Source organism: Streptomyces sp. NPDC002588, from assembly GCF_040295925.1.
Lineage (GTDB): Bacteria > Actinomycetota > Actinomycetes > Streptomycetales > Streptomycetaceae > Streptomyces.
In genome coordinates this window covers 1-56,441 of the sequence record NZ_JBEOWF010000056.1, presented here as the reverse complement: position 1 = coordinate 56,441, position 56,441 = coordinate 1, and the positions used below count along the sequence as shown (strand labels likewise).

Sequence of the window (56,441 nt, the reverse complement as noted above, 5' to 3'; positions counted from 1 at the left end):
ACGAAGACCACCAAGGACCGCCCGTCCTACCGCTGCACGGAATGCGGCTGGCAGACGGCCAAGTGGCTCGGCCGCTGCCCCGAGTGCCAGGCCTGGGGGACGGTCGAGGAGTACGGCGCGCCCGCGGTCCGTACGACGTCACCGGGCCGCGTCACGACCTCCGCCGTGCCCATCGGCCAGGTCGACGGCCGGCAGGCCACGGCCCGCTCCACCGGCGTGCCCGAGCTGGACCGGGTGCTCGGTGGGGGTCTGGTGCCCGGCGCGGTGGTGCTGCTGGCGGGCGAGCCCGGTGTGGGCAAGTCGACCCTGCTGCTGGACGTCGCGGCCAAGTCGGCGAGTGACGAACACCGCACGCTGTATGTGACGGGCGAGGAGTCGGCGAGCCAGGTCAGGCTGCGGGCCGACCGGATCGGCGCCATCGAGGACCACCTCTATCTCGCGGCCGAGACCGATCTGGCCGCCGTCCTGGGCCACTTGGACGCGGTGAAGCCGTCGCTGCTGATCCTCGACTCGGTGCAGACGGTCGCCTCCCCGGAGATCGACGGCGCGCCGGGCGGCATGGCCCAGGTCCGCGAGGTCGCGGGCGCCCTGATCCGCGTCTCCAAGGAACGCGGCATGTCCACGCTGCTGGTGGGCCATGTCACCAAGGACGGCGCGATCGCCGGCCCCCGCCTCCTGGAGCACCTGGTGGACGTCGTCCTGAGCTTCGAGGGCGACCGGCACGCCCGCCTGCGGCTGGTGCGCGGCGTGAAGAACCGCTACGGCGCCACCGACGAGGTCGGCTGCTTCGAGCTGCACGACGAGGGCATCGTCGGCCTCGCCGATCCGAGCGGACTTTTCCTGACCAGACGTGACGAACCGGTCCCCGGGACCTGTCTGACGGTCACCCTGGAGGGGCGCCGCCCCCTCGTCGCCGAGGTGCAGGCCCTCACCGTCGACTCGCAGATCCCCTCACCCCGCCGCACCACCTCCGGCCTGGAGACCTCCCGCGTCTCGATGATGCTCGCGGTCCTGGAGCAGCGCGGCCGCATCAGCGCGCTCGGCAAGCGGGACATCTACTCGGCGACGGTCGGCGGTGTGAAGCTCTCGGAGCCCGCCGCGGACCTGGCGATCGCGCTCGCCCTCGCCTCCGCCGCGAGCGACACCCCCCTGCCGAAAAACCTGGTCGCGATCGGCGAGGTGGGCCTCGCGGGCGAGGTCAGACGGGTCACGGGCGTGCAGCGCAGGCTCGCCGAGGCCCACCGCCTGGGCTTCACGCACGCGCTCGTGCCGGGCGATCCCGGCAAGATCCCCACCGGGATGAAGGTGCTCGAAGTGGCGGACATGGGGGACGCCCTGCGGGTCCTGCCGCGGTCCCGTCGCCGAGAGGCCCCACGGGAGACGGAGGAGCGCCGGTAGACTTTGCCCTGGTCTCGCCCGTCCGTACGAACCGAGTGCGCGAAACGGGAGCGCCCAGACCTGCGACCGGAGGAGTGCAGTGGCAGCCAACGACCGGGCGGCAGCTCCCGGAAAGTCCGGTGGGAGTTCCCGTACCGAGCGCCTGATGCGCGCCGCGCTGAGCGCGGTGGCACCGGGCACGGCCCTGCGTGACGGCCTCGAGCGGGTCCTCCGCGGCAACACCGGCGGGCTCATCGTGCTCGGCTCCGACAAGACCGTCGAGACGATGTCCACGGGCGGGTTCGTCCTGGACGTGGAGTTCACCGCGACCCGCCTGCGCGAGCTGTGCAAGCTCGACGGCGGGATCGTGGTCTCGTCCGACCTGTCGAAGATCCTGCGGGCGGGCGTCCAGCTGGTCCCGGACCCCACGATCCCCACGGAGGAGACGGGCACCCGGCACCGCACGGCGGACCGGGTCTCCAAGCAGGTCGGCTTCCCGGTCGTGTCGGTCTCGCAGTCGATGCGGCTGATCGCCCTGTACGTCGACGGCCAGCGCCGCGTCCTGGAGGACTCCGCGGCGATCCTGTCCCGCGCGAACCAGGCCCTCGCCACTCTGGAGCGCTACAAGCTCCGTCTGGACGAGGTCGCGGGAACGTTGTCGGCGCTGGAGATCGAGGACCTGGTGACGGTCCGGGACGTCTCCGCGGTGGCTCAGCGCCTGGAGATGGTGCGCCGCATCGCCACCGAAATCGCCGAATATGTGGTCGAACTGGGCACGGACGGCCGTCTGCTGGCCCTCCAGCTCGACGAGTTGATCGCGGGCGTGGAGCCGGAGCGTGAGCTCGTGGTCCGGGACTACGTCCCCGAGCCGACCGCCAAGCGCTCCCGCACGGTCGACGAGGCGCTGTACGAGCTGGACGCCCTCACCCACGCCGAGCTGCTCGAACTGTCCACGGTGGCCCGCGCGCTGGGTTACACCGGCTCCCCCGAGGCGCTCGACTCCGCGGTCTCTCCGCGCGGTTTCCGCCTGCTGGCCAAGGTCCCGCGGCTGCCCGGCGCCATCATCGACCGCCTGGTGGAGCACTTCGGCGGCCTCCAGAAGCTCCTCGCGGCCAGCGTCGACGACCTCCAGACGGTGGACGGCGTCGGCGAGGCACGGGCCCGCAGCGTCCGCGAGGGCCTGTCGAGGCTGGCGGAGTCGTCGATCCTGGAGCGCTACGTCTAGGGCGTGTTTCGAAAGTCCCGGCCGGCCGTGACGCCTTTCCTCAGTCAGCCGCCAGTACGAACGACGTCTGTGCCTTCGCGAACCCCGGAGCCTTCGCTTCCACCAGATACGTGCCCGCACCGGCCGCCCCCGCCGGAGGCGTCGCACACTGCGGCGCACTCGGCTTGCGGTCCCACTTCACGGTGTACGTGAAGCTCTCCCCGCCAGGCACCCGGTACAGCAGGCTCCCGGACGCCTTGGGGCAGTCCGCCGACGACCAGTAGTCGTCGTCGCTGCCCGCCTGAGTTATCGTCAGCACCGCGTTCTTCGGGCCGAGGTCGACCTTGCAGTCGTTGGCGGAGGAGTTCTTCGCGGTCAGCCGGAAGGTGGGCGTCTCGTCCGGCGAGTAGGAGTTGCGGACGCTGCCGAGGCTCAACGTGACCACGCTGGCGGTGCAGTTGGGCAGGGTGGTGCCGGCCGGCAGGGTCGTGCTCGAGCCGCTGCCGTCCGCCCCGCCGACCGTGCCGCCGGTCCCGTCTTCGGAGCCGGAGCCCGACCCGGAACCCGACCCGTCGGAGTTCGAGCCCTCGTCGCCGCCCGTCCCGCTGCCCGAGCCGGCGGAACCCGAGCCGCTGGTGGCGCCCGCGCTCGACTCGTCGCGCCCGCCCGGAGCCTGGCTGATGGCGGGCCCGGACCCGGACGGCCCCGGAGTGATCGAGGACGCGGGATTCTTGCCGTCGGACCCCTTGGCTCCGTTGTCGCCGCCTCCCCCGCCCGAGGTGACGATCCACGTGATGAGCAGCGCCAACAGGGCGATCACGGACAGCAGTACAACCCTCCGGCGCCAGTAGATGGAGGAGGGAAGCGGCCCTATCGGATTGCGCAGAGATCCCACGGCGCAAACTGTACGAGAGATCGCCGCGTTCGCTGGCCCCACCCGCCGCCCGGAGTACAACTTTTCCGGATCATCATTCCGGACTCCGCGCCCCCGCGCCCGACTTCACTCCCACCCGCGTCCGCGACCGTTCACATGGGCGTGCCTTGCACCTCTGGCCATGGCTGGGGCACGCGTGCGTGGCGGCTCTTTGGGGAGGGCCCGGCGCGAGTGGCGGTACGCACGCGTGCGCCGTCGCGCATGGCAGGATCGGAAGTGCCATGACTGCGCCCACGAAGCCCCCGCACAGCAGCCCCGCCGACGCCGTCCCCGGCCCGCCCTCCGACGAGCGGCCGGCCCCGGGGAAGGCGCCCGGAGCGGACCTGCACGCCCCTGTCATCGACTGGTTCGAGGACCACGCCCGCGACCTGCCCTGGCGGCACCCCGAGGCCGGTGCGTGGGGCGTGATGGTCAGCGAGTTCATGCTCCAGCAGACCCCGGTCAGCCGCGTGCTGCCGGTCTACGAGCAGTGGCTCGCCCGCTGGCCGCGCCCCGCCGACCTGGCCGGGGAGGCCCCCGGTGAGGCCGTACGCGCATGGGGGCGGCTCGGCTACCCGCGGCGCGCCCTGCGGCTGCACGGCGCGGCGGTGGCCATAACGGAACGGCACGGCGGGGACGTACCGTCGGACCACGCGCAGTTGCTCGCGCTGCCCGGCATCGGGGAGTACACGGCGGCGGCCGTCGCCTCCTTCGCGTACGGCCAGCGTCACGCCGTGCTGGACACCAACGTCCGCCGGGTCTTCGCGCGTGCCGTGACGGGTGTGCAGTACCCGCCGAACGCGACCACGGCCGCCGAACGCAAGCTGGCGCGCGCCCTGCTGCCCGAGGACGAGGAGACGGCCGCCCGCTGGGCCGCCGCGTCCATGGAACTCGGCGCTCTCGTGTGCACGGCGAGGAACGAGACGTGCGTGCGCTGCCCGATCGCCGCGCGGTGCGCGTGGCGCCTCGCGGGCAAGCCGGAGCACGACGGCCCGCCGCGCCGCGGTCAGACGTACGCCGGTACCGACCGGCAGGTGCGAGGAAAACTGCTCGCCCTCCTACGGGACGCGCACGCGCCCGTGGCGCAGGCCGCCCTGGACCGGGTGTGGCACGAGCCGGTGCAGCGGGCGCGGGCGCTGGACGGTCTCGTGGCGGACGGACTGGTGGAGCCGCTGCCGGGCGGGCTGTACCGGCTGCCGCTGACCTGACGCACCGCCAGTTCACAGACGACGGGCCTTGTCACAGCCGACAGCAGGGTTCATCACGGCCGACAGCCGCTCTTCGTCACAGCCGTGGGCCGGATAAATACGCCCATAGACCACTGATTCACCCCGCGCCCTTACCCAGAACCTATTTCCGTTACACAACCGACGGACAGCCGAGCGCTAGCCGCAGGCTGCTTCGGACAGCCCCGTGACAACACCTCCGTAGCTTCGTTTGCGTGCCCACCGAGGGCGCGACAGCGACAGACCACAGGCGGAAAACCGGCGGACGACCGCGAGCCGGCACGGGGAAAACGGAGGGGTTGACCATGGCGCAGGGCGAGGTGCTCGAGTTCGAGGAGTACGTCCGCACCCGGCAGGACGCGCTGCTGCGCAGCGCCCGCCGGCTGGTCCCGGACCCGGTCGACGCGCAGGACCTGCTGCAGACGGCGCTGGCGCGGACCTACGGCCGCTGGGAGGGCATCGCGGACAAGCGGCTCGCGGACGCCTATCTGCGCCGGGTCATGATCAACACCCGGACCGAGTGGTGGCGGGCCCGCAAGCTGGAGGAAGTCCCCACCGAGCAGCTCCCGGACGCCTGTGTGGACGACTCCACCGAGCAGCACGCCGACCGCGCCCTGCTGATGGACGCCATGAAGGTGCTCGCTCCGAAGCAGCGCAGTGTCGTGGTGCTGCGACACTGGGAGCAGATGTCCACGGAGGAGACGGCCGCCGCCCTCGGCATGTCGACGGGTACGGTCAAGAGCACGCTGCACCGGGCGCTCGCCCGGCTCCGCGAGGAGCTGGAAACCCGCGATCTGGACGCACGCGCGCTGGAGCGTGAGGAGCGGGAGCGTTGCGCGGCGGCCTGACCGAGAGCGGCGGTACCCAACGCACTGGGCCCGGCCCGGCCCAGGCGGGGCCCGATCTGGTCCGGGGCACAATCCAGGCGGCGATCACGGCGGTGTCCGTGCTCGTCGCCCTCGGCCTTTTCGTCTCCGCGTGCGGCACCGGCGGCACCGGCGCCCGTGACGAGGGACCGGCGCACGAGGTGGCCGGCCGGCCGACGGCGTCGCCCTCGGCCATACCCACCACCGCCGGCCACTCGCGGATGGACGCGGTGCAGCTCGTCAAGGACGACCCCGAGGTCTCCCCGGAGGTCAAGCGCGAGCTGAAGCCCTGCGTCGGCGACGAGTACCCGATCGACGTCTCCTACGGCGACCTGACCGGCGGCCCCGTCACGGACATCGTGGTGAACGTGCTGACCTGCGGCGACGCGGTGGGCGTCGGGTCGTACGTGTACCGGGAGAAGGACGACCGGTACGAGAACGTGTTCAAGGCCGAGGAGCCGCCGGTCTACGCGGAGATAGACCGGGGCGACCTGGTGGTGACCAAGCAGGTGTACGCGAAGGGCGACCCCGTCTCGAACCCCTCCGGCGAGAACGTGATCACATACCGCTGGACCACGGCGGACCGTTTCGTCAAGGAGTTCAGCATCCACAACGAGTACAGCAACAGCGTGGACGAGGAGCCGACCCCGGTGCCGGAGAGCACCTGACCTGCGCGGAAGGGGACGTCGTGCGCGGGGGTCGGGCCCGGCCGGAAGAAAATCTCCCGGACCGTGAACCGAACGGGCCGCTCGCACCGATGAGTGAAGTGGATGCAGCGGAGGTGAACGCGGCGGGCACTTCGCACGTCCCCTCAAGAGGCACCCTGGCAGACGTTACGAGCGACACCCACCACGAGGACTGAGAGCACACCGGGATGGCAGACCAGACCCACGTCCTGTTCGTCGAGGACGACGACGTCATCCGCGAGGCCACCCAGCTCGCCCTTGAGCGGGACGGCTTCGTGGTCACCGCGATGCCCGACGGGCTGTCCGGCCTGGACGCGTTCCGGGCCGACCGCCCCGACATCGCGCTGCTGGACGTCATGGTGCCCGGCCTGGACGGCGTGAGTCTGTGCCGGCGCATCCGCGACGAGTCCACCGTGCCGGTGATCATGCTGTCGGCGCGCGCCGACTCCATAGACGTCGTCCTGGGCCTGGAGGCCGGCGCCGACGACTACGTGACCAAGCCGTTCGACGGCGCCGTCCTGGTCGCCCGGATCCGCGCCGTGCTGCGCCGCTTCGGGCACGCGGGCGGGGGCGACCGCACCGAGGAGGCCGCTCCCGTCGGCGGTGTGCTCGCCTTCGGCGACCTCGAGGTCGACACCGAGGGCATGGAGGTCCGCCGGGCCGGACAACCGGTGGCCCTCACGCCGACCGAGATGCGCCTGCTGCTGGAGTTCTCCTCCGCCCCGGGCACGGTGCTCTCCCGTGACAAGCTGCTGGAGCGTGTGTGGGACTACGGCTGGGGCGGAGACACCCGGGTCGTGGACGTCCATGTGCAGCGGCTGCGCACGAAGATCGGCCAGGACCGCATCGAGACGGTCCGCGGCTTCGGCTACAAGTTGAAGGCCTGAGCGGGGGAGGTATGCGGGGGATGGTCCGGCACCTGGTCGCCGCCCGCGCGGAGGGCGTGGGCATCCGTACGGGGCTGCGGTGGAAGCTGAGCGCGGCCATCGCGTTGGTCGGCGCGCTGGTGGCGATCGCGCTCAGCCTCGTCGTGCACAACGCCGCCCGGGTCTCGATGCTGGACAACGCGCGCGACCTGGCGGACGAGCGTGTCCAGATCGCCCAGCGCAACTACGAGCTGTCCGGGCGGCCCAACTTCCCCAACATCAAGATCGACGACCCCCGGCTGCCTTCGGCGCTGCGGGGGAAGGTCGCCGACGGGCGCCGGGTGACGTTCGTGGCGGACCGGCCGGGGGGCGTGCCGGACATCTGGGCGGCCGTACCGGTCAAGGACGGACATGTGCTGTCGCTGCACACCGGTTTCACGGACCGCAGCACGGACATCCTCAAGGACCTCGACCAGGCCCTGGTGATCGGCTCCATCGCGGTCGTCCTCGGCGGCAGCGCTCTCGGGGTGCTGATCGGCGGGCAGCTCTCGCGCCGGCTGCGCAAGGCGGCGGCCGCGGCGGGCGAGGTCGCCAAGGGCGAGTCGGACGTCCGGGTGCGGGACGCGATCGGCGGCGTCGTGCGGGACGAGACCGACGATCTGGCGAGCGCCGTGGACGCCATGGCGGACGCCCTGCGGCAGCGGCTGGAGGCCGAGCGGCGGGTCACCGCCGACATCGCGCACGAGCTGCGCACCCCGGTCACCGGACTGCTGACGGCCGCCGAGCTGCTGCCGCCCGGCCGGCCGACCGAGCTGGTCCTGGACCGGGCGAAGGCCATGCGCACCCTCGTCGAGGACGTGCTCGAGGTGGCCCGGCTCGACGGCGCCTCGGAGCGGGCCGAGCTGCAGGACATCCTGCTGGGTGAGTTCGTCTCCCGGCGGGTGGCGGCCAAGGACCCGGACGTCGAGGTGCGGGTGGTGCACGAGTCGATGGTCACCACCGACCCCCGGCGCCTGGAGCGGGTCCTGTTCAACCTTCTCGCCAACGCGGCCCGGCACGGCAAGCCGCCGATCCAGGTGACCGTGGAGGGCCGCGTCATCCGGGTCCGCGACCACGGCCCCGGTTTCCCCGAAAACCTGCTGGCAGAGGGCCCGAGCCGGTTCCGCACCGGCAGCGCCGACCGCGCCGGCCACGGGCACGGGCTGGGACTGACCATCGCGGCGGGCCAGGCCCGGGTCCTCGGCGCCCGGCTCACCTTCCGCAACGTACGGCCGGCGGGGGTGCCCGAGCACATACCCGCCGAGGGCGCGGTCGCCGTCCTGTGGCTGCCGGAGCACGCGCCGACGAACACGGGCAGCTACCCGATGATGCCGTAGCCCGGCCGCGCGGAGGCTGCGGTCAGCCGAAGTCCTTCGAGAAGTCCAGCTCCTCGCTGCGCTGGGTCAGCGAGTACCAGTTGCCGTTGTCGTCGCGGAAGATCGCCTCGATGCCGTAGGGCCGTTCCTTGGGCTCCTGGAGGAACTCCACGCCCCGCGCCCTGAAGGTCTCGTGGTCGGCCCGGCAGTCGTCCGTGCGGAACGCTCCCGCGCCCAGGGCTCCCTTGGCGACCAGCTTCTTCAGCGCCTCGGAGGACTCGGGGTCGAGGCCGGGGCCGTCGAGGCTCATGAGGGCCAGCTCCACGTCGGGCTGGTCCTTGGCGCCGACGGTGATCCAGGTCATGTCCCCCATCGAGATGTCGTGGCGCACCTCGAAGCCGAGCTTCTCGGTGAAGAAGGCCTTGGTGCGCTGCTGGTCGAAGGTCCACACGGTGGTGATGCCCAGGCCCTTGATCATGGCTCTGCTCTCCCGTCGTCCGAGGGGTCGGAGGTGTCCTGTGCGTCACCGTAGGCGGGGTCGGGGCCGGGGCGCTTCTTCGGAGTTGCGCTCCTGGGTGCGCGGGGGAAACCGCCGGTCCAGAGCATCGCGTAACAGCCCGGGATCAGCGACGCACCACGTCCGACGTGCTCGGCCCGGTACTCGCTGGGGCTGAGGCCGGTGCGGGCCTTGAAGCGGGTGGAGAAGGTGCCGAGGCTGCTGAACCCGACCAGGTGGCAGATCTCGGTCACGCTCAGGTCGGCGCTCCGGAGCATCTCCTCGGCGCGCTCGATCCGGCGATGGGTGAGGTACTGGCCGGGTGTCTCGCCGTACGCCTCCTTGAAGACGCGGACGAAGTGGTACCGCGAATACCCGGCGTGCGCGGCCACGGCGTCCAGATCGAGCCCGGGATCGGCCCAGTCACGGTCCATGGCGTCCTTGGCCAGCCGCAACTGCCGCAACTTGTCCATGGAGGGAGGGTGACACGGGGTGCTGACATCGGCTCGGGCCAGGGCGGCTCCGGCCCGTCCGGGCACGGCAGCCCTCAAGAGATGGCGCCGGGCACGCGGAAGGGGCCCCCGGCGTGACCGCCGGAGGCCCCTCGCTGTCGGATCAGACCTCGACCATCGGCGACGGCACCGCTGCCGCACCGTCGCCCGCGTCCTCGGCCTTCTGCGGCCCCGCGCCCTTCAGCGGGACCTCCTTGACGAACACGGCGGCCGCCAGCGCGGCCACCGCTACGACCGCGCCCAGCAGGAACGCCGAGTGGGTACCGGCCGACACCGCGTGCTGGTAGGCCTCACGGGCCGCCACCGGCAGCTTGGCCAGGCTGGCCGCGTCCAGCTGCGCGGACTGCTCGGTGACCTTCGAACCCAGCGCGCCGGCCCGCTCGGCCATGACGTCCTGGACCCGGTTGTTGAACAGCGCGCCCATGATCGCGACGCCGAAGGAGGAGCCGAGGGTGCGGAACAGGGTGGTGGAGGAGGAGGCGACGCCCATGTCCTTCATCTGCACGCTGTTCTGCGCGACCAGCATGGTGATCTGCATCAGGCAGCCCATGCCGAGACCGACGACGGCCATGAACACACCGGAGGTGAACCGCGAGGTACCGGTGTCCATCGTCGACAGCAGGTACAGCCCGATGACCATCAGGACGCTGCCGACCACGGGGAAGACCTTGTACTTGCCGGTGTTCGTGGTCACCCGGCCCGCGACCATCGAGGTCACCAGCATCGCGCCGAGCATCGGCAGGAGCAGCAGCCCGGAGTTGGTCGCGGAGGCACCCTGCACCGACTGCTGGTAGAGCGGCAGGAAGAGGGTCGCGCCGAACATCACGAAGCCGGTGATGAAGCCGATGAGGGACATCAGGGTGAAGTTGCGGCTACGGAAGATGTGCAGCGGCACGATCGGCTCGGCGGCCTTGGTCTGCCAGAAGACGAACCCGATGAGCGCGGCCACGCCGATCCCGATCAGCTCCATGATCCGCGCGGACGTCCAGGAGTACTCCGAGCCGCCCCAGGTCGTGACGAGGACGATGGAGGTGATGCCCACGGTGAGCAGCACGACGCCGAGGTAGTCGATGCCGGCCTTGGCGCGCTTCTTCGGCAGGTGCAGGACGACGCTGATCGCGGTCAGCGCGACCACGCCGAGCGGCAGGTTGATGTAGAAGGACCAGCGCCAGCCCCAGTTGTCGGTGATGGTGCCGCCGACGAGCGGGCCGCCGATCATCGCCAGCGCCATGACGCCGGCCATCATGCCCTGGTACTTGCCGCGCTCCCGCGGCGGGATCAGGTCGCCGATGATCGCCATGACGCCGACCATCAGACCGCCGGCGCCGAGGCCCTGCACGGCGCGGAAGCCGATCAGTTCGCCCATGTTCTGGGCCATGCCGCTGAGCGCGGACCCGATCAGGAAGATCACGATCGAGGTCATGAAGACGCTCTTGCGCCCGAACATGTCGCCGAGCTTGCCCCAGATCGGTGTGGCGGCGGCGGTCGCGAGGGTGTACGCGGTCACGACCCACGACAGGTGTTCCAGGCCCCCGAGCTCGCCGACGATCGTCGGCATCGCGGTGCCCACGATCATGTTGTCGAGCATCGCGAGCATCATCGTGATCATCAGGGCGAGCAGGACGACCCGCACACTCCTGGGCTGTTTCTCCGGTTCCGTCTCGACCGTCTGTGTGTCCGCCATCGTTTCCACTCCCCTGGGTACTGCTACGGGCCGCCCACTTACTTGCCGCCCGGCTAGTTCACTACACTGGGGAAAGTAGACCTGTCACTAGCCGGTCGTCAAGTAAGTTCCTGGCAAACCTGCCGGGCGGCAAGTAAGTTCCCCTGGGAGCGCTAGGAGTACGAGGATGGACGTCACCATGGACGGCACGAAACATCAGCGCCGCGGCAACACCCGCCAGCGCATCCAGGACGTGGCGCTCGAACTCTTCGCCGAGCAGGGCTACGAGAAGACCTCCCTCCGCGAGATCGCGGAGCGCCTGGAGGTCACCAAGGCGGCCCTGTACTACCACTTCAAGACGAAGGAAGAGATCATCGTCAGCATCTTCACGGATCTGACGAAGCCCATCGAGGAACTCATCGAGTGGGGCAGCGGCCAGCCGCACACCCTGGAGACGAAGCACGAGATGCTGCGGCGCTACAGCGAGGCCCTGGCCGGCGCGGCCCCGCTCTTCCGCTTCATGCAGGAGAACCAGGCGACGGTACGGGAGCTGCGGATCGGCGACTCGTTCAAGGACCGGATGACCGGTCTGCGCGACATCTTCATCGACCCTGACGCCCCCTTGATCGACCAGGTCCGCTGTGTGAGCGCCATGTTCACGCTGCACGCCGGCATGCATTTCCTGGGCGACGTCGACGGCGACCCCGAGGACAAGCGTGCAGCCGTCCTCGAGGTCGCCGTCGATCTGGTCACCCAGGCACACCAGGGCGCCTGAACGCCGGGGCGGGCCGCCGTCAGACGATCAGGCCCTTGCCGCGCAGGAACTTCACCGGGTCGATCGCCGAGCCGTAGTTGGCGGTCGTACGGATCTCGAAGTGCAGGTGGGGTCCGGTGGAGTTGCCGGTGTTGCCGGACAGGGCTATGCGCTGGCCGGTCTTGACGATCTGGCCGACCTTCACGTCGATGCGCGAGAGATGGGCGTACTGGGAGTACGTGTCGTTGCCGTGCTTGATGACGATGGCGTTGCCGTACGCGGGACCGTCGCCGGCGCCGTTGCCGCCGGCCTTGACGACCATGCCGCCGTGCGCGGCCATCACCTTGGTGCCGCTCGGTACGGCGAAGTCCTGACCGCTGTGGGTGGACTGCCACCTGGCGCCCGCCTGGTGGAAGGTCGCGGACTTCGTGTAGTGCGCGACCGGCTTGACCCAGGCCGTGGCGGAGACGGCCTTCTTGGCCGCGGCGACCGGCGCGGCCGCGGGTGCGGCGGCGGACGCCACTCCGGCCCCCAGCACGACCGAGGCGCCCAGAACGGCGGCCCCGACGGCCACGCGGGTGCGGAGCAGGGACGTACGGGAGGAACGGAACGTGACGCGCGGGAACATCGAAGACCTCATGGGGACGGGAACAGGGAAACCACCCGGCGCATGAACACCCGCCGGATGGCCATCCCTTGGTAACCCGCGGGTCGCCGAACGCCCAAACGTGTGATGTACGACAGAAGCTAGTACCTCACCCCAAAAGTCCTCACTTCTTGACACAAGGCCTTTTCGCCGCCAATCGGACAAGGCCCGCGCCAGAGGCCCCTATCGACTTCGGCCGCCCAGCAGGTTCATACCTTTTGTGACGCTTTCTCCGTTACTATCCGCCCTAGTACGGCGCAAATGACCTGTGCGGCTTGTCACCGGCCGCCCGCTCCAAGGGACTTCGGAATGTGACGGGGACTACTCCCCTGTCTCGCGAGCCACTTGTGACCCCGGTCACGAACGCGTGCACAGGTCTGTGAGCAGGCTCTCATCGGCCACTACCGTCCAGTAACCCGCTGGTTCCCCTCAGGCCATCCCCACCGATCAGCATGCCCACGACACCGGCAGCGCAAGGACGCGAGAGGACCCCACACATGACCAGAGGCACCTGGAAGCGCCGCATAGCCATGACGGCCGCGGCCACGGCCGCCGTCACGGCGATGGCCGTCCCGGCCGGCGCCCAGGCCGCTACGGCCACCAGCACCTCCACCGTCTCCACCGCCGCCGCGGAGGACGTCGACTACGCCACCTGGCAGACGGACTGCCAGACCGTGATGAACGACGCCCTGCCCTATCTGAAGCAGCGCATCGCCGCCGCCAGGACGGGCGAGAAGCAGGCGATCGTCTTCGACATCGACAACACCACCCTGGAGACCGACTTCGGCTTCAGCTACCCGCAGCCGGCCAACAAGCCGGTCCTCGAGGTCGCCAAGTACGCCCAGGAACACGGCGTCTCGCTGTTCTTCGTCACCGCCCGCCCGGGCATCATCTCCGGGGTGACCGACTACAACCTCAAGTACGTCGGCTACCAGGTCTCCGGCCTCTACGTGCGCGGCCTGCTCGACCTCTTCAAGGACGTCGCCGCCTACAAGACCGCCCAGCGCGTCGACATCGAGAACAAGGGCTACACGATCATCGCCAACATCGGCAACAGCGCCACCGACCTGTCGGGCGGCCACGCCGAGAAGACGTACAAGCTGCCGGACTACGACGGTCAGCTCTCGTAGGCGGTCGAGGCGGCCCTCAGGGCATGCGAGAGGGGCCGGTGCTGGGAAGCACCGGCCCCTCTTCCGACGACGTCGCCCTGAGGCCTACGCGTCCTTGCTCAGGTTCGGCCCGGCACCGCCGGCCGCCTGCTCGATCGGCGGGACGTCGGGCAGCGCCGACTTCTCCTCGCCACGGAAGGTGAAGGTCTTGGTCTCACCCTCGCCCTCGGTGTCCACGACCACGATGTGACCGGGGCGCAGCTCGCCGAAGAGGATCTTCTCCGAGAGCGTGTCCTCGATCTCGCGCTGGATCGTGCGACGCAGCGGACGCGCGCCCAGCACCGGGTCGTAGCCCTTCTTGGACAGCAGCTCCTTGGCGGACTGGGAGAGCTCGATGCCCATGTCCCGGTCCTTCAGGCGCTCGTCCACCTTGCCGATCATCAGGTCGACGATCCGCAGGATGTCCTCCTGCGTGAGCTGCGGGAAGACGACCACGTCGTCGACGCGGTTGAGGAACTCGGGGCGGAAGTGCTGCTTGAGCTCGTCCGACACCTTGTTCTTCATGCGCTCGTAGTTGGTCTTCGAGTCGCCCGACGCCGCGAAGCCCAGGTTGAAGCCCTTGGAGATGTCCCGGGTGCCGAGGTTGGTCGTCATGATGATGACCGTGTTCTTGAAGTCCACGACCCGGCCCTGGGAGTCGGTCAGACGACCGTCCTCCAGGATCTGCAGCAGCGAGTTGAAGATGTCCGGGTGGGCCTTCTCGACCTCGTCGAAGAGGACGACGGAGAACGGCTTGCGGCGGACCTTCTCGGTCAGCTGGCCGCCCTCTTCGTAACCCACGTATCCGGGCGGGGAACCGAAGAGACGCGACACCGTGTGCTTCTCGCTGAACTCCGACATGTCGAGGGAGATCAGCGCGTCCTCGTCGCCGAAGAGGAACTCGGCGAGCGCCTTGGACAGCTCGGTCTTACCGACACCGGACGGGCCGGCGAAGATGAACGAGCCACCCGGACGCTTCGGGTCCTTGAGGCCCGCACGCGTACGACGGATCGCCTTCGACAGCGCCTTGACGGCGTCGACCTGGCCGATGACCCGCTTGTGGAGCTCGTCCTCCATGCGCAGCAGACGGGAGGACTCCTCCTCGGTCAGCTTGAAGACCGGGATGCCGGTGGCCGTGGCGAGGACCTCGGCGATCAGCTCGCCGTCGACCTCGGCGACGACGTCCATGTCGCCGGCCTTCCATTCCTTCTCCCGCTTGGCCTTGGCGGCCAGGAGCTGCTTCTCCTTGTCGCGGAGGGAGGCGGCCTTCTCGAAGTCCTGCGAGTCGATCGCGGACTCCTTGTCGCGGCGGACGCCGGCGATCTTCTCGTCGAACTCGCGCAGGTCCGGCGGAGCGGTCATCCGGCGGATGCGCATCCGGGAGCCGGCCTCGTCGATCAGGTCGATCGCCTTGTCCGGCAGGAAGCGGTCCGAGATGTACCGGTCGGCCAGGGTGGCGGCCTGGACCAGCGCCTCGTCGGTGATGGAGACGCGGTGGTGGGCCTCGTACCGGTCACGGAGACCCTTGAGGATCTCGATCGTGTGCGGCAGGGACGGCTCGGCGACCTGGATGGGCTGGAAGCGGCGCTCGAGGGCGGCGTCCTTCTCCAGGTGCTTGCGGTACTCGTCCAGCGTGGTGGCGCCGATGGTCTGCAGCTCACCACGGGCCAGCATCGGCTTCAGGATGGAGGCCGCGTCGATGGCGCCCTCGGCGGCACCCGCTCCGACCAACGTGTGCAGCTCGTCGATGAACAGGATGATGTCGCCGCGGGTGCGGATCTCCTTGAGCACCTTCTTCAGGCGCTCCTCGAAGTCACCGCGGTAGCGGGAGCCGGCGACCAGCGCGCCGAGGTCGAGGGTGTAGAGGTGCTTGTCCTTGAGGGTCTCGGGCACCTCGCCCTTGACGATGGCCTGGGCGAGGCCCTCGACGACGGCGGTCTTGCCGACGCCGGGCTCACCGATCAGGACCGGGTTGTTCTTGGTACGGCGGGACAGCACCTGCATGACCCGCTCGATCTCCTTCTCGCGCCCGATGACCGGGTCGAGCTTGGACTCACGAGCGGCCTGGGTGAGGTTCCGGCCGAACTGGTCGAGGACCAGGGACGTCGAGGGGGTGCCCTCGGCAGGCCCGCCGGCGGTGGCGGTCTCCTTGCCCTGGTAACCGGAGAGCAGCTGGATGACCTGCTGCCGCACCCGGTTGAGATCTGCGCCCAGCTTGACCAGGACCTGGGCGGCGACGCCCTCGCCCTCACGGATCAGGCCGAGCAGGATGTGCTCCGTGCCGATGTAGTTGTGGCCCAGCTGAAGGGCCTCGCGGAGCGACAGCTCCAGGACCTTCTTGGCACGGGGGGTGAAGGGGATGTGCCCGGACGGGGCCTGCTGCCCCTGCCCGATGATCTCCTCCACCTGCTGGCGGACCGCCTCGAGCGAAATCCCGAGGCTCTCAAGGGCCTTGGCGGCGACACCCTCACCCTCGTGGATCAGGCCCAGGAGGATGTGCTCGGTGCCGATGTAGTTGTGGTTGAGCATCCGGGCTTCTTCCTGAGCCAGGACGACAACCCGCCGCGCGCGGTCGGTGAACCTCTCGAACATCGTTAATCGCTCCTCAGAGCGGTCAGGCAGTGGGGGGAACTTCCCCTCCCTGTCCTTCCGCAGCTTAGTCCCGCAAGCGGGGACCGCTCATTCCAACTGCCGACACCGTCGATGGCCTCCTGACCCCGAACGCCGACATCTGCTCCAACCCGATGGTGCGAGACGATGTTCCCGCAGGCCAGGCAGTTACCCACACCGCCACTACGCCGATGGCGAACGTGAGACGGCCTTTCCTGCGTGTCGCCCCCTCCCACTAGGCATGTCTTACCCGCTGGGACTGACACTCCATGCCCTGCGCACCGGTTCCCTCCGCTATGGGCGAACAACCTTGCGCCTCCCGAGACCCCCGCGCGCCCGGTTTTCAGGCACTCTGGGCATCCACAGGGACACCCAGCGTAACTCGCGGGACTTTCGGACGGTTGCGCTTGGCATGGTTGGCTCAGTCCCCCCGGTCACCGCTGTCCCCCTCCCCCGTCGGCCGCTGGACACGGCCCGCTCCGCCGGCCCCGCCGAGCCGGCCGACGCGGTCCGCGACTGGTACGAGAACGAACTGGGGTGGGCGACGGTGCCCGGGGCGCCGGTACGACTTTCGGTGGGCGAGCGCTTCGACGTCCTGGACGTCCCCGCCGAGGCGGGTCACGCGGCGCTCGGGCGCCTGGCACCGAAGTCCCCGGTGGCCGTGCGGGGCGCGCGCATGCGGCTGCTGGTGGCCGCGGGCAGCGCGGAGGAACTGCCGGGGATCCTTCAGTGGCTGGAGTGGGGCGCACTGCCACTCGATCTGCGGGCGATCGGCACGGGCGGGCTCATGGAGGCCCCCCTGCCTCCGGGCCCGCGCCGTGCCGGGCCGGTCCAGGGGGCCGCGGTCTGGTTGCGGCCCCCCGAGGCGGGGTGCGAGGCAGAGGCCTCGCTGCCGACGATGTCGGCGCTGGGGGGTGCGGGACGCGCCCCCGATCTGGTGCGGCTGGTGGACACCCTGGCGACGCAGGTCCACCGGCTCCGGCTGCGGCGCGGATGCGCTCAGCCGTTGGCCGCCTCGTAAGCCTCGCGAATGGCTGCGGGAACACGGCCGCGGTCATTGACCTCGTGGCCGTTCTCCTTGGCCCAGGCACGGATCAGCGCGGTGTCCTGGCTGCCGCCGGAAGCGGCGCGCGCCTTTCCACGTCCACCCGAAGCACGGCCTCCGGTACGGCGGCCACCCTTCAGATAGGGCTCGAGAAGACCACGCAGCTTGTCCGCATTGGCAGTCGTGAGATCGATCTCGTACGTCTTGCCGTCCAGCGCGAACGTCACGGTCTCGTCCGCCTCGCCGCCGTCGAGGTCGTCGACAAGAAGGACCTGAACCTTCTGTGCCACCGGATTTCCTTTCATCGATAACGTGAGGGACGGGGGTCCGCGGCGTCCGCCGTTTAGCCGCGTCCTGTTATATGCAGTACTGCAGTACGTCGGAAAGCAAACCGCTTTTGCTGGAAAAACACAAACCCCTGGGAGAGACCGACGGCCCGCCGCTCACCCGGAAACGTGCGCGTTTCGGACATAGGGCACCCGGGCAAGGCGGGTCGTGGTCAACTGTGGGCAACAGAGTGGGCAACGGACACGGAATGCCCACCGACGATCACAGATGCAGAAGCATCCGGCTGTTGCCCAAGGTGTTCGGTTTCACTCGTTCGAGTCCGAGGAACTCCGCTACGCCCTCGTCATAGGAACGCATCAGCTCCGCGTACACATCGGTGTCGACCGGCGTCTCACCGATCTCCACGAAGCCGTGCTTGGCGAAGAAGTCCACTTCGAAGGTCAGGCAGAAAACCCGGCGAACGCCGAGCCAGCGCGCGGTGTGCAGCAACTTCTCCAACAAGTGGTGACCCACGCCCGCGCCCTTCAGGCCGGGCTTCACCGCGAGAGTGCGCACTTCCGCCAGGTCTTCCCACATGACGTGGAGGGCACCGCACCCGACCACCTCGGCGTTGTCGTCGCGTTCGGCGACCCAGAACTCCTGGATGTCCTCGTAAAGCGTGACCGTGGCTTTGTCGAGCAGGATGCCGCCTCTGACGTAGGCGTCGAGGAGTCGGCGTACGGCGGGGACATCGCTGGTCCGGGCCCGCCGGACGGTGATGGCTTTAGCGGGGACTTCGGGGTTCTCGGCGGAGGAGCTCTCTGACATGAGCGGACGCTATCGCCCGCCGCCCTCCGTTGCCGAGCCGGGGTTCTCCCCGCCGGTGGCGGCAGTCGCGGGTTCGGAAGTTTCCGGACCCTGGACGATCCGTACCGCGTCACGCAGTGCCTGTCGTTGTTCGTCGCTCATCATCCCGAAGAAGGCGACGAGAGCGGCTGCCGGGTTGTCGCTCTGTGCCCAGGCGTCGTTCATGAGGGCGGCCGCGTAGGCGGCCCGGGTGGAGACCGCCTCATATCGATAGGCCCGCCCTTCGGCCTCGCGGCGCACCCAGCCCTTCTGATGGAGATTGTCCAAAACGGTCATCACCGTGGTGTAGGCGATGGACCGTTCCCGCTGAAGGTCTTCCAGGACTTCTCGAACGGTCACCGGGCGGTTCCACTTCCACACCCGCGTCATGACCGCGTCTTCGAGTTCTCCCAATGGGCGAGGCACAGCTCAGACAATAGTGGGAGATCCGGTCGATCGCGTGCCGGACGGTCATCTATGTCAACAGACACGAACAAAAGGGACGCACGACTCCGGTGGGAGCCGTGCGTCCGGGACGCGGGGTGCCGGAGGGTGCCGGGGTCAGGCGTCGGTGCCCCTGGAGGCCGGACGGGCGCCTTCTCCGCGCGCGAGGGCGGCGTCGACGGCCGCGTCCTCCTTGGCCTTGTTGGCGCCGCCCTGGGTCTTCACGATCACCCTGATCACACCGATGAAGAACACGGCCATGACGACGGGGGGCACGAGCGCGGAGACATAGTCCATGGATCCAGGGTAGCCACGGAGGAACCGGGCATCCGGGCGGGGTCGGCCCGGCGCGCGGGGGATGCGTCTCAGCCGGCCGCCAGCCGCTGGTCCGCGGGCGGCGGGGCGGGCTTGCGGCGCGGGAAGACCTCGCCCGGGGTGGGGATGGGGCGGCGGGCGGGCTCGGGCTCGGCGGGCTTGGCCGGGACGGGCCCCGGGGCCGGCGCGGCGGGCTTCTCGGCCGGCTTCGCGGGCGGTTCCTCCCGCCGGTCCGGGCGCGGATTCCCGGCCGGGTCCTCGCCGACGGCGGGAAGGTGGTCGTGGGCCTCGCCGCGACGCCCCCCGGGAAGGGCCAGGAGGCGCGTACGGGACGCCGGGACGACCGGGGTGACCGCAGTGGCCTGGCGGGGTGCACGGCGGGCCGGGCGGGCCCTTACCTCGCGTTCGGCGAGTGACCGGCAGCGGTCCAGGAGGGCGGCGGCCGCGGGGTTGCCGCACAGCGCCCTCAGGGCGGCGAGGTCGTCGGGGCCGGCGCGGTGGCCGGCGGCCAGGACCTCCTCCAGGAGCGCGAGGTAGCCGACGGCGGTGCCGGGGAGGGCGGCTCGGTAGCGGCCGAGGTCGGCCACCAGGAAGGCCCGCAGCCGGGCGGCCTCGCCCAGCGCCTCGTCGAGGGACTCGGCCAGCCGATGGCAGTCCTGGACGTCCTCGGGGCTGGCTTGGCCGGGGTGGAGGGCGAGGGCGAGGGCGCGGCGGAGCACGCGCAGCTCCTCCGCGCCGAACGCCAGGCCGCCGCGGGATCCGTATGGCGTGGGCATGTGCCGACGATACGCGCTAATCAGACAAATTCGACATAGGGGGCAGGTGTGGCGCGTCCGAATCCGCCTCGTCGGCCCCCTCCCAGGTCACATGCGCGACACGTTCCGCTCGTACACCAGCCGCAGTCCGATCAGGGTCAGCCAGGGCTCGTGCTCGTCGATCACCGAGGACTCGCCGAGGACCATGGGCGCCAGTCCGCCCGTCGCGATCACCGTGACGTCGTCGGGATCCTCCGCCAGTTCGCGCGCCATCCGGCCGACGACGCCGTCGACCTGGCCGGCGAAACCGTAGACGATGCCGGACTGCATCGCCTCCACCGTGTTCTTGCCGATCACGCTGCGGGGCCGGGCCACCTCGATCTTGCGGAGCTGGGCGGCCTTGACCCCGAGGGCCTCGACCGAGATCTCGATGCCGGGGGCGATGACCCCGCCGACGTACTCACCGCGCGCGCTGACCGCGTCGAACGTCGTCGCGGTGCCGAAGTCGACGACGATCGCCGGGCCGCCGTAGAGCTCGTTCGCGGCGACCGCGTTGATGATGCGGTCCGCGCCGACCTCCTTGGGGTTGTCGAAGAGGATCGGCACGCCGGTCTTGACGCCGGGTTCGACGAGGACGGCGGGCACGTCGCCGTAGTAGCGGCGGGTCACCTCGCGCAGTTCGTGCAGGACGGACGGGACCGTCGCGCAGATCGCGATGCCGTCGATGCCGTCGCCCAGTTCCACCCCGAGCAGCGGGTGCATGCCCATCAGGCCCTTGAGGAGGACCGCCAGTTCGTCGGCCGTGCGGCGGGCGTCCGTGGAGATCCGCCAGTGCTCGACGATGTCCTCACCGTCGAACAGGCCGAGCACGGTGTGCGTGTTCCCTACGTCGATCGTCAGCAGCATGGCCGGTACCCGCCCCTACTCCGCCGCTCGCAGATCCAGACCGATGTCCAGGATCGGCGAGGAGTGGGTGAGGGCCCCCACGGCCAGGAAGTCGACGCCGGTGTCGGCGTACACCTTGGCGTTGTCCAGCGTGAGCCGGCCCGAGGCCTCCAGCAGGGCGCGCCCGCCGACGATCGCGACGGCCTCCTCGCACTCCCCGGGCGTGAAGTTGTCCAGCAGGATCAGGTCGGCGCCCGCGTCCACGACCTCGCGCAGCTGGTGCAGGGTGTCGACCTCGACCTCGATCGGCACGTCGGGGAAGGCCTCGCGCACGGCCGTGAAGGCCTGGGCGACGCCGCCCGCCGCGACCACGTGGTTGTCCTTGACCAGGGCCGCGTCCGACAGGGACATACGGTGGTTGACGCCGCCGCCGCAGCGGACCGCGAACTTCTCCAGGGAGCGCAGACCCGGCGTCGTCTTGCGGGTGTCCCGCACGCGTGCCTTCGTGCCGTCCAGGATGTCCGCCCACGCGCGCGTGGCGGTCGCGATCCCGGACAGTCGGCACAGGAGGTTCAGGGCGCTGCGCTCCGCGGTCAGCAGGTCACGCGTGCGCGTGGTGACCGACAGCAGCTTCTGGCCGGCTTCCACGCGGTCGCCGTCCTCCACGTGCCGCTCGACCTCGAACTCGTCGGTGCAGACGACCGAGACGACCGCCTCGGCGACTCTGAGGCCCGCGACGACGCCCCCCTCACGCGCGGTGAAGTCGGCGGTCGCCACCGCCTCCTCGGGGATGGTCGCGACCGTCGTCACGTCCACGCCGTGGTCCAGGTCCTCCTGGATGGCCACGTTGGCGATGTCCTCGACCTCGACGGGGTCGAGCCCGGCGTCGGCCAGGAGCTGGGCGAGCGCGGGATCGAGCCCGCACTCCGCGTATTCGGCGTAGCCCTCGCCCTCGAGGCCGGCGTCGGCGCCACAGGCACAGCCATCGCCGCAGCCGCCGCTCGGGGCGAGGGGAAGGTCGGGGGTGCTCACGTCTGTCACTGCTCCTGCTGGTGCTGCCGGGTCGGGGGGAAGTCTGCGGTATCGGTGGTGTGTACGGCGAGTGTCCGGTCCGGATTCAGCCGTACGACGATGTGGCGGCGCCAGTCCGTGTCGTCGCGGTCGGCGTGGTCCTCGCGCCAGTGGCAGCCGCGGGTCTCCTCCCGCAGGCGGGCCGCGGCGACCAGGACGCGGGCCACGCACAGGAGGTTGGTGGCCTCCCAGGTGTCGACGCCGGGCTCGGCGGTCTTGCCGTTCTCGTCGAGCGCGTCGCGGGCCTCGGTGTGCAGCCGCTGCAGCTGGTCGGCGGCCTTGGCGAGGGACTGGTCGGAGCGCAGCACGCCCGCGCCCTCCGTCATGATCCGCTGGATGGCGAACCGGGCCTCGGGTGCGAGCAGCGGGTGCGCCGGCCTGGACGGCTGCTCGACGGGGGCGGGCATGCGCGCGGGGAGGCTGTCGTCCGCGTGGCTCGCGGCGATGTCGGCGGCGATCCGCTCGGCGTAGACCAGACCCTCCAGGAGGGAGTTGGACGCGAGCCGATTGGCGCCGTGCACACCGGTGCAGGCCGCCTCCCCGCACGCGTACAGGCCCGGGACGGTCGTACGGCCCCGGGAGTCGGTGCGGACGCCGCCGGAGGCGTAGTGGGCCGCCGGGGCTATCGGGATGGGCTCGTGGACGGGGTCGATGCCGTGGGCGCGGCAGGCGGCCAGGATCGTCGGGAAACGGTGCTCCCACATCTCGGCGCCGAAGTGCCGGGCGTCGAGGAACATGTGCTCGGCGTCCTGCTCCTGCATGCGGCGCATGATGCCCTTGGCGACGATGTCCCGGGGCGCCAGCTCGGCCAGTTCGTGCTGTCCGACCATGAAGCGCACGCCGTCCGCGTCGACCAGGTGGGCGCCCTCGCCGCGCACCGCCTCGGAGACCAGCGGCTGCTGGCCCTCCGCGTCGGCGCCGAGGAAGAGCACGGTCGGGTGGAACTGCACGAACTCGAGGTCGCTCACCTCCGCGCCCGCCCTGAGCGCGAGCGCCACGCCGTCGCCCGTCGACACGGACGGGTTGGTGGTAGCGGAGAACACCTGGCCCATGCCGCCGGTCGCGAGGACGACCGCGGGGGCGTGCACGGCGCCCACGCCGTCGTGCTGGCCTTCGCCCATGACGTGCAGGGTGACACCGGCGGTGCGGCCCTCGGCGTCCGTCAGCAGGTCCAGGACGAGCGCGTTCTCGATCGACCGCACCCCACGCGCGCGTACCGCCTCGACGAGCGCCCGGGAGATCTCCGCGCCGGTCGCGTCGCCGCCCGCGTGGGCGATGCGGCGCCGGTGGTGACCACCCTCGCGGGTGAGCTCCAGGCGGCCTTCGGAGGACTCGTCGAAGTGGGCGCCGGTCTCGATGAGGCGCCGTACGGCGCCAGGGCCCTCGGTGACCAGGAGCCGTACGGCGTCCTCGTCGCACAGACCGGCGCCCGCCACCAGGGTGTCGTCCAGGTGCTGTTCGGGGGTGTCACCGTCGCCGAGGGCCGCGGCGATGCCGCCCTGCGCCCAGCGGGTGGAGCCGTCGTCCAGGCGGGCCTTCGTGACGACGACGGTGTTCAGCCCCGCGGCCTCGCAGCGCAGGGCCGCGGTCAGACCGGCGACGCCGGAGCCGACGACCACCACGTCCGCTGAGATCGACCACCCGGGGGCGGGCGCGTGCAGTCGTATGCCTGTGCTGGTCACGAGGCGGCTCCGAAGGTGAGGGGGAGGTTGTCGATCAGCCGGGTCGTCCCGACCCGGGCGGCGACGGCGAGGACGGCCTCGCCGGTGTGGCCGTCCTCGATGTCGGTGATCTCCGTGAAGTCCGACGGGTCGACGAGCGCGAGGTAGTCCAGCTCCAGCGGCGGGTCGAGCCGGGCGGCCTCGTCGAGGACCAGGCGGGCGGCGGCGCGGATGGCGGCCGGGCTGCCCGGGGTGGCCTTGGCGACGGCGTGCGTGTCGGCTGCCGCGCGGGACTCGCCCAGCGCGCTGAGCGCCTCGGCACGGGCGTGGGTGGCGGGCACCTCACGCGCGCGTGCCCGCAGCGCCTCCTGGGCGGCGTGCCGGTCGCGGCCGGCGAACAGGGCCGCCGAGAGCGAGAGCGCGGTGCGGCGCTCCTGCGGGGAGAGGTAGCGGTTGCGGCTGGACAGGGCGAGGCCGTCGGCCTCACGGACGGTCGGGACGCCGACGATCTCGATGCCGAAGTTCAGGTCCCGGACCATGCGGCGGATCAGCGCGAGTTGCTGGGCGTCCTTCTGGCCGTAGAGGGCGACGTCGGGGCGGGTGAGGTGCAGCAGCTTGGCGACGACGGTGAGCACGCCGTCGAAGTGGCCGGGACGCGAGGCGCCCTCCAGGCGCGCCCCCATGGGGCCGGCGCTGACCCGGACCTGGGGTTCGCCGCCGGGGTAGACCTCGTCCACGGACGGCGCGAACACGACGTCCGCGCCCGCCTCCGCGGCGACCTTGAGGTCGGCGTCCAGGGTGCGCGGATAGCGGTCGAGGTCCTCGCCCTCGCCGAACTGCAGCGGGTTGACGAAGACCGTGACGACGACCTCGCCGTCCGGCCCGGCGATCTCCCGGGCGGTGCGGACGACGGTGGCGTGGCCCTCGTGCAGGGCGCCCATCGTCATCACGACGGCCCGGCGGCCGGCACGCGCGCGTGCGTGCAGTTGGGCGGCGGTGCGCAGCAGGGTGGTCATCCGGCATCTCCTTCGGTGCCGTGGGTGCCGGGGGTGCCTTCGGCTCGGCCCGCGAGCACTCCGAGGAGGTCCTCGGCGAGTTCCGGCTTGAGCAGTCCGTGGGCGAGCGCGCGGTCGGCGGTCGCCCGGGCCATCGCCAGGTACCCGGCGACGGTCTGCGGGGCGTGCCGGCGCAGCTCCGCGACGTGCGCGGCGACCGTACCGGCGTCCCCGCGCGCGACGGGGCCGGTGAGGGCTGCGTCCCCGGAGCGCAGGGCGTTGTCGAGGGCCGCGCCGAGCAGCGGGCCCAGCATCCGGTCGGGCGCCTCGACGCCCGCCGCGCGCAGCAGTTCCATGGACTGGGCGACCAGGGTGACCAGGTGGTTGGCGCCCAGCGCGAGGGCCGCGTGGTAGAGCGGGCGGCTGTCCTCGGCGACCCACTCCGGTTCGCCGCCCATCTCGATGACGAGGGCCTCCGCGGCCAGCCGCAGTTCGTCGGGCGCGGTGACGCCGAAGGAGCAGCCGGCGAGGCGCTGGACGTCCACGGGCGTGCCGGTGAACGTCATCGCCGGGTGCAGGGCCAGCGGCAGCGCGCCCGCGCGCGTGGCGGGGTCGAGGACCTTCGCGCCGTACCGCCCCGAGGTGTGCACGAGGAGCTGGCCGGGCCGGACCGCGCCGGTCTCGGCGAGGCCCTGCACCAGACCGGGCAGGGTGTCGTCGGGGACGGTCAGCAGCACCAGGTCGGCGCGCCCGAGGACCTCGGCGGGCGGCATCAGCGGCACGTCGGGCAGCATCAGCGCGGCGCGCCGCCGGGAGGCGTCGGAGACACCGGAGACTGCCACCGGACGGTGTCCGGCGAGCTGGAGGGACGCGGCCAGGGCGGGTCCCACGCGGCCGGCGCCGACGACGCCGACGGTGAGCCGCGCGGGGCGGTCCCTGGGGTCTGGTTGTTGAAATGCACTCACTCGAGGGCGGCCTTCCCGTTCCAGTCCGCGCGGGGTACCGGACGATTTCTCGTCATGTTAACGCGATTGGCCTTCGGAGCGGCCCGCGCGGGAGCTTCCTCGGCTACGTTGACGGGCGGCACGACGCCCGGACGTGCCGGGAGGCGGAACAGGAAACCCTTGAAATACCGCGTCATCGGCAGCGATTCGGCCACCCGTCGCGAGGTGAGTGTGCTGAGCCTCGGCTGCATGCTCTTCGGGACCGTGACCGACGAGGCGACCTCGTTCGCCGTTCTGGACCGTTTCGCCGAGGCGGGCGGAACCTTCGTCGACACGTCGAACAACTATGCGTTCTGGGTCGGCGGGACCCAGGGCGGGGAGAGCGAGGAGCTGCTCGGCCGCTGGATCCGCAGCCGGGGCGTCGGCGACGAGATCACCGTCGCCACGAAACTCGGCGCCCGTCCGAACGCGCCGACGTCGGGTTTCAGCCTCGACGTGGAGGGGCTCTCGGCCAAGACGATCCGGGAATCCGCCGAGCGCAGCAGGGAGCGCCTCGGCATCGAGCGCATCCATCTCCTCTACGCGCACATCCAGGACGAGAGGACACCCCTGGAGGAGACGGTGGGCGGCTTCGCCGAGGTCGTCGCCGACGGTGTCGCGGGACTGCTCGGCGCCAGCAACCACTGGGCCTGGCGGATCGAGGCCGCCCGCAACCTCGCCAGGGCCGCCGGACTGCCCGGATACGAGGTCCTCCAGCATCACCACAGCTACCTCCGCCAGCGCACCGACATCCCCAGCCTGCGCTCCCCCGACGGCAACCCGGGTCTGCTCGGCGCGGATCTGCTCAGCTATGTCCGGGCCAATCCGTCCCTCGCCCAGGTCGCCTACACCCCGCTGCTGAGCGGGGCGTACGTGCGCGAGGACAAGCCGCTCGGCCCGGGCTTCGAGCACGCGGGCACGCCCGCCCGGCTCCGGGCGGTGCGCGAGGTGGCCGAGGAGACCGGCGCGAGCGTCAACCAGGTCGTCCTGTCGTGGCTGATCGGCGCCGAGCTCCCGGTCCTGCCGCTGGTCGGCGCGTCCTCGGTCGAGCAGCTGAACGACAGCCTGGCCGCGGTCGACCTCGAACTGAGCACGGAGCAACGGGCGAAGCTCGACGCGGCGCACTGAGCCGCGCCCGTCCGGCGGCGTTGTCAGTGGCGGGGTGCACCATGAGGGCATGAGCGTGCACATCGACATCTCGGGGCTGCGGCCGGAGCGGGTCGCCGTCGTGACCTCACCCCTGGCCGAGCTCTGCATGGCGCTGCACGCGCTGTCCGAGCCGGGGCACCACCCCGGCCTCCAGGGCTGGGTCACCGGCGTCACCGCCCGCCTCGACTCGCATCTGGCGGACCGGATGTGCGAGGCCGACTTCCTGTGGCGGACGTCGTTCTCCGACCTCTTCCTGCCGTATGCCGGCCTTCCCGGCCGCGACGCGCTGCCCGGCGCCACCCTCGCCGAGGACCTGGACCTCCTCGACAAGCTGACGGACGAACAGTTCGTGGATTGCGCCCTCGAGTTCACCTGCGCGCCGGAATACGACCTGCCGGTCCTCGACGTCCTCCGCGACCCTGCGCTGCGCCGCCGCGCCCTGGAGCTGGCCGCGGCACGCGGGCCGCGGCAGGCGCGGTTCACGGAACGGTTGCTCACCGACCCGCCCCGGGTGCGTGGCTGGCTCAGACAGTTCCTGGAGGACTGCGACGAGGCGTTCTTCGCCGACGTCTGGGCCCGGGTGCGCCACCCCCTCGCCGCCGACGCCCGCCAGAAGACGGACCTGTTGCGCCACAAGGGTCTGCGCGAGGCCCTGGCCTCGGTGTCCGCCGCCGTGACGCTCGACGAGAGCCGTGCGCGGATCACGGTGGACAAGCTGCTCGCGGGCCGCACCGCCACGGCCGACGGCGGGCTGCTGCTCCTCCCGACGAGCCTTGGCTGGCCGCACCTGAGCGTGCTGTTCCGGTACGGCTGGCAGCCGGTCCTGCACTATCCGGTCGGCTCCCCCGAGCTGGCCGCACCGCCCTCGGTCGAGCAGCTGACGCTGCGGATGACCGCCCTCTCCCACCCCGTCCGGATGCAGATCTGCCGCCTGCTGGCCCGCAGCGCCTACACCACCACGGAGCTGGCCCAGGCGCACGGCATGACCGCGCCCGAGATATCCCGCCACCTCGGCGTCCTGAAGAAGGCGGGCCTGATCACCACCCGCCGCCGCGGCCGCTACGTCCTGCACCAGCTGGATGTGACGGTGGTCGCGCGCCTCGGCAGCGACTTCCTGGAGGGCCTGCTGCGCTGACCCGGGGGCACTTCAGCCGTGGCCGCCGGCCCGCACCAGTCCCGTCTCGTACGCCAGGACGACCACCTGTACCCGGTCCCGCAGCCCCAGCTTGGTCAGGATGCGGCCCACATGGGTCTTCACGGTCGCCTCGGACAGCACCAGCCGGGCCGCGATCTCGCCGTTGGACAGCCCCTGGGCGACCAGCACCATCACCTCGCGCTCGCGGTCGGTGAGCCGCTCCAGCTCCTTGTACTCGGGCTTCGGGCCGGTGGTGGGCAGCATCGGCGCGAACCGGTCGAGGAGGCGGCGGGTGGTGGAGGGTGCGACCACCGCGTCGCCGCTGTGCACCGAGCGGATCGCGGCGAGCAGCTCGCCGGGCGGCACGTCCTTCAGCATGAAGCCGGAGGCGCCCGCCTTCAGCCCGGAGAACGCGTACTCGTCCAGGTCGAAGGTCGTCAGGATCAGCACCTTCGGCGGATCGGGCTCCGCACAGATGCGGCGGGTGGCCTCCACGCCGTCCAGCTTCGGCATACGGACGTCCATCAGGACGACGTCGACGTCCGTGGAGCGCACCACCTGCAGGGCCTCGACGCCGTCGCCCGCCTCGGCGACGACGTCCATGTCCGGCTGGGCGGCGAGCACCATCCGGAAGCCGGTGCGCAGCAGCACCTGGTCGTCGACGAGCATCACGCGGATCGTCATCGGGTCCTCTTCCGTGGGTCGGTTCTCTGTGCGGGGCGTGAAGGATCTCGGGGGCGTGACAGGTGTCAACGAGAGGCGCGCGAAAACGTCAATGCGCTGGTTTGAGCGGGAGCAGGGCGCTGATGCGGAATCCTCCGCCCGGGCGCGGGCCCGCGTCCAGGGTGCCGCCGACCATACCCACCCGCTCGCGCATACCGATCAGGCCGTGGCCCTGGCCGTCGGCGCCGCCCTCCTCGTACAGCTCGTGCGGGGCTCCCTTGCCGTCGTCCTCCACGAGCAGGCCGAGGCCGTCGTCGAAGTAGACCAGGCGCACGCTCGCCCCCGCCTTCGGCCCGCCGTGCTTGCGCGTGTTCGTCAGCGCCTCCTGGACGATGCGGTACGCGGTGAGCTCGACCCCGCTCGGCAGCGGCCGCGGTGTGCCCTCGATCTTGAAGTCGACCGGCAGGCCCGAGCCGCGGCACTGCTGGACGAGGTCCTCGATCTGCTCCACGTCCGGCTGCGGCACGTATTCACCGCCCTCCTGGTGCTCACCGGTGCGCAGCACACCCAGCAGGCGGCGCATCTCGGCGAGGGCCTGGCGTCCTGTGGAGGAGATCGTCTCCAGAGCCTTCTTCGCCTGGTCGGGGGCGGCGTCCAGGACGTACGCGGCGCCGTCGGCCTGCACCACCATCACCGACACGTTGTGCGCGACGACGTCGTGCAGCTCGCGCGCGATCCGGGCGCGCTCGGCGGCCACCGCGACCTTGGACTGCGCCTCGCGCTCCTTCTCCAGGCGCGCCGCTCGCTCCTCCAGCTGCGCGAAGTAGGCGCGCCGGGTGCGTATCGAGTCGCCCATCACCCAGGCGAGCGCGAACGGCACGGTCTGGAACACGACGACCGCGACCTGGCCCGGCACGCTCGCGTCGTGCTGCGGCCAGCGCACCTGCGCCAGGGTCGCCGCGCTCAGTCCGGTGAACAGCGCGAGGGTGGAGGCCCAGCGGGCGGCGGTCGCGGCGACCGTGTAGACGATCACCAGCAGCGCGAAGTCGGCCGGTATGACCGCGACGTCCAGCACCAGCTGTGCCAGGCCGAGCGCGCCGGCCAGCAGCAGCATCTTCTCGGGCATGCGCCTGCGCAGCGCGATCACCAGACACAGCAGCAGGGCGACGGGAACGAGCACAGCCGCCGAGTCGGTGCCTCCCCGCTGCTCCTGGTTGACGGTCCCGGCCGCCGCGGAGATCCCGAACAGGACGATGGCCCAGAAGCCGTCGACCCCGGTCGGGTGTCTGCGGAGGAAGTCGTAGAGGCGCTGCACGTAACCCAGCGTAGGGAAGCGGAAAGCGTGCGGGGGTCAACCGGAGGGCCGATCCGAGCCGGCGCGCATACTCCGCAAGGTGGAGGCCGTGATCACCTGTACGCCTAGTCTGGCCGGGTGAGGCACGAGATGACGGACTCCGGCACCTGGCGCGGCTGGCGCGCCGCGACCGAGGTGGCGCTGTACGGCACCGCCGGGAAGGGCGGCTTCTACCGGCGCCCCGAGGGGCCCGCCGGGCACTTCCGTACCTCCGTGCACGCGTCGCCGTTGTTCGCCGGGGCCGTCGCCCGGCTGCTGTGCCGGGTGGACGAGGCGCTGGGCCGGCCCGCCGCACTCGACTTCGTCGACATGGCCGCCGGGCGGGGCGAGCTGGTCACCGGCGTGCTGGCCGCGCTCCCCGCCGACGTGGCCGCCCGCACGCGCGCGTACGCCGTCGAACTCGCCGGCCGCCCCGAGGGCCTCGCCCACCGCGTCGAGTGGCTGCCCGAGCCCCCCTGCGGGATCACCGGGCTGCTGTTCGCCAACGAGTGGCTCGACAACGTGCCCCTGGACGTCGCCGAGGTCGACTCCGCGGGCGTGGCGCGCCTGGTGCTGGTCTCCGCCGACGGAGACGAGCGGCTCGGGGAGCCGGTGACCGGCGCGGAGGCGGACTGGCTGGCGCGTTGGTGGCCGCTGCCGGCCGAGGAGGGCCTGCGGGCGGAGATCGGGCTGCCCCGGGACACGGCGTGGGCGTCCGCGGTCTCGTCCGTCGCGCGCGGGCTCGCGGTGGCGGTGGACTACGCGCACACGGCGGACGCCCGCCCCCCGTTCGGCACCCTCACCGGCTTCCGCGACGGACGCGAGACGGCACCCGTGCCGGACGGGTCGTGCGACATCACGGCGCATGTGGCGGTGGACGCGTGCGCGGCGGCCGGGGCGCCCGCACGGGCGTCGCTGCTGACCCAGCGCGCCGCCCTGCACTCCCTCGGCGTCACGGGCTCGCGCCCCCCGCTCACGCTCGCCTCCACGGAACCGGTCGCCTACGTGCGCGCCCTCGCGAGCGCCGGGGAGGCCGCCGAGCTCACCGCGCCGGGCGGGCTGGGCGGCTTCGGGTGGCTGGTCCAGTCGGTTGGAATTCCGAACCCGCTCGCCCGGGGACACGCGTGAGCCGCTTGTCGGTGCCCTCCCCCGGTGTCCTGCTCGCCGGTGCCCTGGCCCCGGTGTCCTACTTGTCGATGTCCCCGACCACGAAGAACATCGACCCCAGGATCGCCACCATGTCCGCGACCAGCGTGCCCGGCAGCAGTTCGGTGAGGACCTGGATGTTGTTGTAGGAGGCCGAGCGCAGCTTCAGCCGGTACGGCGTCTTCTCGCCCTTGCTGACGAGGTAGTAGCCGTTGATGCCGAGAGGGTTCTCGGTCCACGCGTACGTGTGCCCCTCGGGTGCCTTGAGGACCTTGGGCAGCCGCTGGTTGACCGGACCGGGCGGCAGCTCGGCGAGACGGTCCAGGCAGGCGTCGGCGAGGGCGAGCGCGTTGTGCGTCTGGGCGAGGAGGCACTCGAAGCGGGCGAGACAGTCGCCCTCGCCGCGGGTCACCACCTGCAGGGTGTCCTGGAGCTCGCCGTACGCCAGGTAGGGCTCGTCGCGGCGCAGGTCGAAGTCGACACCCGAGGCGCGCGCGATGGGCCCGCTCACGCCGTACGCGTGGACGTGCTCCGGCGCGAGCGTGCCCACCCCGCGGGTGCGCCCCCGGAAGATCTCGTTGCCGAGGACCAGGTCGTCGAAGACGTCCATGCGCGAGCGCACCGCGGACACCGCGCCGCGCGCGCGTGCGGCCCAGCCCGCCGGCAGGTCCTCCTTGAGGCCGCCGACCCGGTTGAACATGTAGTGCATGCGCCCGCCGGAGACCTCCTCCATGACGTTCTGCACCACCTCGCGCTCGCGGAACGCGTAGAAGACCGGTGTGATGCCGCCCAGCTCCAGGGGGTAGGACCCGAGGAACATCAGGTGGTTGAGCACCCGGTTCAGCTCGGCGAGGAGCGTGCGCGTCCACACCGCGCGTTCGGGAACCTCCATGCCGAGCATCCGCTCCACGGCCATGACCACACCCAGCTCGTTCGAGAACGCCGACAGCCAGTCGTGGCGGTTGGCCAGCATGACGATCTGGCGGTAGTCGCGCGCCTCGAACAGCTTCTCCGCGCCCCGGTGCATGTAGCCGATCACCGGCTCCGCGTGCTGGATGCGCTCGCCGTCCAGCACCAGCCGCAGCCGCAGCACGCCGTGCGTGGAAGGGTGCTGGGGACCGATGTTGAGCACCATGTCGGTGCTCTCCGCGGCACCGCCGATCCCGACCGTGGTCTCCGTAGGGGGAGTCATGGTCCCAGTCTCCCCTACGTACGCTGGGCGTATGGAAACGGGGAGCCCCGGGGGCACGCCTACGACCGCGCCGACGACCGGGACCGGACCGGTGTGGACCGGATTGCCACCGGGGCTGCTGCGGATGCGGCGACTGCTGCTGACGTTCTGGCTGGGGCTCACGGCCCTCGGCCTCGGACTGCTGCTCGGTCTGCTCGCCGCCCCGGTGTGGGCCGCTTTCGCGCTGCTCCCGCTGATCGGGATCGCCTGGGGCCGGGTGCTCCTCGCCCGCAACTGGCGCTCCTGGCGGTACGCCGAACGCGCCGACGACCTGCTGATCAGCCGGGGTGTGCTGTGGCGCGAGGAGACCGTCGTGCCGTACGGGCGGATGCAGCTGGTGGAGGTGACCTCCGGGCCCGTCGAACGGCACTTCGGCCTGGCCAGCGTCCAGCTGCACACCGCCGCGGCCGCGACCGACGCGACCATCCCGGGCCTTGACCCGGCGGAGGCGGAGCGGCTGCGCGACCGGCTCACCGCACTCGGCGAGGCCCGATCGGCGGGGCTGTGACGGCGCCAGATGTCGACGACGTACGGAAGGCGCGGCCGCCGCGTGCCGTCGCCGAGCGGCGGCTGCACCCCGTCACTCCGTTCCGGCGGGCGTGGGCGCCGGTCGCGGTGCTCGTCGGCTGGGCGGTGCACGACCCGCACCAGGCGCAGGAACAGCTCACCCGGCTGACCACGACGACCCTGCTGATCGCGCTCGCCGTCCTCGTCCCGGTGGCCTCCGCCTACGGCTTCCTGTCCTGGTGGTTCACCCACTTCGCGGTGACCGACAGCGAGTTGCGCATCCGCACCGGGCTGCTGTTCCGGCGCACGGCGCACATCCGGCTCGATCGCCTCCAGGCGGTCGACGTCACACAGCCGCTGCTCGCGCGGATCGCGGGCGTCGCGAAACTGCGGCTCGACGTCGTCGGCGCCGACAAGAAGGACGAACTGGCCTTCCTGGGCGACGACGAGGCACGCGCGCTGCGGGCCGAACTGCTCGCGCGGGCGGCGGGTTTCGCCCCCGAGACGGCGCACGAGGTGGGTGAGGCGCCGGCCCGCGAGCTGCTGCGCGTACACGCGCGCGACCTCGCGATCGCACTGGTGCTGACCGGCGCGGCCTGGGGCGCGCTCGCCGCCGCGCTCGTCTTACCGCCCGTCCTGTGGCTGGTCACCCACAGCGTGGTGACGGTCCTCGCCACCGGTCTGCCGCTGCTCGGCGCGGCGGGTGCGCGCAGCGCGGGACGGTTCGTCGGCGAGTACGACTGGACGGTCGCCGAGTCGCCGGACGGACTGCGTATCGACCGCGGGCTGCTGGACCGCACCCACGAGACGGTGCCGCCGGGGCGGGTGCAGACGGTGCGGATCGTGCAGCCGCCGCTGTGGCGGCGCCGCGACCGGGTGCGCGTCGAACTCGACGTGGCCGGCTCGGCCAACTCCGTGCTCGTGCCGGTCGCCCCGCGCGCGGTCGCGGAGGCCGTCGTCGGGCGCGTGCTGCCCGGGGTGACCGTGCCGGCGGCGGCCGCCCTGTCCCGGCCGCCGCGCCGGGCGGGGCGGTGCGTGCCGCTGTGGTGGCGCGGCTACGGCATCGCGGTCACCGACACAGTGTTCGCCACCCGGCACGGACTGCTGCGCCGCACCCTGACGCTCGTCCCGCACGCCAAGGTCCAGAGCGTACGGCTCACCCAGGGACCCTGGCAGCGGCTCTGGCGGCTCGCCGACGTCCATGTGGACACCGGCGCCGACAAGACCGTCACGGCCCGTCTGCGGGGCGCACAGGAGGCCGCCGAGCTGCTCCGGTCCCAGGCCGAGCGCTCCCGCACCGGCCGCCGGGACGCGCACCCCGACCGCTGGATGGCCTAGGACCCCGGACGACACCGAGGGCCGTGTCCCGCCACCCAGGAGGCGGAGGACACGGCCCTCGGACCGGAAGCCGGAAGTTCAGGACACCTTGGTGCGCAGGCCCTGGAGGTCGATCACCTCGGTCTCGTCGTGCGCGGTCAGGTCGATCACCTGGCCCACACCGCGCGACTCCTCGCCCGCCGGCTTGAACTCCGCCTCGGCCTCGGCCTTGTGCAGAGCGAGCGCCTCCTGGCCGACGACGTCCGCGAGGTCCTCGTTATGCACGGCGTCCAGGGAGTCCAGGGCCGCGCTCTTCGTACCGAAGAAGTCGAAACCGCCCTCGGCCGTGGGACGCCGTACCGGCGCGGCGGCGGGTACGACCGCCACGGCGGTCGGCACGGTGAAGTGGCCGGAGGGCCGCACCACGGGGGCGGCGGGACGCGGGGCGGGGGCGGCGGCCCCGGAAACGGCACCGGCCGCCGGGACGGCGGTCTCCGGGGTGACGTCTTCCGCCGGGGCCTCTGTCTCCTCGTCAGCCGGGTGAGCGGCGGCCGCGCGCGCGTGCTCGTCGACCGCCTCGGGCTTCCCCTCGGCCTCGTCCTCCGCCTCACCGGCACCGACCTTCGCCGCCTCCGCCACGGGCTCGGCGGCCTCGGCGGCGTCGCTGCCGGCGGCCGCGACCATCTCGGGGTCCAGCTTGGCGAGTGCCACCCGCGCCCGCACGAACAGCTTCGAGCCCTCCGCGGAGAAGGCTTTCGGAACGCCGGGCGTGTCGTCCGCGTCGTCCACCGCGGATGCGGCGGCGGCCTCGGTCTCCTGCGCCCTGTCCTTGTCGTCCCGCTCGTCCTGCTGGTCCCGCTCGACCTCGGACGACACACGCGCGGGCGGCAGTGCCGGCACGTCCGAGGTGGTCTCCATCTCGAGCAGACGGCGGCCCTCCAGGGCGCTCGCCCGCTCGGTCTCCGCGGTGGCGTAGCGGCGCAGCAGCGCGGCGTGCTCGTTGCGCAGGCCGGCCAGTTCGGTGCGCTTGGCCCGCAGCCGCTGCTCCAGCTTGACGCGCAGCTCACGCGATTCCTCGAGGTCGGTCTCCAGTTCGGCGACGCGCTCCTCGAAGCGCCACTCGTCGCTCGCCCGCGCGCGCGTGAGGTCGGCGACCTGTTTACCGGCCTGCAGGTCCCAACGACGCAGGACGGCTGCCCCGACGACCGCGGTGGCCGCCGCGATCGCGGCGACGATACGGAGCACGCCGGGATCCGAGAACACCCAGGGGCCGAAGGCGCAGGTGAGAGAGACGCCTGCGATCACCGAGGGAGGCAGCAGCCTGTGCAGAGGCGGGGAATGGCGGTGACGTCCACGTGGCATGGCCAGAAACTTACCGCGCGTAGGCGAATGTTGGCGCCCCGCCCCGTAAAAACACAGCCATACCGAAGTCTTCACAGCACTTCGGGACACGGTACCGTCGGCCGGATCAAGATCACCGGTCAGTGGTCGCCGAGCCGCCCGCTGATCCACTCCAGCGTCGGCGGGATCTCCCGTCGCCAGGTGTTGAAGTTGTGCCCGCCGCTTTCGAGGATGATCGACGAGATCCGGGTCCTGTTCGTCGCCTTCACCTGGTCTATCAACCTCAGCGTGGCCTTGTAGTTGGACTCGCCGACTTTGCTGCTGGTGACGAGCAGGGACGTGTCCGGGGCGGAACGATTCTTCATAAACCAGCGCAGATCGGCCTCGTCACGCAGGGTCCTGTTCCCGTGGAAGAGGTCGCCGGTCGTCGGGTCGGTCGGCGCCTTGTAGTACGCCGACAGGCCCGCACCCGCCGCGAACACGTCCGGGTGGTGCATCGCGAGCTTGAGCGCGCAGTATCCGCCCGTGGAGTCCCCGATGACACCCCAGTTGCCGGGCTTCCGGCCCACCCGGTAGTGGGCGGTGACGGCCTCCGGCAGGTCCTTCGCGAAGAACGACTCGGTCTGCGGCCCGCCCGGGATGTCCACGCACTCGGTGTCCCGGGGCGGCGCCACCGTCGGCCGCAGCATCACCAGGATCATCGGCTGCATCCGCCCGTCCTTGGCGAGCTGCCGCGCGGTACGCGGATAGTGCAGTTTGTCCACGAGCGCCTCCGCCGTACCGGGGTAACCCGTCAGGACGACGGCCGCGGGAAACGTACGCGTGCGGTACTCCGGCGCGAAGTACTCCGGCGGCAGATACACGTACGCCGGCGTGGCGATGTGTGTCGTACGCCCGCTCAGGACCACCTTCTGGATCTGCCCGCCGAACCGCGGCCGCCCGACACCGCCCTTGTCGACGTGCCGCGTGTCGACGACCTGGAGCTGCGCTCCTGAAGCGCCGTTCGCCGCCGTGTGGTCGACCACCACGCCCACGTCGGTCTCCTTGCCGAACAGGTCCGCCCAGCTGGCGTAGAAGCCGAAGGCCTGGTTGGCCAGGAGACCCACCGACACGAACAGGGCCAACTGGGTGGACAGCAGCAGGCCGACGCGCCCGCCGACGGCAAGCCAGGTCCGCCGGGACAGCCGTGGCCACGACCACACCGTGCCGACGAACAGCACTAAGGCGAAAAGAACCGACAACAGCAGCACTGTATTGCTCGTAAGACCCATGCGGTGGCTTCCTGCCTGCTCTCCGTCCGGGCACCCGCCCGCTCCCCCCGACTCCTTCGCGGGGGCTTGTCCCGGACTTTCCCTGGCCTTTTCAGCGGCTTTGAAGAGACGAGTGAACCTGTCCCCCCGAGACACCGTCCTAGAGGGCGCAATGTCGCCGGATGCCCGAATCGGCACCGGGTCCAAGGTCTCTCGCGGAACAACGGGATGCGATGTCTGTCAGGGAAGATGGGGAAATGTCGGGCGGGGTTCCGAACCGATCAAGCCGGGTGCGCCAGATAGTGCGAGGTCCGCGCCCCGAGTCCGTACCTGCCCTCGTCGGCAGAGCCTGCGCGCTCGTGGGCCTGCTGGACGTCGCCGCGGGCGTGTTCCCGCGGTTCCGCAACAGCCGTATGCACACGCTCGCCGAGGTGCTGCCGGGCGCGTTCGGGCCGTTCGCCGCGGCGCTCTCGCTCAGCGCCGGCGTCCTCCTGCTGCTGCTCGCCCACGGCCTCAAGCGCTCCAAGCGGCGCGCGTGGCGGGCCGCGGTGGTGCTGCTCCCGGCGGGCGCCGTCTCGCAGTTCGTGTACCGGCACTCGCTCGTCGGCGCGCTGATCTCGCTCGCCCTGCTGGTGCCGCTGGTGGTCCACCGCGACCAGTTCGCGGCCCTGCCCGACCCGCGCAGCCGCTGGCGCGCGCTCGCCAACTTCGTCCTCATGGGCGCCGGTTCCCTCGGTCTCGGACTGGTCATCGTCAGCGTCCATCCGCGGCGCATGATCGGCGACCCGAGCCTGGCCGACCGCCTTACGCACGTCCTGTACGGCCTCTTCGGTTTCGAGGGCCCGGTCGACTACCAGGGCAGCACCTCCTGGACCGTCGCCTTCTCCCTCGGCGCCCTCGGCTGGATCACCGCCGTCACGACCATCTACCTCGCCTTCCGGCCCGAGCACCCGGCGGCGCAGCTCACCGAGGAGGACGAGGCCCGGCTGCGCGCCCTCCTGGAGAAGCACGGAAGGCGCGACTCCCTCGGCCAGTTCGCGCTGCGCCGCGACAAGGCCGTGGTCTTCTCCCCCAGCGGCAAGGCCGCCGTCACCTACCGCGTCGTCTCCGGTGTGATGCTCGCCAGCGGCGACCCGATCGGCGACGTCGAGGCCTGGCCCGGCGCCATCGAACGCTTCATGGACGAGGCCAAGGCCCACTCCTGGACGCCCGCCGTCATGGGCTGCTCGGAGACCGGCGGCGAGGTCTGGACCCGCGAGACCGGCCTCGACGCCCTCGAACTGGGCGACGAGGCGGTGGTGGACGTCGCGGATTTCTCCCTCGCCGGCCGCGCGATGCGCAACGTGCGGCAGATGGTCAAGCGCATCGAGCGCGCGGGTTACGAGACCCGGGTACGTCGTGTCCGTGACCTCGGCGAGGCCGAGCTCGAGCGCATCCGCCGCGCCGCGGAGGACTGGCGCGGCACCGACACCGAACGCGGCTTCTCCATGGCCCTGGGCCGCATCGGCGACGCCGCCGACGGCGACTGCCTGATCGCCACCGCCCACAAGGCCGACGAGACGCCCGGGGCGTACGGCGACCTGAAGGCGATCCTGCACTTCGTGCCCTGGGGCACCGACGGCGCCTCCCTGGACCTCATGCGCCGCGACCGCTCGGCCGACCCGGGCATGAACGAACTCCTCATCGTCGCGGCGCTCCAGGCGGCCCCGAAATTCGGCGTCGCGCGCGTGTCGCTGAACTTCGCGATGTTCCGCTCCGCGCTGGCCCGCGGCGAGAAGATCGGCGCCGGTCCGGTGCTGCGCGCCTGGCGCGGGCTGCTGGTCTTCCTGTCCCGCTGGTTCCAGATCGAGTCCCTCTACAAGTTCAACGCCAAGTTCCAGCCGCGATGGGAGCCCCGCTTCGTCGTCTACCGGGCCTCCGGCGACCTGCCCCGCATCGGCTTCGCCGCCATGCAGGCCGAGGGCTTCGTCAACCTCGCCCTCCCCCTGCCACGCTTCCTGCGCCGCCGCACCAAGCCGGCACGCGCGTGTGCCCACTCCCTGGCCGAAAGAGACGTACAGGCCGCCTAGTGCCCTGACAGTGTGGAGTCCGGGCACTCCGAGACCGGCCCGGGCGGAAGCCCCACCCCCCCAGCCCTGGGGCTTCCGCCCGGGCCGCCCGGCGCCGCGCCACCCGCCACGGCCTACGCTGAACGTATGAGCAAGCAGAGCGGACGCGGGTGCGTCGCCGGGCTTCCGGAATGGGACCGCTGCGCGGTCATGGGGGTCGTCAACGTGACACCGGACTCCTTCTCCGACGGCGGCCGCTGGTTCGACACGACGGCCGCCGTCAAGCACGGCCTCCAGCTGGTCGCCGAGGGCGCCGACCTCGTCGACGTCGGCGGCGAGTCCACCCGACCCGGCGCCACCCGCGTCGACGAGGCCGAGGAACTCCGCCGTGTCGTCCCCGTGGTCCGCGGCCTCGCCTCCGAGGGTGTCGTCGTCTCCGTCGACACCATGCGCGCCCGGGTCGCCACCCAGGCCCTCGCCGCCGGCGCCGCCCTGGTCAACGACGTCAGCGGCGGCCTCGCCGACCCGGCGATGATCCCCGCCGTCGCGGACGCCGACGCCCCCTTCGTCGTCATGCACTGGCGCGGCTTCCTGGAGGGCGGCAACGTCAAGGGCGTGTACGAGGACGTGGTCGCCGAGGTCGTCGACGAACTCCGGGCGCGCGTGGACGCCGTACTCGCGGGCGGTGTCTCCCCCGACCGCGTCGTCGTCGACCCGGGGCTCGGCTTCTCGAAGGAGGCCGACCACGACCTCACCCTCCTCGCCCACCTCGACCGGCTGCACGCGCTCGGGCACCCGCTGCTCGTCGCCGCGTCCCGCAAGCGGTTCCTGGGCCGCGTCCTGGCCGGGCCGCAGGGCGCGCCCCCGCCCGCACGAGAGCGCGACGCGGCCACGGCCGCCGTCTCCGCGCTCGCAGCGCACGCCGGAGCGTGGGCGGTGCGCGTACACGAGGTCCACGCGACGGCCGACGCCGTACGCGTCGCACGCGCCGTGGAAGGGGCGCGTACGAAAATTGAGACAAGCACCGGCACGAACCCCGAGCAGAGCGCCCCGCAGGACACCCGAGCCGCAGAAGGAGCCCGGTGAGCGCCCCCCACACCGACGTGGAGCAGGTCGAGGCGGCCAACACCGCTTTCTACGAGGCACTGGAGCAGGGCGACTTCGAAGGTGTCTCCTCGCTCTGGCTCACCCCCGCCGACCTGGGCGTCGAGGAGGAGTACCACGACCCGGCGGACACCGGCGTGATCTCCTGCGTGCACCCCGGCTGGCCGGTGCTCACCGGCCGCGGCGAGGTCCTCCGCTCCTATGCGCTGATCATGGCGAACACCGACTACATCCAGTTCATCCTGACCGATGTCCATGTCTCGGTCACCGGCGACACCGCCCTGGTGACCTGCACGGAGAACATCCTCAGCGGGGGCCCCGCGCCCCGGGCCGGCGAGGAGCTCGGCCCGCTCGTGGGCCAGCTGGTGGTCGCGACGAACGTGTTCCGCCGCACCCCGGACGGCTGGAAACTGTGGTCGCACCACGCCTCGCCGGTGCTGGCGGAGAACGAGGAGGACGAGACGGACGAGGACGACGAGACACCCTCCTGAGGCGCCGTCGGCGCCGCCGGGCCCCAAGAAGTGGTTGGAATCACGAACCCGCGGGTAGGGGCGGCTACCAGCCCGTGAGCGACCGGGTTACCCGGGGGAAACGCCCGGTGAAAACCCGGCTCCGATCCGGGCCCGGCGTGCCCGGGGCCCGGGCCTGTCGGTGCCCGCGGGTAGATTCGTTCGAGGCCGGGGGGACGCCGGCACCCGCTACGGACCGGCCGCAACCGACGATGGCAGGAGTGATTCGCGTGGATCGTGTCGCGCTGCGCGGCCTCAAGGCCCGTGGGTACCACGGGGTGTTCCCGGAGGAACGCGAGAAGGGCCAGACCTTCGTCGTGGACCTCGTCCTGGGCCTGGACACCCGCCCGGCCGCCGCCGCCGACGACCTGGCGAAGACCGTGCACTACGGCATCGTGGCGGAGGAGGTCGTGGCCGTCGTCGAGGGCGAACCGGTCAACCTCATCGAGACGCTCGCCGAACGCATCGCCCAGGCCTGTCTGAAGCACGAGGGGGTAGAGGAGGTCGAGGTCCGCGTCCACAAACCGAACGCGCCGATCACCGTCCCCTTCGACGACGTGACCGTCACCATCACCCGGAGCCGAGTATGACCGCGTCCTTCACCGAGGGTCACAGCGACCCGACCGTTCAGCCGGTACCTGCCTCCGTCGTGCAGCAGGTGGACGCCGCCGACACGACCCTGCACAACCCGAAACGAGCGGTGATCTCCCTCGGGGCGAACCTCGGCAACCGCCTGGAGACCCTCCAGGGCGCCATCGACGCTCTCGAGGACACCCCGGGCGTCCGCATCAAGGCCGTCTCCCCTGTGTACGAGACGGAGCCCTGGGGCGTGGAGCCCGGCAGCCAGCCCGCCTACTTCAACGCGGTCGTCCTGCTCAAGACCACCCTGCCCCCGTCCTCGCTCCTGGAGCGGGCGCACGCGGTCGAGGAGGCCTTCCACCGCGTCCGGGACGAGCGCTGGGGCGCCCGCACCCTGGACGTCGACATCGTGGCGTACGCCGACGTCGTCGACGACGACCCGCATCTGACCCTCCCCCACCCCCGCGCCCATGAACGCGCCTTCGTGCTGGCTCCCTGGCACGACGTGGAACCGGAGGCCCAGCTGCCCGGCCGCGGCGCGGTCGCCGACCTCCTCGACGTGGTCACCCGCGAGGGCGTCATCCCGCGCAAGGACCTGGAACTCCACCTGCCCGAGTAGTCGTTAAGGTCAAGACGACCACTGCCCGCGGGAGGACCCGCGGAACCCGGGGGAGCTGAAGGGACACCGTGAGAGAGCTGCGCATCAGGGTGCTGGCAGGCGTGTTCATCGTGGCCGGAGTCCTGTCCTGGGCGGGCGCCCGCCTGTGGAACTCGATCGGGACCCTGCCCAGCGTCCCGCTGGCCGCGCCCATCGTCCTCGCCCTGATCGCCGTGGTCCTGCTGTCCACGGCGCTCTCGCTGCGCGCCCGTCTCAAGGCCCAGCGCGACCGCCGTCCCGAGGCCAAGGGGGTCGACCCCCTCATGGCGGCCCGCGCGGTCGTCTTCGGCCAGGCCAGCGCCCTGGTGGCCGCCCTCGTCTCCGGCATGTACGGCGGCACCGGCGTCTTCCTCCTGGAGTCCCTGGACATCCCGGCCCGCCGCGACCAGGCCATCTACGCCGGCTTCTCGGTCCTCGCGGGCATCGGCGTCATAGCGGCCGCTCTGTTCCTGGAGCACATCTGCAAACTCCCGGAGGACGACGACGACCACCACAACGGCGCGGCGTCCACGGCCTGAGCCGCCGAAGCCTCAGCGCGCCAGTATCAGGCTCATCGCCTCGGCCCGGGTCGTGGCGTCCCGCAGCTGACCGCGCACCGCCGAGGTCGTCGTCTTGGCGCCCGGCTTCCGAATCCCGCGCACCGACATGCACATGTGCTCGGCCTCGATGACGACGATCACACCGCGCGCCTCGAGAATCCGCATGAGGGAGTCGGCGACCTGCGTGGTGAGCCGTTCCTGCACCTGGAGCCGGCGGGCGAACACCTCGACCAGCCGGGCGAGCTTCGACAGTCCCGTGATCTTGCCGCTCTCCGCCGGGATGTATCCGACATGCGCAACACCGTGGAACGGCAGCATGTGGTGCTCGCACAGCGACACGATCTCGATGTCCTTCACGAGGACCATCTCGTCGTGGCCGAGATCGAACGTCGTCGTCAGGACGTCCTCGGGCTGCTGCGTATGTCCCGCCAGGAGCTCCCGGTACGCCCGCGCCACCCGTGCCGGTGTTTCCTTCAGGCCCTCACGGTCCGGGTCCTCACCGACCGCGATCAGCAGTTCGCGTACGGCGTTCTCGGCCCGCTTCTCGTCGAACTCGCCGATGATGCCCTCGCCGTCCAGCGTCACGGGGTCGGTCATGTGCTGCCTCGTTCCTCGGTGTCCTGACAAGAGCATACGAATTCGGTCATACGCAATGCCGCGCCCCCCAGGCTAGAACCTGGGGGGCGCGGCATTCATTCCGGGCCTGGTCACGGCCCTGTGAGCCGGTCAGCTCTCGGGGCGGTCCTCCGGGGCGGGCTCGGCCACCGGGGAGGTCTCCGCCGCGGTGGACTTCGCGGTGGAGATCGCCGGGGTCGCGCCGTTGGCGCCGTTCGTCAGTGCGAGCTCCTTGGGGGAGAGCACCGGCGGACGGGTGGACGGCGTACGGCGGGAGGAGCCGGTCCAGGCCGGCCGCGGGGGACGCCTGACGATGGGGGCGAAGATCTCGGCGATCTGCTCCTTGCCCAGCGTCTCCTTCTCCAGCAGCTGCAGGACCAGGTTGTCGAGGACGTCGCGGTTCTCCACCAGGATTTCCCAGGCTTCGTTGTGCGCGTTCTCGATGAGCTTCTTGACTTCCTCGTCCACCAGCGCGGCGACCTCTTCCGAGTAGTCGCGCTGGTGAGCCATCTCACGTCCGAGGAACGGCTCGGTGTTGTCGCCGCCGAACTTGATCGCGCCCAGACGCTCGGTCATGCCGTACTGGGTGACCATCGCGCGAGCGGTGGCCGTGGCCTTCTCGATGTCGTTCGCCGCACCCGTGGTCGGGTCGTGGAAGACGAGCTCCTCCGCCGCGCGGCCGCCCAGCATGTAGGCCAGCTGGTCCAGCATCTCGTTGCGCGTGGTGGAGTACTTGTCCTCGTCCGGGAGGACCATCGTGTAGCCCAGGGCACGACCTCGGGAGAGGATCGTGATCTTGTGGACCGGGTCGGAGTTCGGGGAGGCCGCCGCGACCAGGGCGTGTCCGCCCTCGTGGTACGCGGTGATCTTCTTCTCCTTGTCCGACATGATCCGGGTCCGCTTCTGCGGGCCCGCGACCACGCGGTCGATCGCCTCGTCCAGCATGTGGTTGTCGATCAGCTTCTTGTCCGAGCGGGCCGTCAGCAGCGCGGCCTCGTTCAGCACGTTGGAGAGATCGGCACCCGTGAAGCCGGGGGTGCGGCGGGCGACGGCGGACAGGTCCACGTCCGGCGCGACCGGCTTGCCCTTCTGGTGGACCTTGAGGATCTCCAGACGGCCCTGCATGTCCGGGCGGTCGACCGCGATCTGGCGGTCGAAGCGGCCGGGGCGCAGCAGCGCCGGGTCGAGGATGTCGGGCCGGTTCGTCGCGGCGATGAGGATCACACCGCCCTTGACGTCGAAGCCGTCCATCTCGACGAGCAGCTGGTTCAGGGTCTGCTCGCGCTCGTCGTGACCACCGCCGAGGCCGGCGCCGCGGTGGCGGCCGACCGCGTCGATCTCGTCGACGAAGACGATCGCCGGGGCGTTCGCCTTGGCCTGCTCGAAGAGGTCACGGACTCGCGAGGCACCGACACCGACGAACATCTCGACGAAGTCGGAACCGGAGATCGAGTAGAAGGGGACGCCCGCCTCGCCGGCGACGGCGCGCGCGAGGAGCGTCTTGCCGGTGCCGGGCGGGCCGTACAGCAGCACGCCCTTGGGGATCTTGGCGCCGACGGCCTGGAACTTGGCCGGCTCCTGCAGGAACTCCTTGATCTCGTGGAGTTCCTCGACGGCCTCGTCCGAACCGGCGACGTCGGCGAACGTCGTCTTCGGGGTGTCCTTGGTGATGAGCTTCGCCTTGGACTTCCCGAAGTTCATGACGCGGGAGCCGCCGCCCTGCATCTGGTTCATCAGGAACAGGAAGACGACCACGATGAGGACGAAGGGGAGCAGGGACAGCAGGATCCCGACGAAGGCGTTCTGCTTCGTCGGAGAGACCGTGTAGCCGTCCGGGATCTGCTTGTCCTGGTACTTGGTCTGCAGGGTGTTGGCGATGGTCACGCCCTGGTCGCCGATGTAGCTCGCCTGGATCTTCGAGCTGCCCTTGACCTTTACGCCGTTCTTGAGCGTGACCTTGATGGTCTGCTCGTCACCGGTGGTGAGCTTGGCCGACTCGACCTTGTTGTCGTTGATCGCTGCCACGACCTGGCCGGTGTCCACCGTCTTGTAGCCGCCGGACGAGCCGACGACCTGCATCAACACGACCACGGCAAGGACGGCCAGCACGATCCACATGACCGGCCCACGGAAGTATCGCTTCACGTCCATCCATACGGAGCGGTGTCGCCCCGTCCCTCCTGCCATAGTGAGTTTGATAAGACAGTTCTTCTGACGGTACCCCAGCTTTGTTGCGCGAAGCCGCACGGTCCGGCTGGCAAGCCCGTCTGCATGCTCCAACGGCGCGAGGGCCGCAGGGGTTCCCACATCGTCCTACGAGGCTTGGGCCTCTCGGGTTCAGCCGCCGTAGACGTGGGGCGCGAGCGTACCGACGAACGGGAGGTTGCGGTACTTCTCGGCGAAGTCGAGGCCGTAGCCGACCACGAACTCGTTGGGGATGTCGAAGCCGACCCATTCGACGTCGATGGCGACCTTCGCGGCGTCCGGCTTGCGCAGCAGCGTGCACACCTTCAGCGACTCCGGCTCGCGGGAGCCGAGGTTGGACAGCAGCCAGGACAGGGTCAGGCCGGAGTCGATGATGTCCTCGACGATCAGGACGTGCTTGCCCTTGATGTCGGTGTCGAGGTCCTTGAGGATCCGCACCACACCGGAGGACTGGGTGCCCGCGCCGTACGACGACACGGCCATCCAGTCCATGGTGACGGGGGTGGACAGCGCCCGGGCGAGGTCGGCCATGACCATCACCGCGCCCTTGAGGACGCCGACGAGCAGCAGGTCCTTGCCCGCGTACTCCGCGTCGATCTTCGCCGCCAGCTCCGCCAGCTTCGCGTCGATCTCTTCCTTGGTGATGAGCACCTGCTTGAGGTCGGCACCCATGTCTTTCGCGTCCACCCGCATCACTTTCGGTCGTCCCAGCGGCCGCCGGGACCCTCCCTGCGGAGGGTCGCGCGTCAGCCTTGCCGAATCACCAGTCTGCCACCCTGCCGCTGGGCGACGACTTTGCCGGGGAGATTGATGGCTCCCTGGCCGCGCCAGCCGGTGATCAGCCGGTCGACCTCCTCGATGTGCCGGGCGAAGAGGGAACCTGCCGGGGCGCCCGCCTCGATGGCCGCGCGGCGCAGGATGCGGCGGCGCACGGCGGGCGGCAGGGCGTAGAGCTTGGCGCACTCCAGGAGGCCTGCCGCGTCCCGTACGGAGGCCTCGGCGCGGCGGGCCCAGGTGTCGAGGGCGTCGGCGTCGTCGCGGGAGAGCTGGGCCGTCCGGGCGAGGGCTTCGACGACGCCCTTGCCGAGAGCCTTCTCCAGCGCGGGCAGGCCCTCGTGGCGCAGCCGGGAACGGGTGTAGGCCGGGTCGGCGTTGTGCGGGTCGTCCCAGACGGGGAGGGACTGGACCATGCAGGCCCTGCGGGCGGTCTGCCGGTCGAGCTCGAGGAAGGGGCGGCGGTAACGGCCGTCGGCCCCCGAGACCGCGGCCATTCCGGACAGGGAGCGGATGCCGGAGCCCCGGGCGAGGCCGAGCAGTACGGTTTCGGCCTGGTCGTCGCGGGTGTGGCCGAGGAGGACGGCGGCGGCGCCATGGTGTTCGGCGGCCGCGTCGAGAGCGGCGTACCGGGCGTCCCGGGCGGCGGCCTCGGGGCCTCCTTCGCGGCCTACGGTCACGGCGGTGCACTCGACCGGGTCGAGGCCGAGTTCGCGCAGGCGCAGGACGACTTCCTGGGCACGCAGGTCGGACCCGGGCTGGAGGCCGTGGTCGACGGTCACGCCGCCGGCCCGTACGCCCAGCCGGGGTGCCTCGAAGGCGAGGGCGGAGGCGAGCGCCATGGAGTCGGCGCCGCCGGAGCATGCGACGAGGACGAGCGGCGCGGGCCGGCGCTCGGGCGACCCCGGCTCCGCGGTCCGGTGGTCGTTGAGGATGTCGTGGAGGACGCGGCGGATCGCCAGGCGTATCGCCGCGACCGCAGGATGGGGACCCATGTCCGGTTCCCTTCAATGAAGTTTTCGGGGGTGAACCCGAGGTCGGTCACTCAGAGTGTGTAGATGGTGACAGAACCGGGCCGTTCCCCGAGCATCGCACGCCTGTCGCGGGCACACGGTCCCTCGGACGGGTGATTGCGTGGGCGATCGCCTGCCGTCGGCCGGATCCGGTGTACGACCTCCTCACCGGTTCACGACTCGGCCTTGCGGTGCACGCGCGCGACCCAGTCCGTCGGTTTGGCGATCTCGGCCTTGGTCGGAAGTGTGTTCGGGGAGGTCCAGACGCGGTTGAAGCCGTCCATGCCGACCTGATCGACGACGGCCCGGACGAACCGCTCGCCGTCCTTGTACTGTCGCAGCTTGGCGTCCAGTCCGAGCAGCTTGCGCAGAGCGATGTCCAGCCGGGAGGCGCCCTTGGCGCGACGCTGCTGGAACTTCTCGCGGATCTCGGAGACCGTCGGTACGACGTCGGGGCCGACTCCGTCCATGACGAAGTCGGCGTGGCCCTCCAGGAGGGACATCACGGCGGTGAGGCGGGCGAGGATCTCGCGCTGGGCCGGGGTCTGGACGAGTTCGACGAGGGAGCGCCCGCCGTCGTCCTCCTCGCCCTCCGGGCGGCCGCCTGCGAGGGACTGGGCGGCTTCCCTGATGCGCTCAAGGAAGGTCATGGGGTCGACGTCGGTCTCCCCGAGGAACGACTGGATCTCTCCCTCGAGGTGGTCGCGCAGCCAGGGCACGGCGGAGAACTGGGTGCGGTGCGTCTCCTCGTGGAGGCAGACCCAGAGGCGGAAGTCGTGGGGGTCGACGTCGAGTTCGCGTTCGACGTGGACGATGTTGGGGGCGACGAGCAGCAGCCGGCCGCCGTTCTTGCCGCCGGCCGGGAGTTCCCGGGTGGCGGGGGCGAAGGTCTCGTACTGGCCGAGGACGCGCGAGGCGAGGAACGACAGGAGCATGCCGAGTTCGACGCCGGTGACCTTGCCGCCGACGGCGCCGAGGACCGCGCCGCCGGGGCTGTTGCCCCGGCGCTCCTGCATCTTGTCGAGGAGGGGCTTGAGGATCTCCCGGAACCCGGCGACGTTGGCCCGGACCCAGCCGGGGCGGTCGACGACGAGGATCGGGGTCTCGTGGATGTCCTCGGTGCCCATCAGGGTGAAGCCTCGGACGTGTTCCTCCGAGGCCTTGGCGTGCCGGCGCAGTTCGGCGACGACGGTCCTGGCCTCGTCGCGGCTCACCTCAGGCCCCGGCCGCACGAGCCGGGTCGCGGTCGCCACCGCGAGATTCCAGTCGACCATCCCAGTAGATGCAGCACCACCGATGCTCGTCATGTGTCAACCGTACGTGGTCGTTGCCGGTTGGGGCAGGCCGCGCGGGGGCGATCAGGGAGACGTCGGGGTCGGACTCCGGGTCGGGTCCGGGGCCGGAGCCCGGGTCGTCCCCGAGGGGCGTCCCTCATCGGCAACCGCACCCGGCCAGGGCGGTGGCCGCCTTGTCCAGCGCGGTCTGGGCCGCCGTCGGGTCGCTGGTGCCGGAGGCCAGCACGGCGAAGGCCAGCAGCCGGCCGTCCTGGTCGACGACCGTCCCGGCGAGGGCGTTCACGCCGGTCAGGGTGCCGGTCTTGGCGCGTACGACGCCCGCCGCGCCGTCGGCGTAGCGGGCGCTGAGAGTGCCGGTGAAGCCGGCCACGGGCAGTCCGGTGAGGACCGGGCGCAGCTCGGGGTGGTCCTGGTCGCCGGCCTCGACGAGGAGGGCGGTCAGAAGGTCCGCGGTGAGCCGGTCCTCGCGGTCGAGGCCGCTGCCGTCCTTGAAGGCGGCGCCCTTCAGGGGCAGTCCGAGCTTCTGCAACTGGGCCTGGACGGCCTTGCCGCCGCCGGCGAAGTCGGCGTGTCCGCCGGTGGCGACGGCCGTCTGGCGGGCGAGGGCCTCGGCGATGTCGTTGTCGCTGTTGGTGAGCATGCGTTCGACCAGGGTGGCCAGCGGCGGCGAGGAGACGGAGGCGAGGGTCTGCGCGCGCGTGGTCGCCTTCGAGGGCCCGGGGGCGGTCGTCCTGATGCCGTCGGCCTCGAGGAACTCGGCGAACTTGCGGCCGGCGTCGGCCGCCGGGTCGCTCACCCGGGTGGCGGGGCCGCTGGTGGAGTCGTCGGTGCGGCCCTCGTCGGCGCTGAGGGCGGTGACGGGGGCGAGGTTGGTGTTGACCCCGATGGGGTGAACTTCGGCGCCGGCGAAGAGGGTGGTGTCGTAGGAGAGGGTCACCCGGGTGAGGCCGCGCTTCTTGAGTTCCCTGGCCGCGGAGTCGGCGAGGGCATGCAGGCTCGCCCAGTCGCCGGCGTCCTTGCGCGCGGTGAGGGTGGGGTCGCCGCCGCCGACGAGGACGAGCTCCCCGGTGTCCGCCTCGAGGGCGGCGCGGGTGGTGAGGCGGTGGTCGGCACCCATGGCGGAGAGCGCGGCGACCGCGGTGGCGATCTTCGTGGTGGAGGCCGGGGTCAGTGCCCGGTCGGCTCCTGTGCCGTACAGGCGCTTGCCCGAGGCCACGTCGACGACCGCGGCGGTGTGCCGGGCGCCCAGGGCCGGATCGGCCAGCAGCCGGTCCAGGACGGCCGCGACGCCCGTGCCGGTCGGCAGGGCGTCCGGGGCGGACTTCACGGTGTTCGCGGCGCCGCCGAGGCCGGTGAGGACGGACGGGGCGCTGGGGGCGGGGCGGGGCGCTCCGGCCGCCGTGTCCGTGCCGGACGTAGGGGACGAATCGTCCTTACGGCCGTGATCTGCGCCACCCGTACGTTCCAGGGCGGCGACCCGGTCCCGCTCGGCCGTACGCTGACCGCTGGAGTCCCAGGGGCCGGCGGCGGTCACCACGCCGGCGGCCAGCGCGAGTCCGGCGGTCGCCGCGCCCGCGGTGTACTGCCAGGACCTGGCGTTCGGACCGGCCTTCGTGATCCGTGCGAGTCGCGGCCCGGCCGCCTGAGTCAGCCGTGCGACCTGCGGCCGGGCGGCCGCCGTCACGCGCGCGAGGGAGGGCCGTACGATCTGTGCGGCCCGTGCCAGACGCGGTCGTACGGCGTCCGTGACCCGCACCACATGCGGTCTCACGGCTCGCCAAGACCTCAGCTCCGGCACGACCACCAGCCCCTTTCGCGATCACACAGCAGCGTGAGGGACACTTAACCACCAGAACTATGTGTTGATCATGGAGGAGCCACCGGTGGAGTTCGACGTCACGATCGAGATTCCGAAGGGTTCGCGGAACAAGTACGAGGTGGACCACGAGACCGGTCGTATCCGCCTGGACCGTCGACTCTTCACCTCGACCGCCTACCCGACCGACTACGGCTTCGTCGAGAACACCCTCGGCGAGGACGGCGACCCGCTGGACGCGCTGGTCATCCTGGACGAGCCGACCTTCCCCGGCTGCCTGATCCGCTGCCGCGCGATCGGCATGTTCCGGATGACGGACGAGGCCGGCGGCGACGACAAGCTGCTGTGCGTCCCGTCGACCGACCCGCGCGTGGAGCACCTGCGCGACATCCACCACGTGTCGGAGTTCGACCGTCTGGAGATCCAGCACTTCTTCGAGGTCTACAAGGACCTCGAGCCCGGCAAGTCCGTCGAGGGCGCCGACTGGGTGGGCCGCACCGACGCCGAGGCCGAGATCGAGCGGTCGTACAAGCGCTTCAAGGACCAGGGCGGCCACTGAGTTCCGGCCGCCGAAGGGGCCGCACGCGTGTGCGTGCGGCCCCTTCGCATGTCCGTGTGTGCCTGTGCGCATACTGAGGCCTACGGAAGGTGTCGTTCAGGGAGCGTTTCTCAGTGACGGAGGCGGAGGCCCGCAAGCCGCAGTCGGACGAGGCCAGGGGTCCCTACGACCCCGAGATCACCTCGGAGTTCGCGATCCCGCAGGGACTGGCGGTCCCGAGAGCGGGCGCTGAGCCGGAGACCACTTCGGAGTTCGCCGTCCCGAAGGGGCTGGACGTGACGCCCGTCGCGGAGACCGAGGGGTCGGCGTTCAGTCTGCCGAGCACGTACAACGCCCGCACGGCCCCGGCCACGTTCACCCCGGCCGGCGGGATACCCGTGGTCAGTCTGACCAAGGACGTGCCCTGGCAGGACCGGATGCGCACGATGCTGCGGATGCCGGTGGCCGAGCGGCCCGCGCCGGAGCCGGGTCCGAAGGCCGAGGAGGGCGGCCCGGCCGTCCCGCGCGTGCTCGACCTCACCCTGCGCATCGGCGAACTGCTCCTCGCGGGCGGGGAGGGCGCGGAGGACGTGGAGGCCGCGATGTTCGCGGTCTGCCGGTCCTACGGACTGGACCGCTGCGAACCGAACGTCACCTTCACCCTGCTGTCGATCTCCTACCAGCCGTCACTGGTGGAGGACCCGGTGACGGCCTCCCGGACGGTCCGGCGGCGGGCCACCGACTACACCCGGCTGGCGGCCGTCTTCCGGCTCGTGGACGACCTCAGCGACCCGGACGCCCACATCTCCCTGGAGGAGGCCTACCGGCGGCTCGCGGAGATCCGCCGCAACCGGCACCCCTATCCGACCTGGGTGCTGACCTCGGCGAGCGGGCTGCTCGCCGGCGCGGCCTCGGTCCTCGTCGGCGGTGACGCGGTCGTGTTCGTGGCGGCCGTGCTCGGGGCGATGCTCGGCGACCGACTGGCGTGGCTGTGCGCGGGGCGCGGGCTGCCGGAGTTCTACCAGTTCATCGTGGCCGCGATGCCGCCGGCCGCGATCGGCATCGCGCTGACGCTGGGGCACGTCGACGTGAAGGCGTCCGCGGTCATCACCGGTGGGCTGTTCGCACTGCTGCCCGGCCGGGCGCTGGTGGCGGGCGTCCAGGACGGTCTGACCGGCTTCTACATCACTGCCGCCGCCCGTCTGCTGGAGGTCATGTACCTCTTCGTGGGCATCGTGGTGGGCGTCCTGGTGATGCTCTACGTCGGCGTCCAGATGGGTGCTCATCTCAACCCCGACGCTGCCCTGGGCAGCAGCGATGAGCCGCTGTGGCAGATCGGCGCGTCGATGCTGCTGTCGCTGACCTTCGCGGTGCTGCTCCAGCAGGAACGGTCCACCGTGCCGGCCGTGACGCTCAACGGGGGTGTCGCCTGGTCGGTCTACGGCGCCATGCACTCGGCCGGCGGGATCTCACCGGTGGCCTCCACGGCCGTCGCGGCGGGCGTCGTCGGGCTGTTCGGGCAGCTGCTGTCGCGCTACCGGTTCGCCTCCGCGCTGCCCTACACGACCGCGGCGATCGGGCCGCTGCTCCCGGGGTCGGCGACCTACTTCGGGCTGCTGGCCATCGCGCAGAACGAGGTCGACGCGGGGCTGGTCTCGCTGACCAAGGCCGCTGCGCTGGCGATGGCCATCGCGATCGGGGTGAACCTGGGGAACGAGGTGTCGCGGTTGTTCCTGAGGATCGGATCCCCGGAGAAACGCCGGGCGGCCAAGCGGACGCGGGGCTTCTAGTAGCCCTGGTTCTGGTTGTACGGGGACTGGTGCTGCGGGGACTGGTGCTGCGGGTACTGCTGCTCCGGGTACTGCTGCTGGCCGTAGTAGTCGTTCTGCGGCGGCCGGGCCTGGTTGCCGTACTGGCCGTACGGCTCCTGCTGGTCGATGCGGCGGAGCTGGGTGGTCGCGTCGTCCATGACCGGGTACTGCTGCTGGTGGGCCGCCGGGGGCTGCGCCTGCGGGGGGTTCTTCTTCGCCTGGGAGCGGGCCCGCAGGAACTCGATGACGATCGGGATCACCGAGACGAAGACGATCAGGATCAGGATCGCCTCGATGTTCTTCTTGACGAAGCCGACGTCGCCCAGCCAGGAGCCGAGCAGCGTCACGCCCGCGCCCCACAGGACGCCGCCGATGACGTTGAAGACCAGGAACGAGCGGTACTTCATGCCGCTGACGCCGGCGATGATCGGCGTGAACGTCCGCACGATGGGCACGAAGCGGGCCAGGATCAGGGACTTCGGGCCGTGCTTCTCGAAGAACTCGTGGGCCTTGGCGACGTTCTCCTGCTTGAAGAGGCGGGAGTCCGGACGGCTGAAGAGGGACGGGCCCACCTTCTTGCCGAACATGTAACCCGCCTGGTCGCCCAGGACCGCGGCGAGGCAGATCAGAGCGACCGCGCCCCACAGCGGGAAGTCCAGCTGGTCGGAGGTGATCAGCAGGCCGGCGGTGAACAGCAGCGAGTCACCGGGCAGGAAGAACCCGATGAGCAGGCCGGACTCCGCGAAGACGATGAGCAGCAGACCCCAGATGCCGAACGTGTCCAGCAGGTGGTTGGGGTCCAGCCAGCTCGGTCCGAGGGCAAGAGTCGTCACGGTTCCGGGCTCCTGAGGGGGTGAAGGCGGTCGGTGCGGCGATGAGACCGCCCCAAGCTATCAACGCTGCGCCACGGGACGAGGTTCCCAGGGCTGCCCCCAGGATGCACTGTGCGCCTCCTCGGTCAAAGCTGTGAACATGGGCATCGATGAATTCGGCGGCGGCCAGGAGCCCGAGCCGGACGTACTGGTCGTCACCACCAACGACGTACCCGGGTTCCGGGTGCAGGAGGTCCTCGGCGAGGTCTTCGGGCTGACCGTGCGCTCACGGCACCTGGGCAGCCAGATCGGCGCGGGCCTGAAGTCCATGATCGGCGGGGAGCTCAAGGGGCTGACGAAGACCCTGGTGCAGACCCGCAACCAGGCCATGGAACGGCTCGTCGAACAGGCACGCGCGCGTGGCGCCAACGGGGTGCTGATGTTCCGCTTCGACGTGACCGAGGCCGCGGACGTGGGCACCGAGGTGTGCGCGTACGGGACGGCGGTGGTCCTGGCCCGGGAGTGACCCCGGGCCGGGACAGCCCTCAGGAGTCGTGACGGGCCGCGTTCGCCAGGATGGCGTCCCTGAGGTGCTCGGCGAGGCCCGGGCGCATGGCGTCGTAGAACGCCTTGAAACGCTCGTCGGAGACGTACATCTCCCCCAGGGAGCGGTGCATCCCGTACGGGCACGCGAAGTACCACCTTCCGATGTGCCGCCGGTGTTCCTCGGCCATGTCCATGGCCGCCTCGCCGGCCGGGGGCTCCCCCGCGGCCATCAGGTCCGTGTACCGCTCGCCCCAGGCGCCGACCTCGGCCTGGATGCGTTTCCAGTCGTCCTTGGTGTAGCGGGCGGCGCGGCGCTGCGACTCGGCGTAGGCCTCGGTGCCGCCCCAGCGCGCCTCCGCCTCCTCCGCGTACTGCTCGGGGTCCTTGTCGCCGAAGACCTCGAACCGCTCCTCGGGTGTCAGGTCGATGCCCATCTTGCGTGCCTCCATGGCGTGTTCCACGGCCGCGGCCATCTTCCGCAGCTTCTCGATCCGGGCGGTGAGCAGTTCGTGCTGTCTGCGCAGGTGCGCGCGCGGGTCCGCCTCGGGGTCGTCGAGCAGGGCGGCGACCTCCTCGAGCGGGAAGCCGAGCTCCCGGTAGAACAGGATCTGCTGGAGCCGGTCGAGGTCGGCGTCGTCGTAACGCCGGTGGCCCGCGTGGCTGCGGCCGCCCGGGACGAGCAGGCCGATCTCGTCGTAGTGGTGCAGGGTGCGCACCGTCACGCCGGCGAACGCGGCGACCTGTCCTACGGAGTAACTCACTTCCGTCCGCTCCCTTCCGGTCAGGTCCACCACGGTGCGGCCTCACGTCGCGTGAGGTGCAAGTGCCCCGGGCGGGTCCGGCCCGGTCCGGAGGTCATGCCCGTTTCGTCCGCTTATCGTGAGCCCGTGGCCCAGGACACCGCGCGGCAGACGCCCGCAGCTTCGGCGACCCCGGCGCGGGCACTGCTGCCGTTGATCCTGCCCGCCCTGGTCGTCGGGGTGGCGGCGAGCCTGCTGTTCCTGCTGGTGAGCGGTGCGGCGGAGCGGTTGCAAGCGGCGCTGCTGATCTCCGAGGCGCCTGCGGAGCGGCGGACCGGGGGCGTGCTGCCGACGGCGCTGGTGGTCTCCTCCGCGGCGGCGCTGCTCGGCCTGGGCGCCGTGTACGCCTTCCCGTACGTCCACCGCGCCTTCCGGCGCCTCGGGCACCCGATGCCGGCGCTGCCGGCCGGCGGGGTCCCGCTGGGGCTTCTGGCGGCTCTGGGCGGCCGTCTGACGCTCTTCAAGGGGCTGGACGAGGTCGGGGAGCCCGCGGCCGATCCGGAGGGGTGGACGGCCGGTCAGTTCGCCACGACGGCTGCTGGTGACGGGGCGGCCGCCGATGCGGGTGCGCGAGGACGGAACTTCCGTCCGCCGATGTCCGTTCGGTCTGTCAGGAGGCCCACACCATGGCGTTGCACGAAGGATCCAGGAAGCCCGACGAGCGCCCCCTCTCCCTCAACCCCTTCTACGGTGAGGCCAATCCGGTCGGCGGCATGACCGAGGCCCCGCCCAAGCACCGGCTGCCGGACAACCCGATGGCCCCGTCGACGGCCTATCAGCTGGTGCACGACGAACTGATGCTGGACGGCAACTCCCGGCTCAACCTGGCCACGTTCGTCACCACGTGGATGGAGCCGCAGGCGTCGGTGCTGATGGCGGAGTGCCGCGACAAGAACATGATCGACAAGGACGAGTACCCGCGTACGGCCGAGCTCGAGCGGCGCTGCGTGGCGATACTCGCGGACCTGTGGAACGCGCCGGACCCGTCCGCGGCCGTGGGCTGCTCGACGACCGGCTCCAGCGAGGCGTGCATGCTGGCCGGGATGGCGCTGAAGCGCCGCTGGAGCAGACGCAACCCCTCCGCCGGGTCCCGGCCGAACCTGATCATGGGGGTCAACGTCCAGGTGTGCTGGGAGAAGTTCTGCAACTTCTGGGAGGTGGAGGCCCGCCTCGTTCCCATGGAGGGGGACCGCTACCACCTCGACCCGCAGGCCGCCGCCGACCTGTGCGACGAGAACACCATCGGGGTGGTGGGCATCCTCGGCTCCACCTTCGACGGGTCCTACGAGCCGATCGCGGACCTCTGCGCTGCCCTGGACGCCCTCCAGGAGCGCACCGGCCTCGACGTCCCGGTGCATGTCGACGGCGCGTCCGGCGCGATGATCGCCCCGTTCCTCGATCCGGACCTGGAGTGGGACTTCCGCCTGCCGCGCGTGGCGTCGATCAACACCTCGGGGCACAAGTACGGGCTGGTGTATCCCGGCGTCGGCTGGGCCCTGTGGCGCGACAAGGAGGCCCTGCCCGAGGAGCTCGTCTTCCGCGTCAACTACCTGGGCGGCGACATGCCGACCTTCGCGCTGAACTTCTCCCGCCCGGGCGCCCAGGTGGTCGCCCAGTACTACACGCTGGTGCGGCTGGGCCGCGAGGGCTTCCGGGCCGTCCAGCAGACCACGCGGGACGTGGCGCGGGGCATCGCCGACCGGGTGGAGGCGCTCGGTGACTTCCGGCTGCTGACCAGGGGCGACGAGCTGCCGGTCTTCGCCTTCACGACCGCGCCCGACGTGACGTCGTACGACGTGTTCGACGTCTCGCGGCGGATGCGGGAGAGCGGCTGGCTGATCCCGGCGTACACCTTCCCGCCGAACCGGGAGGACCTGTCCGTCCTCAGGGTGGTGTGCCGCAACGGCTTCTCCGAGGATCTCGCGGACCTGTTCGTGGAGGACCTCACCCGGCTGCTCCCGGAGCTGCGCCGGCAGTCGGAGCCACTGATCCGGGACAAGGAGACGGCCACCGGCTTCCACCACTAGGGCCCTTCTGATGGATCTCCGCGGGAGAAGGAGCGGCGTTCGGTGCGTGCTCTCGGCGTGCCGGGCGGAAGCCCTCGTAGCGGAGCTACTA

The 56,441-nt window shown here is 71.2% G+C and carries 55 protein-coding genes (1 of these 55 running past the window's edge); 26 read left to right on the top strand and 29 right to left on the bottom strand.

Features of this window, described 5'->3' with window-relative positions:
* Together radA and disA are read left to right on the top strand one after the other, a co-directional pair.
* Nucleotides 1–1,398, top strand: partial view of a DNA repair protein RadA gene (gene radA, locus ABT057_RS42440; RefSeq protein ID WP_352349482.1) — the 3' portion only. Its footprint begins 12 nt before the window's first position; 1,398 of the gene's 1,410 nt are visible here — the last part of the coding sequence; its start codon lies beyond the left edge, outside the window; its stop codon occupies nt 1,396–1,398.
* 79 nt (nt 1,399–1,477) lie between these two features.
* Complete coding sequence (gene disA, locus ABT057_RS42435; RefSeq protein WP_352349480.1) at nt 1,478–2,602, top strand: DNA integrity scanning diadenylate cyclase DisA; 1,125 nt, start codon at nt 1,478–1,480, stop codon at nt 2,600–2,602.
* A gap of 40 nt (nt 2,603–2,642) precedes the next feature.
* Here disA and ABT057_RS42430 read toward each other — a convergent pair whose 3' ends face one another.
* Nucleotides 2,643–3,476, bottom strand: a complete 834-nt coding sequence (locus ABT057_RS42430) for a hypothetical protein (protein ID WP_352349478.1) — start codon at nt 3,474–3,476, stop codon at nt 2,643–2,645.
* 260 nt (nt 3,477–3,736) lie between these two features.
* Between ABT057_RS42430 and ABT057_RS42425 the strand changes: the two genes are divergently transcribed.
* The 5 genes from ABT057_RS42425 (at nt 3,737) to cseC (ending at nt 8,514) form a co-directional block, all read left to right on the top strand.
* Nucleotides 3,737–4,702: an HhH-GPD family protein gene (locus ABT057_RS42425; RefSeq protein ID WP_352349476.1), complete on the top strand. Its 966-nt coding sequence runs from the start codon at nt 3,737–3,739 to the stop codon at nt 4,700–4,702.
* Between the two features lie 323 nt (nt 4,703–5,025).
* Nucleotides 5,026–5,568 carry a SigE family RNA polymerase sigma factor gene (locus ABT057_RS42420; protein ID WP_352349474.1) on the top strand — a complete coding sequence of 181 codons (543 nt, stop codon included), beginning with the start codon at nt 5,026–5,028 and terminating at the stop codon, nt 5,566–5,568.
* A complete protein-coding gene (locus ABT057_RS42415; protein WP_502974055.1) occupies nt 5,553–6,254 on the top strand; it encodes a hypothetical protein in 702 nt (233 codons plus the stop codon). Before ABT057_RS42420 ends, ABT057_RS42415 begins: the two co-directional genes overlap by 16 nt.
* A 206-nt stretch (nt 6,255–6,460) precedes the next feature.
* Entirely contained in the window at nt 6,461–7,159 is a 699-nt protein-coding gene (gene cseB, locus ABT057_RS42410) for a two-component system response regulator CseB (protein WP_352349472.1), read from the top strand.
* Nucleotides 7,048–8,514: a two-component system sensor histidine kinase CseC gene (cseC, locus tag ABT057_RS42405; RefSeq protein WP_502974059.1), complete on the top strand. Its 1,467-nt coding sequence runs from the start codon at nt 7,048–7,050 to the stop codon at nt 8,512–8,514. Before cseB ends, cseC begins: the two co-directional genes overlap by 112 nt.
* 22 nt (nt 8,515–8,536) lie before the next feature.
* On the opposite strand, the gene ABT057_RS42400 is transcribed toward cseC, so the two are convergent.
* From ABT057_RS42400 to ABT057_RS42390, 3 genes are all read right to left on the bottom strand, one after another.
* Nucleotides 8,537–8,971 (bottom strand): VOC family protein, encoded by a 435-nt coding sequence (locus tag ABT057_RS42400; RefSeq protein ID WP_352349468.1) that lies wholly within the window; start codon nt 8,969–8,971, stop codon nt 8,537–8,539.
* Entirely contained in the window at nt 8,968–9,462 is a 495-nt protein-coding gene (locus tag ABT057_RS42395; RefSeq protein ID WP_352349466.1) for a helix-turn-helix transcriptional regulator, read from the bottom strand. Before ABT057_RS42395 ends, ABT057_RS42400 begins: the two co-directional genes overlap by 4 nt.
* A 142-nt stretch (nt 9,463–9,604) precedes the next feature.
* Nucleotides 9,605–11,185, bottom strand: coding sequence for an MDR family MFS transporter (locus ABT057_RS42390; RefSeq protein ID WP_352349464.1), 1,581 nt, complete (start codon nt 11,183–11,185; stop codon nt 9,605–9,607).
* Nucleotides 11,186–11,351: 166 nt separating this feature from the next.
* Between ABT057_RS42390 and ABT057_RS42385 the strand changes: the two genes are divergently transcribed.
* On the top strand, nt 11,352–11,939 hold the full coding sequence (locus tag ABT057_RS42385; RefSeq protein ID WP_352349462.1) for a TetR/AcrR family transcriptional regulator: 588 nt from the start codon (nt 11,352–11,354) through the stop codon (nt 11,937–11,939).
* A gap of 19 nt (nt 11,940–11,958) precedes the next feature.
* Here the strand turns inward: ABT057_RS42385 and ABT057_RS42380 are convergent, their stop codons facing one another.
* A complete protein-coding gene (locus ABT057_RS42380; protein ID WP_352349460.1) occupies nt 11,959–12,546 on the bottom strand; it encodes a M23 family metallopeptidase in 588 nt (195 codons plus the stop codon).
* Between the two features lie 515 nt (nt 12,547–13,061).
* On the opposite strand from ABT057_RS42380, the gene ABT057_RS42375 reads away from it, so the two are divergent.
* On the top strand, nt 13,062–13,694 hold the full coding sequence (locus ABT057_RS42375) for an HAD family acid phosphatase (protein WP_352349458.1): 633 nt from the start codon (nt 13,062–13,064) through the stop codon (nt 13,692–13,694).
* 84 nt (nt 13,695–13,778) lie between these two features.
* Here ABT057_RS42375 and ABT057_RS42370 read toward each other — a convergent pair whose 3' ends face one another.
* Entirely contained in the window at nt 13,779–16,304 is a 2,526-nt protein-coding gene (locus ABT057_RS42370) for an ATP-dependent Clp protease ATP-binding subunit (protein WP_352349456.1), read from the bottom strand.
* Between the two features lie 430 nt (nt 16,305–16,734).
* On the opposite strand from ABT057_RS42370, the gene ABT057_RS42365 reads away from it, so the two are divergent.
* A complete protein-coding gene (locus ABT057_RS42365; protein ID WP_352349454.1) occupies nt 16,735–17,343 on the top strand; it encodes an SCO3374 family protein in 609 nt (202 codons plus the stop codon).
* On the opposite strand, the gene ABT057_RS42360 is transcribed toward ABT057_RS42365, so the two are convergent.
* From ABT057_RS42360 to ABT057_RS42315, 10 genes are all read right to left on the bottom strand, one after another.
* Nucleotides 17,322–17,657, bottom strand: a complete 336-nt coding sequence (locus ABT057_RS42360) for a histone-like nucleoid-structuring protein Lsr2 (RefSeq protein ID WP_352349452.1) — start codon at nt 17,655–17,657, stop codon at nt 17,322–17,324. The two genes, ABT057_RS42365 and ABT057_RS42360, sit on opposite strands and share 22 nt — an antisense overlap.
* Nucleotides 17,658–17,916: 259 nt before the next feature.
* Nucleotides 17,917–18,462, bottom strand: a complete 546-nt coding sequence (locus ABT057_RS42355) for an amino-acid N-acetyltransferase (protein WP_352349450.1) — start codon at nt 18,460–18,462, stop codon at nt 17,917–17,919.
* Nucleotides 18,463–18,471: 9 nt separating this feature from the next.
* Entirely contained in the window at nt 18,472–18,894 is a 423-nt protein-coding gene (locus ABT057_RS42350) for a BlaI/MecI/CopY family transcriptional regulator (protein WP_502974058.1), read from the bottom strand.
* Between the two features lie 147 nt (nt 18,895–19,041).
* The gene (locus ABT057_RS42345) at nt 19,042–19,221 is read right to left on the bottom strand and encodes a hypothetical protein (RefSeq protein ID WP_352349446.1); all 180 of its coding nucleotides are present in this window, start codon (nt 19,219–19,221) and stop codon (nt 19,042–19,044) included.
* Nucleotides 19,222–19,289: 68 nt separating this feature from the next.
* Complete coding sequence (locus ABT057_RS42340) at nt 19,290–19,985, bottom strand: hypothetical protein (protein ID WP_502974057.1); 696 nt, start codon at nt 19,983–19,985, stop codon at nt 19,290–19,292.
* A gap of 117 nt (nt 19,986–20,102) precedes the next feature.
* Nucleotides 20,103–20,900 carry a type III pantothenate kinase gene (locus ABT057_RS42335; RefSeq protein ID WP_352349442.1) on the bottom strand — a complete coding sequence of 266 codons (798 nt, stop codon included), beginning with the start codon at nt 20,898–20,900 and terminating at the stop codon, nt 20,103–20,105.
* Nucleotides 20,901–20,915: 15 nt separating this feature from the next.
* Nucleotides 20,916–21,911, bottom strand: coding sequence for a carboxylating nicotinate-nucleotide diphosphorylase (nadC, locus tag ABT057_RS42330; protein ID WP_352349440.1), 996 nt, complete (start codon nt 21,909–21,911; stop codon nt 20,916–20,918).
* Nucleotides 21,912–21,916: 5 nt separating this feature from the next.
* A complete protein-coding gene (locus ABT057_RS42325) occupies nt 21,917–23,632 on the bottom strand; it encodes an L-aspartate oxidase (protein ID WP_352349438.1) in 1,716 nt (571 codons plus the stop codon).
* Nucleotides 23,629–24,627 carry a pantoate--beta-alanine ligase gene (gene panC, locus ABT057_RS42320; RefSeq protein WP_352349436.1) on the bottom strand — a complete coding sequence of 333 codons (999 nt, stop codon included), beginning with the start codon at nt 24,625–24,627 and terminating at the stop codon, nt 23,629–23,631. Before panC ends, ABT057_RS42325 begins: the two co-directional genes overlap by 4 nt.
* Entirely contained in the window at nt 24,624–25,571 is a 948-nt protein-coding gene (locus tag ABT057_RS42315; protein WP_352349434.1) for a Rossmann-like and DUF2520 domain-containing protein, read from the bottom strand. Before ABT057_RS42315 ends, panC begins: the two co-directional genes overlap by 4 nt.
* A gap of 159 nt (nt 25,572–25,730) precedes the next feature.
* Here ABT057_RS42315 and ABT057_RS42310 point away from each other — a divergent pair, with 159 nt between their 5' ends.
* Entirely contained in the window at nt 25,731–26,717 is a 987-nt protein-coding gene (locus ABT057_RS42310; RefSeq protein WP_352349432.1) for an aldo/keto reductase, read from the top strand.
* Nucleotides 26,718–26,766: 49 nt separating this feature from the next.
* Complete coding sequence (locus tag ABT057_RS42305; protein WP_352349430.1) at nt 26,767–27,873, top strand: DUF5937 family protein; 1,107 nt, start codon at nt 26,767–26,769, stop codon at nt 27,871–27,873.
* Nucleotides 27,874–27,885: 12 nt separating this feature from the next.
* Here ABT057_RS42305 and ABT057_RS42300 read toward each other — a convergent pair whose 3' ends face one another.
* Nucleotides 27,886–28,557 carry a response regulator transcription factor gene (locus tag ABT057_RS42300; RefSeq protein WP_352349428.1) on the bottom strand — a complete coding sequence of 224 codons (672 nt, stop codon included), beginning with the start codon at nt 28,555–28,557 and terminating at the stop codon, nt 27,886–27,888.
* An 88-nt stretch (nt 28,558–28,645) separates the two neighbouring features.
* The gene (locus ABT057_RS42295; protein WP_352349426.1) at nt 28,646–29,851 is read right to left on the bottom strand and encodes a sensor histidine kinase; all 1,206 of its coding nucleotides are present in this window, start codon (nt 29,849–29,851) and stop codon (nt 28,646–28,648) included.
* 129 nt (nt 29,852–29,980) lie between these two features.
* Between ABT057_RS42295 and ABT057_RS42290 the strand changes: the two genes are divergently transcribed.
* Complete coding sequence (locus ABT057_RS42290; RefSeq protein ID WP_352349516.1) at nt 29,981–30,997, top strand: SAM-dependent methyltransferase; 1,017 nt, start codon at nt 29,981–29,983, stop codon at nt 30,995–30,997.
* Nucleotides 30,998–31,055: 58 nt separating this feature from the next.
* On the opposite strand, the gene ABT057_RS42285 is transcribed toward ABT057_RS42290, so the two are convergent.
* Nucleotides 31,056–32,207, bottom strand: a complete 1,152-nt coding sequence (locus ABT057_RS42285) for an NADH-quinone oxidoreductase subunit D (RefSeq protein ID WP_352349424.1) — start codon at nt 32,205–32,207, stop codon at nt 31,056–31,058.
* A 31-nt stretch (nt 32,208–32,238) separates the two neighbouring features.
* On the opposite strand from ABT057_RS42285, the gene ABT057_RS42280 reads away from it, so the two are divergent.
* Both ABT057_RS42280 and ABT057_RS42275 read left to right on the top strand, forming a co-directional pair.
* A complete protein-coding gene (locus ABT057_RS42280) occupies nt 32,239–32,754 on the top strand; it encodes a PH domain-containing protein (protein WP_352349422.1) in 516 nt (171 codons plus the stop codon).
* The gene (locus ABT057_RS42275) at nt 32,751–34,091 is read left to right on the top strand and encodes a PH domain-containing protein (RefSeq protein WP_352349420.1); all 1,341 of its coding nucleotides are present in this window, start codon (nt 32,751–32,753) and stop codon (nt 34,089–34,091) included. The genes ABT057_RS42280 and ABT057_RS42275 overlap by 4 nt, the downstream gene beginning before the upstream one ends.
* Nucleotides 34,092–34,169: 78 nt before the next feature.
* Here ABT057_RS42275 and ABT057_RS42270 read toward each other — a convergent pair whose 3' ends face one another.
* Both ABT057_RS42270 and ABT057_RS42265 read right to left on the bottom strand, forming a co-directional pair.
* Nucleotides 34,170–35,432, bottom strand: coding sequence for a hypothetical protein (locus ABT057_RS42270; RefSeq protein WP_352349418.1), 1,263 nt, complete (start codon nt 35,430–35,432; stop codon nt 34,170–34,172).
* A 119-nt stretch (nt 35,433–35,551) separates the two neighbouring features.
* The gene (locus tag ABT057_RS42265) at nt 35,552–36,682 is read right to left on the bottom strand and encodes an alpha/beta hydrolase (RefSeq protein WP_352349416.1); all 1,131 of its coding nucleotides are present in this window, start codon (nt 36,680–36,682) and stop codon (nt 35,552–35,554) included.
* Nucleotides 36,683–36,918: 236 nt separating this feature from the next.
* Here ABT057_RS42265 and ABT057_RS42260 point away from each other — a divergent pair, with 236 nt between their 5' ends.
* The 6 genes from ABT057_RS42260 to ABT057_RS42235 all read left to right on the top strand — a co-directional run bounded on the left by ABT057_RS42260 (nt 36,919) and on the right by ABT057_RS42235 (nt 42,077).
* On the top strand, nt 36,919–38,730 hold the full coding sequence (locus ABT057_RS42260) for a phosphatidylglycerol lysyltransferase domain-containing protein (RefSeq protein WP_352349414.1): 1,812 nt from the start codon (nt 36,919–36,921) through the stop codon (nt 38,728–38,730).
* Nucleotides 38,731–38,856: 126 nt separating this feature from the next.
* A complete protein-coding gene (folP, locus tag ABT057_RS42255) occupies nt 38,857–39,795 on the top strand; it encodes a dihydropteroate synthase (protein ID WP_352349412.1) in 939 nt (312 codons plus the stop codon).
* Nucleotides 39,792–40,304, top strand: a complete 513-nt coding sequence (locus ABT057_RS42250; protein WP_352349410.1) for a nuclear transport factor 2 family protein — start codon at nt 39,792–39,794, stop codon at nt 40,302–40,304. The genes folP and ABT057_RS42250 overlap by 4 nt, the downstream gene beginning before the upstream one ends.
* A gap of 248 nt (nt 40,305–40,552) precedes the next feature.
* Nucleotides 40,553–40,912 carry a dihydroneopterin aldolase gene (folB, locus tag ABT057_RS42245; protein WP_352349408.1) on the top strand — a complete coding sequence of 120 codons (360 nt, stop codon included), beginning with the start codon at nt 40,553–40,555 and terminating at the stop codon, nt 40,910–40,912.
* Nucleotides 40,909–41,520 (top strand): 2-amino-4-hydroxy-6-hydroxymethyldihydropteridine diphosphokinase, encoded by a 612-nt coding sequence (gene folK, locus ABT057_RS42240; RefSeq protein WP_352349406.1) that lies wholly within the window; start codon nt 40,909–40,911, stop codon nt 41,518–41,520. The genes folB and folK overlap by 4 nt, the downstream gene beginning before the upstream one ends.
* A 68-nt stretch (nt 41,521–41,588) precedes the next feature.
* Nucleotides 41,589–42,077 carry a DUF3180 domain-containing protein gene (locus tag ABT057_RS42235; protein WP_352349404.1) on the top strand — a complete coding sequence of 163 codons (489 nt, stop codon included), beginning with the start codon at nt 41,589–41,591 and terminating at the stop codon, nt 42,075–42,077.
* A gap of 12 nt (nt 42,078–42,089) precedes the next feature.
* Here ABT057_RS42235 and folE read toward each other — a convergent pair whose 3' ends face one another.
* The 6 genes from folE to dacB all read right to left on the bottom strand — a co-directional run bounded on the left by folE (nt 42,090) and on the right by dacB (nt 49,804).
* Nucleotides 42,090–42,695, bottom strand: coding sequence for a GTP cyclohydrolase I FolE (gene folE / locus ABT057_RS42230; RefSeq protein WP_352349402.1), 606 nt, complete (start codon nt 42,693–42,695; stop codon nt 42,090–42,092).
* 129 nt (nt 42,696–42,824) lie between these two features.
* Nucleotides 42,825–44,864 carry an ATP-dependent zinc metalloprotease FtsH gene (gene ftsH / locus ABT057_RS42225; RefSeq protein WP_352349400.1) on the bottom strand — a complete coding sequence of 680 codons (2,040 nt, stop codon included), beginning with the start codon at nt 44,862–44,864 and terminating at the stop codon, nt 42,825–42,827.
* Between the two features lie 186 nt (nt 44,865–45,050).
* Nucleotides 45,051–45,611, bottom strand: coding sequence for a hypoxanthine phosphoribosyltransferase (gene hpt / locus ABT057_RS42220; protein ID WP_352349398.1), 561 nt, complete (start codon nt 45,609–45,611; stop codon nt 45,051–45,053).
* Nucleotides 45,612–45,664: 53 nt separating this feature from the next.
* Complete coding sequence (gene tilS / locus ABT057_RS42215) at nt 45,665–46,687, bottom strand: tRNA lysidine(34) synthetase TilS (RefSeq protein ID WP_352349396.1); 1,023 nt, start codon at nt 46,685–46,687, stop codon at nt 45,665–45,667.
* A gap of 191 nt (nt 46,688–46,878) precedes the next feature.
* The gene (locus ABT057_RS42210) at nt 46,879–48,012 is read right to left on the bottom strand and encodes an Rv3626c family coenzyme F420 biosynthesis-associated protein (RefSeq protein WP_352349394.1); all 1,134 of its coding nucleotides are present in this window, start codon (nt 48,010–48,012) and stop codon (nt 46,879–46,881) included.
* 124 nt (nt 48,013–48,136) lie between these two features.
* Entirely contained in the window at nt 48,137–49,804 is a 1,668-nt protein-coding gene (gene dacB / locus ABT057_RS42205) for a D-alanyl-D-alanine carboxypeptidase/D-alanyl-D-alanine endopeptidase (protein ID WP_352349392.1), read from the bottom strand.
* 79 nt (nt 49,805–49,883) lie between these two features.
* Between dacB and ABT057_RS42200 the strand changes: the two genes are divergently transcribed.
* The gene (locus ABT057_RS42200; protein ID WP_007452023.1) at nt 49,884–50,375 is read left to right on the top strand and encodes an inorganic diphosphatase; all 492 of its coding nucleotides are present in this window, start codon (nt 49,884–49,886) and stop codon (nt 50,373–50,375) included.
* Between the two features lie 113 nt (nt 50,376–50,488).
* Nucleotides 50,489–52,144, top strand: coding sequence for a threonine/serine exporter family protein (locus ABT057_RS42195; protein ID WP_352349390.1), 1,656 nt, complete (start codon nt 50,489–50,491; stop codon nt 52,142–52,144).
* Here the strand turns inward: ABT057_RS42195 and ABT057_RS42190 are convergent.
* Complete coding sequence (locus ABT057_RS42190) at nt 52,141–52,998, bottom strand: DedA family protein (RefSeq protein WP_352349388.1); 858 nt, start codon at nt 52,996–52,998, stop codon at nt 52,141–52,143. The genes ABT057_RS42195 and ABT057_RS42190 overlap by 4 nt on opposite strands.
* A 139-nt stretch (nt 52,999–53,137) precedes the next feature.
* Between ABT057_RS42190 and ABT057_RS42185 the strand changes: the two genes are divergently transcribed.
* Complete coding sequence (locus tag ABT057_RS42185) at nt 53,138–53,503, top strand: YbjQ family protein (RefSeq protein WP_352349386.1); 366 nt, start codon at nt 53,138–53,140, stop codon at nt 53,501–53,503.
* 19 nt (nt 53,504–53,522) lie between these two features.
* Here ABT057_RS42185 and ABT057_RS42180 read toward each other — a convergent pair whose 3' ends face one another.
* On the bottom strand, nt 53,523–54,284 hold the full coding sequence (locus ABT057_RS42180; RefSeq protein ID WP_352349384.1) for a MerR family transcriptional regulator: 762 nt from the start codon (nt 54,282–54,284) through the stop codon (nt 53,523–53,525).
* 126 nt (nt 54,285–54,410) lie between these two features.
* Here ABT057_RS42180 and ABT057_RS42175 point away from each other — a divergent pair, with 126 nt between their 5' ends.
* Both ABT057_RS42175 and gad read left to right on the top strand, forming a co-directional pair.
* Entirely contained in the window at nt 54,411–55,040 is a 630-nt protein-coding gene (locus ABT057_RS42175; RefSeq protein WP_352349382.1) for a hypothetical protein, read from the top strand.
* Complete coding sequence (gene gad, locus ABT057_RS42170) at nt 54,950–56,350, top strand: glutamate decarboxylase (RefSeq protein ID WP_352349380.1); 1,401 nt, start codon at nt 54,950–54,952, stop codon at nt 56,348–56,350. Before ABT057_RS42175 ends, gad begins: the two co-directional genes overlap by 91 nt.
* Nucleotides 56,351–56,441 lie beyond the last annotated feature (91 nt).

Bases quoted from the DNA above. Each gene is read 5' to 3' on its own strand.
- ABT057_RS42425 (WP_352349476.1), top strand. From the start codon at position 3,737: ATGACTGCGCCCACGAAGCCCCCGCACAGCAGCCCCGCCGACGCCGTC.
- ABT057_RS42420 (WP_352349474.1), top strand. From the start codon at position 5,026: ATGGCGCAGGGCGAGGTGCTCGAGTTCGAGGAGTACGTCCGCACCCGG.
- cseB (WP_352349472.1), top strand. From the start codon at position 6,461: ATGGCAGACCAGACCCACGTCCTGTTCGTCGAGGACGACGACGTCATC.
- ABT057_RS42400 (WP_352349468.1), bottom strand. From the start codon at position 8,971: ATGATCAAGGGCCTGGGCATCACCACCGTGTGGACCTTCGACCAGCAG.
- ABT057_RS42395 (WP_352349466.1), bottom strand. From the start codon at position 9,462: ATGGACAAGTTGCGGCAGTTGCGGCTGGCCAAGGACGCCATGGACCGT.
- ABT057_RS42390 (WP_352349464.1), bottom strand. From the start codon at position 11,185: ATGGCGGACACACAGACGGTCGAGACGGAACCGGAGAAACAGCCCAGG.
- ABT057_RS42385 (WP_352349462.1), top strand. From the start codon at position 11,352: ATGGACGTCACCATGGACGGCACGAAACATCAGCGCCGCGGCAACACC.
- ABT057_RS42380 (WP_352349460.1), bottom strand. From the start codon at position 12,546: ATGTTCCCGCGCGTCACGTTCCGTTCCTCCCGTACGTCCCTGCTCCGC.
- ABT057_RS42375 (WP_352349458.1), top strand. From the start codon at position 13,062: ATGACCAGAGGCACCTGGAAGCGCCGCATAGCCATGACGGCCGCGGCC.
- ABT057_RS42370 (WP_352349456.1), bottom strand. From the start codon at position 16,304: ATGTTCGAGAGGTTCACCGACCGCGCGCGGCGGGTTGTCGTCCTGGCT.
- ABT057_RS42365 (WP_352349454.1), top strand. From the start codon at position 16,735: ATGGTTGGCTCAGTCCCCCCGGTCACCGCTGTCCCCCTCCCCCGTCGG.
- ABT057_RS42355 (WP_352349450.1), bottom strand. From the start codon at position 18,462: ATGTCAGAGAGCTCCTCCGCCGAGAACCCCGAAGTCCCCGCTAAAGCC.
- ABT057_RS42345 (WP_352349446.1), bottom strand. From the start codon at position 19,221: ATGGACTATGTCTCCGCGCTCGTGCCCCCCGTCGTCATGGCCGTGTTC.
- ABT057_RS42335 (WP_352349442.1), bottom strand. From the start codon at position 20,900: ATGCTGCTGACGATCGACGTAGGGAACACGCACACCGTGCTCGGCCTG.
- panC (WP_352349436.1), bottom strand. From the start codon at position 24,627: ATGACCACCCTGCTGCGCACCGCCGCCCAACTGCACGCACGCGCGCGT.
- ABT057_RS42305 (WP_352349430.1), top strand. From the start codon at position 26,767: ATGAGCGTGCACATCGACATCTCGGGGCTGCGGCCGGAGCGGGTCGCC.
- ABT057_RS42300 (WP_352349428.1), bottom strand. From the start codon at position 28,557: ATGACGATCCGCGTGATGCTCGTCGACGACCAGGTGCTGCTGCGCACC.
- ABT057_RS42290 (WP_352349516.1), top strand. From the start codon at position 29,981: ATGACGGACTCCGGCACCTGGCGCGGCTGGCGCGCCGCGACCGAGGTG.
- ABT057_RS42285 (WP_352349424.1), bottom strand. From the start codon at position 32,207: ATGACTCCCCCTACGGAGACCACGGTCGGGATCGGCGGTGCCGCGGAG.
- ABT057_RS42280 (WP_352349422.1), top strand. From the start codon at position 32,239: ATGGAAACGGGGAGCCCCGGGGGCACGCCTACGACCGCGCCGACGACC.
- ABT057_RS42270 (WP_352349418.1), bottom strand. From the start codon at position 35,432: ATGCCACGTGGACGTCACCGCCATTCCCCGCCTCTGCACAGGCTGCTG.
- ABT057_RS42265 (WP_352349416.1), bottom strand. From the start codon at position 36,682: ATGGGTCTTACGAGCAATACAGTGCTGCTGTTGTCGGTTCTTTTCGCC.
- ABT057_RS42260 (WP_352349414.1), top strand. From the start codon at position 36,919: ATGTCGGGCGGGGTTCCGAACCGATCAAGCCGGGTGCGCCAGATAGTG.
- folP (WP_352349412.1), top strand. From the start codon at position 38,857: ATGAGCAAGCAGAGCGGACGCGGGTGCGTCGCCGGGCTTCCGGAATGG.
- folK (WP_352349406.1), top strand. From the start codon at position 40,909: ATGACCGCGTCCTTCACCGAGGGTCACAGCGACCCGACCGTTCAGCCG.
- folE (WP_352349402.1), bottom strand. From the start codon at position 42,695: ATGACCGACCCCGTGACGCTGGACGGCGAGGGCATCATCGGCGAGTTC.
- ftsH (WP_352349400.1), bottom strand. From the start codon at position 44,864: ATGGACGTGAAGCGATACTTCCGTGGGCCGGTCATGTGGATCGTGCTG.
- hpt (WP_352349398.1), bottom strand. From the start codon at position 45,611: ATGCGGGTGGACGCGAAAGACATGGGTGCCGACCTCAAGCAGGTGCTC.
- tilS (WP_352349396.1), bottom strand. From the start codon at position 46,687: ATGGGTCCCCATCCTGCGGTCGCGGCGATACGCCTGGCGATCCGCCGC.
- ABT057_RS42210 (WP_352349394.1), bottom strand. From the start codon at position 48,012: ATGACGAGCATCGGTGGTGCTGCATCTACTGGGATGGTCGACTGGAAT.
- ABT057_RS42185 (WP_352349386.1), top strand. From the start codon at position 53,138: ATGGGCATCGATGAATTCGGCGGCGGCCAGGAGCCCGAGCCGGACGTA.
- gad (WP_352349380.1), top strand. From the start codon at position 54,950: ATGGCGTTGCACGAAGGATCCAGGAAGCCCGACGAGCGCCCCCTCTCC.